This window comes from Enterobacter sp. PP-008-ECC_S150, from assembly GCF_045257065.1.
In the GTDB taxonomy this organism is placed as follows: domain Bacteria; phylum Pseudomonadota; class Gammaproteobacteria; order Enterobacterales; family Enterobacteriaceae; genus Enterobacter; species Enterobacter chengduensis.
In genome coordinates this window covers 1-54985 of the sequence record NZ_JBJHHG010000020.1, presented here as the reverse complement: position 1 = coordinate 54985, position 54985 = coordinate 1, and the positions used below count along the sequence as shown (strand labels likewise).

General features: G+C 56.0%; 62 protein-coding genes, 1 pseudogene and 1 other annotated feature (1 of these 64 cut by a window edge). Of the genes and pseudogenes, 41 read left to right on the top strand and 22 right to left on the bottom strand.

The window, feature by feature from the left end; genetic code table 11:
* The 3 genes in view from dnaN to gyrB are tightly spaced (at most 28 nt apart) and all read left to right on the top strand, a layout consistent with a single transcriptional unit that may run on beyond the window.
* On the top strand, positions 1-55 hold the final stretch of the coding sequence (dnaN, locus tag ACJBF3_RS19975) for a DNA polymerase III subunit beta (RefSeq protein WP_008500170.1). The gene continues 1046 nt to the left of window position 1, outside the view; the window shows 55 of its 1101 coding nt (coding positions 1047-1101); the start codon falls outside the window, past its left edge; its stop codon occupies positions 53-55.
* Complete coding sequence (recF, locus tag ACJBF3_RS19970) at positions 55-1128, top strand: DNA replication/repair protein RecF (RefSeq protein WP_045260850.1); 1074 nt, start codon at positions 55-57, stop codon at positions 1126-1128. Before dnaN ends, recF begins: the two co-directional genes overlap by 1 nt.
* A 28-nt stretch (positions 1129-1156) precedes the next feature.
* Entirely contained in the window at positions 1157-3568 is a 2412-nt protein-coding gene (gyrB, locus tag ACJBF3_RS19965; RefSeq protein WP_045328692.1) for a DNA topoisomerase (ATP-hydrolyzing) subunit B, read from the top strand.
* A 33-nt stretch (positions 3569-3601) separates the two neighbouring features.
* On the opposite strand, the gene ACJBF3_RS19960 is transcribed toward gyrB, so the two are convergent.
* Complete coding sequence (locus tag ACJBF3_RS19960) at positions 3602-4537, bottom strand: LysR family transcriptional regulator (RefSeq protein WP_045328690.1); 936 nt, start codon at positions 4535-4537, stop codon at positions 3602-3604.
* A gap of 110 nt (positions 4538-4647) precedes the next feature.
* Here ACJBF3_RS19960 and ACJBF3_RS19955 point away from each other — a divergent pair, with 110 nt between their 5' ends.
* From ACJBF3_RS19955 to ACJBF3_RS19945, 3 genes are all read left to right on the top strand, one after another.
* Positions 4648-5673, top strand: a complete 1026-nt coding sequence (locus tag ACJBF3_RS19955; RefSeq protein ID WP_045328689.1) for an NAD(P)-dependent alcohol dehydrogenase — start codon at positions 4648-4650, stop codon at positions 5671-5673.
* Between the two features lie 115 nt (positions 5674-5788).
* Positions 5789-6601, top strand: coding sequence for a sugar-phosphatase (gene yidA / locus ACJBF3_RS19950; RefSeq protein WP_045328687.1), 813 nt, complete (start codon positions 5789-5791; stop codon positions 6599-6601).
* A 50-nt stretch (positions 6602-6651) separates the two neighbouring features.
* Entirely contained in the window at positions 6652-7881 is a 1230-nt protein-coding gene (locus tag ACJBF3_RS19945; RefSeq protein ID WP_045328685.1) for a DUF3748 domain-containing protein, read from the top strand.
* On the opposite strand, the gene ACJBF3_RS19940 is transcribed toward ACJBF3_RS19945, so the two are convergent.
* Positions 7878-8210, bottom strand: coding sequence for a YceK/YidQ family lipoprotein (locus tag ACJBF3_RS19940; RefSeq protein WP_045328684.1), 333 nt, complete (start codon positions 8208-8210; stop codon positions 7878-7880). The genes ACJBF3_RS19945 and ACJBF3_RS19940 overlap by 4 nt on opposite strands.
* Positions 8211-8458: 248 nt before the next feature.
* Positions 8459-8530: a sequence feature (ROSE (Repression Of Heat Shock gene Expression) occurs in the 5'-region of heat shock genes and acts as an RNA thermometer to modulate expression.), on the top strand.
* On the opposite strand from ACJBF3_RS19940, the gene ibpA reads away from it, so the two are divergent.
* The 3 genes from ibpA (at position 8524) to ACJBF3_RS19925 (ending at position 11333) form a co-directional block, all read left to right on the top strand.
* Positions 8524-8934 (top strand): small heat shock chaperone IbpA, encoded by a 411-nt coding sequence (gene ibpA / locus ACJBF3_RS19935; protein WP_008500162.1) that lies wholly within the window; start codon positions 8524-8526, stop codon positions 8932-8934. Its footprint overlaps the feature before it by 7 nt.
* Positions 8935-9070: 136 nt before the next feature.
* Positions 9071-9499, top strand: coding sequence for a small heat shock chaperone IbpB (ibpB, locus tag ACJBF3_RS19930; protein WP_045328682.1), 429 nt, complete (start codon positions 9071-9073; stop codon positions 9497-9499).
* Between the two features lie 172 nt (positions 9500-9671).
* A complete protein-coding gene (locus ACJBF3_RS19925; RefSeq protein ID WP_045328681.1) occupies positions 9672-11333 on the top strand; it encodes a putative transporter in 1662 nt (553 codons plus the stop codon).
* On the opposite strand, the gene ACJBF3_RS19920 is transcribed toward ACJBF3_RS19925, so the two are convergent.
* Positions 11301-12047 carry a GntR family transcriptional regulator gene (locus ACJBF3_RS19920; protein ID WP_032644234.1) on the bottom strand — a complete coding sequence of 249 codons (747 nt, stop codon included), beginning with the start codon at positions 12045-12047 and terminating at the stop codon, positions 11301-11303. The genes ACJBF3_RS19925 and ACJBF3_RS19920 overlap by 33 nt on opposite strands.
* A 221-nt stretch (positions 12048-12268) precedes the next feature.
* Here ACJBF3_RS19920 and ACJBF3_RS19915 point away from each other — a divergent pair, with 221 nt between their 5' ends.
* The 4 genes from ACJBF3_RS19915 to ACJBF3_RS19900 all read left to right on the top strand — a co-directional run bounded on the left by ACJBF3_RS19915 (position 12269) and on the right by ACJBF3_RS19900 (position 15987).
* Positions 12269-13891 (top strand): alpha-glucoside-specific PTS transporter subunit IIBC, encoded by a 1623-nt coding sequence (locus ACJBF3_RS19915; protein ID WP_045328679.1) that lies wholly within the window; start codon positions 12269-12271, stop codon positions 13889-13891.
* Positions 13888-15210 (top strand): 6-phospho-alpha-glucosidase, encoded by a 1323-nt coding sequence (locus ACJBF3_RS19910; RefSeq protein ID WP_045328677.1) that lies wholly within the window; start codon positions 13888-13890, stop codon positions 15208-15210. Before ACJBF3_RS19915 ends, ACJBF3_RS19910 begins: the two co-directional genes overlap by 4 nt.
* A 92-nt stretch (positions 15211-15302) precedes the next feature.
* Positions 15303-15650 carry a YidH family protein gene (locus tag ACJBF3_RS19905; RefSeq protein ID WP_024907384.1) on the top strand — a complete coding sequence of 116 codons (348 nt, stop codon included), beginning with the start codon at positions 15303-15305 and terminating at the stop codon, positions 15648-15650.
* Positions 15640-15987, top strand: a complete 348-nt coding sequence (locus tag ACJBF3_RS19900) for a DUF202 domain-containing protein (RefSeq protein ID WP_045328676.1) — start codon at positions 15640-15642, stop codon at positions 15985-15987. Before ACJBF3_RS19905 ends, ACJBF3_RS19900 begins: the two co-directional genes overlap by 11 nt.
* A 34-nt stretch (positions 15988-16021) precedes the next feature.
* On the opposite strand, the gene dsdA is transcribed toward ACJBF3_RS19900, so the two are convergent.
* Complete coding sequence (dsdA, locus tag ACJBF3_RS19895; protein ID WP_045328675.1) at positions 16022-17308, bottom strand: D-serine ammonia-lyase; 1287 nt, start codon at positions 17306-17308, stop codon at positions 16022-16024.
* A gap of 117 nt (positions 17309-17425) precedes the next feature.
* Between dsdA and dsdC the strand changes: the two genes are divergently transcribed.
* Complete coding sequence (dsdC, locus tag ACJBF3_RS19890) at positions 17426-18343, top strand: DNA-binding transcriptional regulator DsdC (protein WP_045328673.1); 918 nt, start codon at positions 17426-17428, stop codon at positions 18341-18343.
* 84 nt (positions 18344-18427) lie between these two features.
* A complete protein-coding gene (locus ACJBF3_RS19885) occupies positions 18428-19516 on the top strand; it encodes a cellulase family glycosylhydrolase (protein ID WP_045328671.1) in 1089 nt (362 codons plus the stop codon).
* Here the strand turns inward: ACJBF3_RS19885 and emrD are convergent.
* The 5 genes from emrD to ACJBF3_RS19860 all read right to left on the bottom strand — a co-directional run bounded on the left by emrD (position 19419) and on the right by ACJBF3_RS19860 (position 22801).
* Positions 19419-20603, bottom strand: a complete 1185-nt coding sequence (emrD, locus tag ACJBF3_RS19880; protein WP_045328712.1) for a multidrug efflux MFS transporter EmrD — start codon at positions 20601-20603, stop codon at positions 19419-19421. The two genes, ACJBF3_RS19885 and emrD, sit on opposite strands and share 98 nt — an antisense overlap.
* Before the next feature lie 175 nt (positions 20604-20778).
* Entirely contained in the window at positions 20779-21612 is an 834-nt protein-coding gene (locus ACJBF3_RS19875; RefSeq protein WP_045328669.1) for an EamA family transporter, read from the bottom strand.
* A gap of 62 nt (positions 21613-21674) precedes the next feature.
* Positions 21675-22121 carry a GNAT family N-acetyltransferase gene (locus ACJBF3_RS19870; protein ID WP_045328667.1) on the bottom strand — a complete coding sequence of 149 codons (447 nt, stop codon included), beginning with the start codon at positions 22119-22121 and terminating at the stop codon, positions 21675-21677.
* 64 nt (positions 22122-22185) lie between these two features.
* Positions 22186-22275, bottom strand: a complete 90-nt coding sequence (gene tisB / locus ACJBF3_RS19865) for a type I toxin-antitoxin system toxin TisB (RefSeq protein WP_072049957.1) — start codon at positions 22273-22275, stop codon at positions 22186-22188.
* A 103-nt stretch (positions 22276-22378) separates the two neighbouring features.
* Positions 22379-22801, bottom strand: a complete 423-nt coding sequence (locus ACJBF3_RS19860) for a hypothetical protein (protein ID WP_072049956.1) — start codon at positions 22799-22801, stop codon at positions 22379-22381.
* Between the two features lie 162 nt (positions 22802-22963).
* Here ACJBF3_RS19860 and ACJBF3_RS19855 point away from each other — a divergent pair, with 162 nt between their 5' ends.
* The 10 genes from ACJBF3_RS19855 to ACJBF3_RS19810 all read left to right on the top strand — a co-directional run bounded on the left by ACJBF3_RS19855 (position 22964) and on the right by ACJBF3_RS19810 (position 32307).
* The gene (locus ACJBF3_RS19855) at positions 22964-23668 is read left to right on the top strand and encodes a hypothetical protein (protein WP_045328663.1); all 705 of its coding nucleotides are present in this window, start codon (positions 22964-22966) and stop codon (positions 23666-23668) included.
* A gap of 207 nt (positions 23669-23875) precedes the next feature.
* Positions 23876-24355, top strand: a complete 480-nt coding sequence (locus tag ACJBF3_RS19850) for a type VI secretion system tube protein TssD (protein WP_045328711.1) — start codon at positions 23876-23878, stop codon at positions 24353-24355.
* A 107-nt stretch (positions 24356-24462) separates the two neighbouring features.
* On the top strand, positions 24463-24561 hold the full coding sequence (ivbL, locus tag ACJBF3_RS19845) for an ilvB operon leader peptide IvbL (RefSeq protein ID WP_057979964.1): 99 nt from the start codon (positions 24463-24465) through the stop codon (positions 24559-24561).
* Between the two features lie 106 nt (positions 24562-24667).
* Positions 24668-26356, top strand: coding sequence for an acetolactate synthase large subunit (gene ilvB, locus ACJBF3_RS19840; RefSeq protein ID WP_045328659.1), 1689 nt, complete (start codon positions 24668-24670; stop codon positions 26354-26356).
* Between the two features lie 3 nt (positions 26357-26359).
* On the top strand, positions 26360-26647 hold the full coding sequence (gene ilvN / locus ACJBF3_RS19835) for an acetolactate synthase small subunit (RefSeq protein ID WP_008500144.1): 288 nt from the start codon (positions 26360-26362) through the stop codon (positions 26645-26647).
* A gap of 99 nt (positions 26648-26746) precedes the next feature.
* A complete protein-coding gene (uhpA, locus tag ACJBF3_RS19830) occupies positions 26747-27340 on the top strand; it encodes a transcriptional regulator UhpA (RefSeq protein WP_006177621.1) in 594 nt (197 codons plus the stop codon).
* Entirely contained in the window at positions 27337-28842 is a 1506-nt protein-coding gene (uhpB, locus tag ACJBF3_RS19825; protein WP_045328658.1) for a signal transduction histidine-protein kinase/phosphatase UhpB, read from the top strand. Before uhpA ends, uhpB begins: the two co-directional genes overlap by 4 nt.
* Entirely contained in the window at positions 28835-30154 is a 1320-nt protein-coding gene (locus tag ACJBF3_RS19820; protein ID WP_045328657.1) for an MFS transporter, read from the top strand. Before uhpB ends, ACJBF3_RS19820 begins: the two co-directional genes overlap by 8 nt.
* 132 nt (positions 30155-30286) lie before the next feature.
* Positions 30287-31678 carry a hexose-6-phosphate:phosphate antiporter gene (uhpT, locus tag ACJBF3_RS19815; protein ID WP_045328655.1) on the top strand — a complete coding sequence of 464 codons (1392 nt, stop codon included), beginning with the start codon at positions 30287-30289 and terminating at the stop codon, positions 31676-31678.
* Positions 31679-31854: 176 nt separating this feature from the next.
* The gene (locus ACJBF3_RS19810) at positions 31855-32307 is read left to right on the top strand and encodes a DUF1198 domain-containing protein (RefSeq protein ID WP_045328653.1); all 453 of its coding nucleotides are present in this window, start codon (positions 31855-31857) and stop codon (positions 32305-32307) included.
* On the opposite strand, the gene ACJBF3_RS19805 is transcribed toward ACJBF3_RS19810, so the two are convergent.
* Positions 32304-33224, bottom strand: coding sequence for a LysR family transcriptional regulator (locus tag ACJBF3_RS19805; protein ID WP_045328652.1), 921 nt, complete (start codon positions 33222-33224; stop codon positions 32304-32306). The two genes, ACJBF3_RS19810 and ACJBF3_RS19805, sit on opposite strands and share 4 nt — an antisense overlap.
* Before the next feature lie 187 nt (positions 33225-33411).
* On the opposite strand from ACJBF3_RS19805, the gene ACJBF3_RS19800 reads away from it, so the two are divergent.
* Genes ACJBF3_RS19800 through ACJBF3_RS19765 form a run of 8 tightly spaced genes read left to right on the top strand, consistent with a single transcriptional unit; the run spans position 33412 to position 39336 of the window.
* The gene (locus tag ACJBF3_RS19800; protein WP_045328650.1) at positions 33412-34023 is read left to right on the top strand and encodes a hypothetical protein; all 612 of its coding nucleotides are present in this window, start codon (positions 33412-33414) and stop codon (positions 34021-34023) included.
* Positions 34024-34033: 10 nt separating this feature from the next.
* Positions 34034-34810: an AfsA-related hotdog domain-containing protein gene (locus ACJBF3_RS19795; protein ID WP_045328648.1), complete on the top strand. Its 777-nt coding sequence runs from the start codon at positions 34034-34036 to the stop codon at positions 34808-34810.
* Positions 34803-35636, top strand: a complete 834-nt coding sequence (locus tag ACJBF3_RS19790) for a hypothetical protein (protein ID WP_045328646.1) — start codon at positions 34803-34805, stop codon at positions 35634-35636. The genes ACJBF3_RS19795 and ACJBF3_RS19790 overlap by 8 nt, the downstream gene beginning before the upstream one ends.
* Before the next feature lie 7 nt (positions 35637-35643).
* Positions 35644-35868, top strand: a complete 225-nt coding sequence (locus ACJBF3_RS19785; RefSeq protein WP_045328645.1) for a 2-hydroxymuconate tautomerase — start codon at positions 35644-35646, stop codon at positions 35866-35868.
* Between the two features lie 3 nt (positions 35869-35871).
* Positions 35872-36522: an HAD family phosphatase gene (locus tag ACJBF3_RS19780; protein WP_045328644.1), complete on the top strand. Its 651-nt coding sequence runs from the start codon at positions 35872-35874 to the stop codon at positions 36520-36522.
* A 21-nt stretch (positions 36523-36543) separates the two neighbouring features.
* A complete protein-coding gene (locus tag ACJBF3_RS19775; protein ID WP_045328642.1) occupies positions 36544-37764 on the top strand; it encodes an MFS transporter in 1221 nt (406 codons plus the stop codon).
* Complete coding sequence (locus tag ACJBF3_RS19770; RefSeq protein WP_023333965.1) at positions 37751-38164, top strand: carboxymuconolactone decarboxylase family protein; 414 nt, start codon at positions 37751-37753, stop codon at positions 38162-38164. Before ACJBF3_RS19775 ends, ACJBF3_RS19770 begins: the two co-directional genes overlap by 14 nt.
* On the top strand, positions 38161-39336 hold the full coding sequence (locus tag ACJBF3_RS19765; protein ID WP_045328640.1) for an acetyl-CoA C-acetyltransferase: 1176 nt from the start codon (positions 38161-38163) through the stop codon (positions 39334-39336). The genes ACJBF3_RS19770 and ACJBF3_RS19765 overlap by 4 nt, the downstream gene beginning before the upstream one ends.
* Positions 39337-39403: 67 nt before the next feature.
* Here the strand turns inward: ACJBF3_RS19765 and ACJBF3_RS19760 are convergent, their stop codons facing one another.
* On the bottom strand, positions 39404-40402 hold the full coding sequence (locus ACJBF3_RS19760; RefSeq protein ID WP_045328637.1) for an aldo/keto reductase: 999 nt from the start codon (positions 40400-40402) through the stop codon (positions 39404-39406).
* 229 nt (positions 40403-40631) lie between these two features.
* On the opposite strand from ACJBF3_RS19760, the gene nepI reads away from it, so the two are divergent.
* Positions 40632-41822: a purine ribonucleoside efflux pump NepI gene (gene nepI / locus ACJBF3_RS19755; protein ID WP_045328635.1), complete on the top strand. Its 1191-nt coding sequence runs from the start codon at positions 40632-40634 to the stop codon at positions 41820-41822.
* Between the two features lie 48 nt (positions 41823-41870).
* Here nepI and ACJBF3_RS19750 read toward each other — a convergent pair whose 3' ends face one another.
* Both ACJBF3_RS19750 and ACJBF3_RS19745 read right to left on the bottom strand, forming a co-directional pair.
* Entirely contained in the window at positions 41871-42776 is a 906-nt protein-coding gene (locus ACJBF3_RS19750) for an EamA family transporter (protein WP_045328633.1), read from the bottom strand.
* A gap of 142 nt (positions 42777-42918) precedes the next feature.
* The gene (locus ACJBF3_RS19745) at positions 42919-43215 is read right to left on the bottom strand and encodes a YicS family protein (protein WP_045328632.1); all 297 of its coding nucleotides are present in this window, start codon (positions 43213-43215) and stop codon (positions 42919-42921) included.
* A 141-nt stretch (positions 43216-43356) separates the two neighbouring features.
* Between ACJBF3_RS19745 and ACJBF3_RS19740 the strand changes: the two genes are divergently transcribed.
* From ACJBF3_RS19740 to ACJBF3_RS19725, 4 genes are all read left to right on the top strand, one after another.
* A complete protein-coding gene (locus ACJBF3_RS19740; RefSeq protein ID WP_045328630.1) occupies positions 43357-43776 on the top strand; it encodes a GNAT family N-acetyltransferase in 420 nt (139 codons plus the stop codon).
* Positions 43777-43922: 146 nt separating this feature from the next.
* Complete coding sequence (gene nlpA, locus ACJBF3_RS19735; RefSeq protein WP_045328629.1) at positions 43923-44723, top strand: lipoprotein NlpA; 801 nt, start codon at positions 43923-43925, stop codon at positions 44721-44723.
* A gap of 122 nt (positions 44724-44845) precedes the next feature.
* Positions 44846-45625, top strand: coding sequence for an MBL fold metallo-hydrolase (locus tag ACJBF3_RS19730; protein WP_045328628.1), 780 nt, complete (start codon positions 44846-44848; stop codon positions 45623-45625).
* A gap of 26 nt (positions 45626-45651) precedes the next feature.
* A complete protein-coding gene (locus ACJBF3_RS19725; RefSeq protein ID WP_045328627.1) occupies positions 45652-46605 on the top strand; it encodes a GlxA family transcriptional regulator in 954 nt (317 codons plus the stop codon).
* Positions 46606-46633: 28 nt separating this feature from the next.
* On the opposite strand, the gene ACJBF3_RS19720 is transcribed toward ACJBF3_RS19725, so the two are convergent.
* From ACJBF3_RS19720 to ACJBF3_RS19705, 4 genes are all read right to left on the bottom strand, one after another.
* Complete coding sequence (locus ACJBF3_RS19720) at positions 46634-47722, bottom strand: AAA family ATPase (RefSeq protein WP_045328626.1); 1089 nt, start codon at positions 47720-47722, stop codon at positions 46634-46636.
* Between the two features lie 145 nt (positions 47723-47867).
* Positions 47868-48827 (bottom strand): DUF523 and DUF1722 domain-containing protein, encoded by a 960-nt coding sequence (locus tag ACJBF3_RS19715; RefSeq protein ID WP_032644378.1) that lies wholly within the window; start codon positions 48825-48827, stop codon positions 47868-47870.
* Between the two features lie 102 nt (positions 48828-48929).
* A complete protein-coding gene (gene uraH, locus ACJBF3_RS19710) occupies positions 48930-49340 on the bottom strand; it encodes a hydroxyisourate hydrolase (protein WP_045328625.1) in 411 nt (136 codons plus the stop codon).
* A 99-nt stretch (positions 49341-49439) separates the two neighbouring features.
* Positions 49440-50165, bottom strand: coding sequence for a MerR family transcriptional regulator (locus ACJBF3_RS19705; RefSeq protein ID WP_045328622.1), 726 nt, complete (start codon positions 50163-50165; stop codon positions 49440-49442).
* Between the two features lie 117 nt (positions 50166-50282).
* On the opposite strand from ACJBF3_RS19705, the gene ACJBF3_RS19700 reads away from it, so the two are divergent.
* Positions 50283-50807, top strand: coding sequence for a lipocalin family protein (locus ACJBF3_RS19700; RefSeq protein ID WP_033147067.1), 525 nt, complete (start codon positions 50283-50285; stop codon positions 50805-50807).
* 4 nt (positions 50808-50811) lie between these two features.
* On the opposite strand, the gene ACJBF3_RS19695 is transcribed toward ACJBF3_RS19700, so the two are convergent.
* Positions 50812-51249, bottom strand: coding sequence for a hypothetical protein (locus ACJBF3_RS19695; RefSeq protein WP_045328619.1), 438 nt, complete (start codon positions 51247-51249; stop codon positions 50812-50814).
* A 112-nt stretch (positions 51250-51361) separates the two neighbouring features.
* On the opposite strand from ACJBF3_RS19695, the pseudogene ACJBF3_RS19690 reads away from it, so the two are divergent.
* A pseudogene (locus tag ACJBF3_RS19690) lies at positions 51362-51813 on the top strand (acetyltransferase).
* Positions 51814-51846: 33 nt separating this feature from the next.
* On the opposite strand, the gene ACJBF3_RS19685 reads toward ACJBF3_RS19690, so the two are convergent.
* The 4 genes from ACJBF3_RS19685 to ACJBF3_RS19670 all read right to left on the bottom strand — a co-directional run bounded on the left by ACJBF3_RS19685 (position 51847) and on the right by ACJBF3_RS19670 (position 54655).
* Entirely contained in the window at positions 51847-52431 is a 585-nt protein-coding gene (locus tag ACJBF3_RS19685; protein ID WP_223239947.1) for a hypothetical protein, read from the bottom strand.
* 10 nt (positions 52432-52441) lie between these two features.
* Complete coding sequence (locus ACJBF3_RS19680) at positions 52442-52921, bottom strand: type VI secretion system tube protein TssD (RefSeq protein ID WP_045328617.1); 480 nt, start codon at positions 52919-52921, stop codon at positions 52442-52444.
* 211 nt (positions 52922-53132) lie between these two features.
* Complete coding sequence (locus ACJBF3_RS19675) at positions 53133-53828, bottom strand: hypothetical protein (RefSeq protein ID WP_045328709.1); 696 nt, start codon at positions 53826-53828, stop codon at positions 53133-53135.
* A gap of 485 nt (positions 53829-54313) precedes the next feature.
* Positions 54314-54655 (bottom strand): SymE family type I addiction module toxin, encoded by a 342-nt coding sequence (locus ACJBF3_RS19670; protein WP_045328613.1) that lies wholly within the window; start codon positions 54653-54655, stop codon positions 54314-54316.
* Between the two features lie 128 nt (positions 54656-54783).
* Between ACJBF3_RS19670 and ACJBF3_RS19665 the strand changes: the two genes are divergently transcribed.
* Positions 54784-54957, top strand: coding sequence for a YlcI/YnfO family protein (locus ACJBF3_RS19665; protein WP_065365763.1), 174 nt, complete (start codon positions 54784-54786; stop codon positions 54955-54957).
* The last annotated feature ends 28 nt before the right edge of the window (positions 54958-54985 follow it).

Genomic DNA, 54985 nt, shown 5'->3' with positions numbered 1-54985 from the left:
TGAAGATGCCGCATCACAGTCGGCTGCTTATGTTGTCATGCCAATGAGACTGTAATGTCGCTCACCCGTCTGTTGATCCGCGACTTTCGCAACATCGAAAGCGCGGATCTCGCTTTATCCCCCGGCTTTAACTTCCTGGTTGGCGCAAACGGCAGCGGCAAAACCAGCGTGCTGGAAGCCATCTATACGCTCGGCCACGGTCGGGCGTTTCGCAGTTTGCAGATTGGTCGCGTCATTCGCCACGAGCAGGAATCCTTTGTTCTGCACGGGCGTTTGCAGGGAGCGGAGCGGGAAACCGCCATCGGCCTGACGAAAGACAAGCAGGGCGACAGCAAGGTGCGCATCGACGGCACCGACGGCCACAAGGTGGCGGAGCTGGCGCTGTTGATGCCGATGCAGCTGATCACGCCCGAGGGGTTTACTTTACTCAACGGCGGCCCCAAATACAGAAGAGCGTTCCTCGACTGGGGATGCTTTCACAACGAAGCCGGTTTTTTTAACGCCTGGAGCAACCTGAAGCGTCTGCTCAAGCAGCGTAACGCCGCGCTGCGCCAGGTGACCCGTTACGCTCAGCTGCGTCCGTGGGACATGGAGTTAATCCCTCTCGCGGAACAGATCAGCCGCTGGCGTGCCGAATACAGCGCAGGGATCGCCGAAGACATGGCCGACACCTGCAAACAGTTTTTACCCGAATTCTCTCTCACCTTCTCTTTCCAGCGCGGCTGGGAGAAAGAGACGGATTATGCCGAGGTGTTAGAGAGAAGCTTCGAGCGCGACCGCATGTTGACCTACACCGCGCACGGCCCGCACAAGGCGGATTTCCGCATTCGTGCCGACGGTGCGCCGGTGGAAGACACGCTGTCGCGCGGGCAGCTCAAGCTACTGATGTGTGCGCTGCGCCTGGCACAGGGGGAGTTCCTCACTCGCGAGAGCGGGCGACGCTGCCTGTACCTGATAGATGATTTTGCCTCGGAACTTGACGACGCGCGGCGCGGGCTGCTTGCCAGCCGCTTGAAAGCCACGCAGTCGCAGGTTTTCGTCAGCGCGATTAGCGCTGAACACGTTATGGACATGTCGGACGAAAATTCGAAGATGTTTACCGTGGAAAAGGGTAAAATAACGGATTAACCCAAGTTGAAATGAGCGAGAAACGTTGATGTCGAATTCTTATGACTCCTCCAGTATCAAAGTCCTGAAAGGGCTGGATGCGGTGCGTAAGCGCCCGGGTATGTATATCGGCGACACGGATGACGGCACCGGTCTGCACCACATGGTATTCGAGGTGGTAGATAACGCTATCGACGAAGCGCTCGCGGGTCACTGTAAAGACATCGTGGTCACCATCCATGCGGACAACTCCGTCTCCGTCACCGATGACGGTCGCGGCATCCCAACCGGTATTCACCCGGAAGAGGGCGTCTCCGCGGCGGAAGTGATCATGACCGTGCTGCACGCAGGCGGTAAGTTCGACGATAACTCCTATAAAGTTTCCGGCGGCCTGCACGGCGTAGGCGTCTCCGTGGTTAACGCCCTGTCGCAGAAGCTGGAGCTGGTTATCCAGCGCGAAGGCAAAATCCACCGTCAGCTCTATACGCACGGCGTGCCGCAGGCACCGCTGGCCGTCACGGGCGACACCGACAAAACCGGTACCATGGTGCGTTTCTGGCCGAGCCTCGAAACCTTCACCAACGTCACCGAATTTGAATACGACATCCTGGCGAAACGCCTGCGCGAACTGTCGTTCCTCAACTCCGGCGTCTCGATTCGCCTGCGCGACAAGCGTGACGGCAAAGAAGACCACTTCCACTACGAAGGCGGCATCAAGGCGTTCGTTGAGTATCTGAACAAGAACAAAACGCCAATTCACCCGAATATCTTCTACTTCTCCACCGAAAAAGACGGTATCGGCGTGGAAGTGGCGCTGCAGTGGAACGACGGTTTCCAGGAAAACATCTACTGCTTCACCAACAACATTCCACAGCGTGACGGCGGTACTCACCTTGCAGGCTTCCGTGCGGCGATGACCCGTACCCTGAACGCCTACATGGACAAAGAAGGCTACAGCAAGAAAGCGAAGGTCAGCGCCACCGGCGACGATGCCCGTGAAGGCCTGATTGCCGTTGTCTCCGTGAAGGTGCCGGATCCGAAGTTCTCCTCGCAGACCAAAGACAAGCTGGTCTCTTCTGAGGTGAAATCGGCGGTTGAACAGCAGATGAACGAACTGCTGAGCGAATACCTGCTGGAGAACCCGTCCGACGCGAAAATCGTGGTGGGCAAAATTATTGATGCGGCACGTGCCCGTGAAGCGGCGCGTAAAGCCCGTGAAATGACCCGTCGTAAAGGCGCGCTGGACTTAGCCGGCCTGCCGGGCAAGCTGGCTGACTGCCAGGAACGCGACCCGGCGCTGTCCGAACTGTACCTCGTGGAAGGGGACTCCGCGGGCGGTTCTGCGAAGCAGGGCCGTAACCGTAAGAACCAGGCGATTCTGCCGCTGAAGGGTAAAATCCTCAACGTTGAGAAAGCCCGCTTCGACAAGATGCTCTCTTCTCAGGAAGTGGCGACCCTCATCACCGCGCTGGGCTGCGGCATTGGCCGTGACGAGTACAACCCGGACAAGCTGCGTTATCACAGCATCATCATCATGACCGATGCGGACGTCGACGGCTCGCACATTCGTACGCTGCTGTTGACCTTCTTCTATCGTCAGATGCCTGAAATCGTTGAACGTGGCCACGTCTACATTGCCCAGCCGCCGCTGTACAAGGTGAAGAAAGGCAAGCAGGAACAGTACATTAAAGACGATGAAGCGATGGATCAGTACCAAATCGCGATCGCCCTTGACGGTGCAACCCTGCACGCGAACTCCCACGCGCCTGCGCTGGCCGGTGAGCCGCTGGAGCGTCTGGTGTCCGAGTTCAACGCCACGCAGAAAATGATTACGCGTATGGAACGCCGTTATCCGAAAACGCTGCTGAAGGAGCTGGTTTATCAGCCAACCCTGACCGAAGCCGATCTGAGCAACGAGCAGACCGTCTCCCGCTGGGTGAACGCCCTGGTGACCGATCTGAACGAGAAAGAGCAGCACGGCAGCCAGTGGAAATGCGACGTTCAGCAGAACGCCGACCAGCAGTTCGAGCCGATCGTTCGCGTGCGTACCCACGGCGTCGATAACGACTATCCGCTGGAGCACGAGTTTGTCACCGGTCCGGAATATCGCCGTATCTGCACCCTCGGCGAGAAGCTGCGCGGCCTGATTGAAGACGATGCGTTCATCGAACGTGGCGAACGTCGTCAGCCGGTAGCCAGCTTCGAGCAGGCGCTTGACTGGCTGGTGAAAGAGTCCCGTCGCGGCCTCGCGATCCAGCGCTATAAAGGTCTGGGCGAAATGAACCCGGATCAGCTGTGGGAAACCACCATGGATCCGGAAAGCCGCCGCATGCTGCGCGTTACCGTTAAAGACGCGATTGCTGCAGACCAGCTGTTCACGACCCTGATGGGCGATGCGGTTGAACCACGTCGTGCCTTCATCGAAGAGAACGCCCTGAAAGCGGCAAATATCGATATTTAATCGGTTTGAAACCGCACGATACTGGCCGCGCGTTTAGCGCGGCTTTTTTATGGGCGCAGGCATATCCAGCGACATTGCGGACGGTAAACGGCTCGCCAGCGTATCTATCGCAATTCTTACCCTCAGCGGCAGATGCGGCGTCTGCTGCCAGACCGCATGAACGTCGAAACGCACCTCCGGCGCCTGCTTTAAGAGCGGGACGAGTTTCCCCTGATGAATCTCTTTGCTGACCATCCAGCAGGGCAGCCATGCAAGGCCGCGTCCGGCCAGGGCGGCGTCGCAGATCGCCTGTAAGTCATCCATATTGAGCGAAGAACGGGGAGTAAAGGTGTGTGACGTTCCTGCGTTATCCATCAGCTGCCAGGATAACACTCTGCCTGCGCGGAGATAGTTAATGGCCGTATGCTGGGGTAAGTCAGCCACGCTTTGCGGCTGTCCTTTCTTGAGCAAATACTCCGGCGCGGCGCACAGCACCATGCGGTGTTCTCCCAGCCTTCTGGCGACCAGCACGCTGCTGTCCTGCAGCGTGCCGTTACGCACCGCCATATCAAATCCCTCCTCGACGAGATCCACCACGCGGTCGCTGAATGACATCTCCAGTTCAAGCCCGGGGTGTTCCTGCGCCAGTTCAATCAATAGCGGGGCCACACACTGGCGGCCAAACAGCACCGGCATGGCAACGCGCAGGCGGCCGCTGACCTGCTGTTTTCCCGTTTCAAGCAGCGACTCTGCCCCGCGAATCTCCTCCAGCGCGCGCAGGCAGCGTTCATAAAAAAGCGCACCGTTATCGGTCAGCCTCTGGCTGCGGGTGGTGCGATGAAACAGCCGTACGCCCAGCCGTTGTTCAAGGCGAGCGATGCTTTTACCCACCGCCGAGCGTGACAAATGCAGGCGAATGGCGGCCTGAGCGAAACTCCCCGCCTCAACGGCGGCCACAAAAACAGGAATATCCTTCAGCGTATCGGTCATGGATTGTATCTACACGGGCGTCAATGTAGGGAAAACTTATCGCCACTGGTGACGTTGAGTCAACGCTAGACTGTCAGAACTAAAGCTCATCTGATGGCAGGAGAAATACAATGACAGAAACAATGCAGCGCTGGTCCATGGACACCCTTGGGCGTGAGAGCCTCAGACTCATTCAGGAGCCTCTTCCCGTGCCGGGAACGGGTGAAGTGCGCGTACGGGTGAATGCCGTTGCGCTCAACTATCGCGATAAAATGGTGATTGAAGGCACCATGCCGATCCCGCTCTCCTTCCCGTTTACCCCGGCGTCTGACATGGCGGGCGTGGTGGACAGCATTGGTGAAGGCGTCACGCGTTTCCAGCCCGGCGCGCGCGTCATCTCCACCTTCTTCCCGGAGTGGATCGACGGTAAGCCACAGGCTGACGCGCGCAATCTGCCCTATAAAACGTCCGGTGGCTTCTTTCAGGGAATGCTGGCCGAGTACGTGATTGTGAAGGAAGACGCGCTGGTGGCCTCTCCGGAAACCCTGGATGACGCCGAGGCCAGCACCTTACCCTGCGCGGGGCTTACCGCCTGGTTTGCGCTGGTGGAACGCGGCCAGCTGCGCGCCGGGCAATCGGTGCTGGTGCAGGGGACGGGCGGCGTGGCGATATTCGCTCTGCAAATTGCAAAAGCGCACGGCGCAGAGGTGTTTGTCACTTCGGGAAGTGATGACAAACTGGCGCTGGCCAAAAAGCTGGGGGCCAGCCGGGGCATCAACCGCCTGAAAGGCGACTGGGCTGAAAATACGCTGGCACTCACGCAGGATCGCGGCATCGACCATATTATCGAAACCGTAGGGGGCGAGAACCTGAAGCACTCCCTGCGCGCCGTTGCCGTTCACGGACGTATCTCGGTCATTGGCGTGCTGGCCGGAAGTGAGATTTCGCTGCCCGCAGGCGAACTGCTGCTGAAATCCCCGGTTATTCAGGGGATTGGCGTGGGACACCGTCGGGCGCTGGAAGATTTCGTCCGCGCCGTGGATGTAACGGGGCTGAAGCCGGTGATCGATCGTCGCTACCGCTTTGATGAACTTGAGCAGGCGCTTGAACACCTGGATCGCGGCGCGTTCGGTAAAATCGTTCTCACCCGCGAGTAAGTCATTACTCCCCGGGATACCGATAAAAGGGGCACTTCTGTTGCGCAATGTAGCTCTATTTTTGTGGGCTTAATCGCGTTAGCATGAGGCAGCACTCATTTATCCCGGGGAACTCATGGCTATCAAACTCATTGCAATCGACATGGACGGCACGCTGCTGCTGCCAGACCACACTATCTCTCCAGCGGTTAAGAACGCGATCGCCGCGGCACGCGCAAAGGGCGTGAATGTGGTGCTGACCACCGGACGTCCGTATGCGGGCGTGCACAGCTACCTGAAAGAGCTGCACATGAATCAGCCTGGCGACTACTGCATCACCTATAACGGCGCGCTGGTGCAGAAAGCCGCGGATGGCAGTACGGTTGCGCAAACCGCGCTGAGCTACGATGACTATCTGTTCCTGGAAAAACTGTCCCGCGAAGTGGGTTCCCACTTCCACGCGCTCGATCGCAACACGCTCTATACCGCCAACCGCGATATCAGCTACTACACGGTACATGAATCTTACGTAGCGACCATTCCGCTGGTGTTCTGTGAAGCGGAGAAAATGGACCCGGCAACGCAGTTCCTGAAAGTGATGATGATCGACGAGCCTGAGATCCTGGATAAAGCCATCGCGCGCATTCCGGCCGGGGTGAAAGAGAAGTACACCGTGCTGAAAAGTGCGCCGTACTTCCTCGAAATTCTGGATAAACGCGTCAATAAAGGCACCGGCGTTAAATCACTGGCCGATGCGCTGGGCATTAATCCGGACGAAATCATGGCGCTGGGCGACCAGGAGAACGACATCGCGATGATTGAGTTCGCCGGTATGGGCGTGGCGATGGACAACGCCATTCCGTCGGTGAAAGACGTGGCTAACTTCGTCACCAAATCCAATCTGGAAGACGGCGTGGCGTACGCGATTGAGAAGTTTGTGCTGAACTAAATACCCGCTTGCTATACCCTGATGCGATAACTGCGCATCGGGGTATCCTCATGAAACAAATCACCTTCGCTTCCCGTCATCATCAGCTCACGAATATCAATACCTGGACGCCGGACAGCCAGTGGCTGGTCTATGACGTGCGCCCGTCTGGTGCGTCGTTTACCGGTGAAACCATCGAGCGGGTCAATGTCGGGACGGGTGAGGTTGAGGTGATTTATCGCGCCACCGACGGGGCGCACGTTGGCGTGGTGACCGTTCATCCTGCGCAAGAGAAATACGTTTTTATTCACGGCCCGAAAAATCCGGATGTGGACTGGCGCTACGATTTTCACCATCGCCAGGGGGTAATTGCCCATCAAGGCCAGGTGAGCAACCTGGACGCGATGGATATCACCGCGCCTTACACCGCAGGCGCGCTGCGCGGCGGCAGCCACGTCCATGTCTTCAGCCCGAACGGGCAGCTCGTCAGCTTTACCTATAACGACCATGTCCTGCACGCGCGCGATCCAAAGCTCGATTTACGCAACGTCGGCGTGGCGGCGCCTTTCGGCCCGGTTAACCCGCCGGGGAACCATCCCCGTGAATATCCGGGAACCTTCTGGAGCGTGCTGGTCAGCCGCACAACGCCAGCGCCACGGCCGGGCAGCGACGAGATCAACCGCGCCTACGAAGAGGGCTGGGTAGGCAACAGCAGGCTGGCGTTTATCGGCGATACCCTCTCTGCGCAGGGCGAAAAAGTCCCGGAACTGTTTATTGTGGACCTGCCTGAAGATGAGCAGGGCTGGAAGCGTGCGGGCGATGCGCCGCTGCAGGGCACGCCAGAAACGCTGCCTGCGCCGCCAGCGGGCGTGATGCAGCGTCGGTTAACCTTCACACATCACACTCGCTATCCGGGCCTGGTGAACGTACCGCGTCACTGGGTGCGCAGCAATCCGCAGGGAACGCAGATCGCGTTTCTGATGCGGGATGATAACGGCATTGTGCAGCTGTGGCTGATCGCGCCTGAGGGCGGCGAGCCGCGCCAGCTCACCCATGCTGAGCGCGATATCCAGTCAGCGTTTAACTGGCACCCTTCTGGCGAACGTCTGGGGTTTGTGCTTGAAAATCGGATCGCCTGCTGCGATGCGCAGAGCGGAGAAGTGACGTTTTTGACGTCCGATCGTGACAATCCGCCGTCTGCGGATGCGGTCGTGTTTTCTCCGGACGGGCGCTTTATTGCGTGGATGGAAGAGACGAGCGGTTTCCGTCAGCTTTGGGTAACGGAAACCGCACAGAACTAGCGTGGGGGCAGGCTTGCGGGCGGGATGACGGCGTTTGTCGCCAGATTTTCCTGCTCGCTTTTCTCTACCCGTGAGCGCACGGAGCTGTCCTTACGAAACATATCCCACGGCAGCAGAAGCGTATCCGCCACGGCCGTAAACGGCATATCCAGGATAACCAGGGATTTAGTGCCCCAGTTTGTATCGTCATCGGAGATCATCGCCGCGCTGGCGCGCGTCCCCGGATATGTTCCTTCTTTACCGCCGGTGTGAGACATCACGCTCGAACACCCGCAAAGTAAAACTACCCCGCTGAACGTCGTCAGCTTTATCAGAACATTTTTCATCATCACTCAGTCATCGTTAATGGCACTGCATAGACCTGCAACTCAGGGTTATAGCGAGCCTTAACCAAAATGGATAGCCCGATAACCCCGCACTGTGGCAGCCATCGCAATTTAACCCTTTGTGCTGTTGTCCCAGTCTAAGCGAGATGCAGGAAAGTGCAAAAAAAAGTGCAGTCGTCGCGCTTGAAAAGCCCGGTTGCAGACCCATTTTATGATTGTGGCCCGATAACGAACTCGCCTGATGGGTGTTCGGGGGCGCAAAGGCCTGTCCATGGTGGAAGGCTACAATTTCTCGCTGATTTCAGGAGTTTTATTTATGCGTAACTTCGATCTTTCTCCGCTATACCGTTCTGCAATTGGTTTTGACCGCCTGTTTAACCATTTAGAAAATAACCAAAGCCAGAGCAACGGCTACCCTCCTTACAATGTTGAGCTGGTTGACGAAAACCACTACCGCATCGCCATTGCCGTGGCCGGTTTTGCAGAAAACGAACTGGAGATCACCGCGCAGGACAACCTGCTGGTGGTGAAAGGTTCCCATACGGCCGAGCAGAAAGAACGTACCTACCTCTACCAGGGCATCGCCGAGCGCAACTTTGAACGCAAGTTCCAGTTAGCCGAGAACATTCACGTCAAGGGCGCGAACCTGGTCAACGGCCTGCTGTTTATCGAACTGGAACGCGTGATTCCGGAAGAGAAAAAACCGCGCCGTATCGAAATTAACTAATTATGCGGGTCGCAAACGCGGCCCACCCAGACTTGCTTGCCGTAACGGGAGCATATGCGAATCCATCCGGATTTGCAGGAACAACTGCGCACAAAATTAAACTGTGCCGAACTCGCTTCTCAGAAGGAGATTTAGTATGCGTAACTATGATTTATCCCCCCTGCTGCGTCAGTGGATTGGTTTTGACAAACTGGCCAACGCCCTGCAAAGCACCACCGAGCAACAGACGTTTCCGCCGTACAACATCGAAAAAAGCGACGATAACCACTATCGCATCACCCTCGCGCTGGCCGGCTTCCGCCAGGAGGATCTGGACATCCAGCTCGAAGGCACTCGCCTGACCGTGAAGGGTACGCCGGAAAAACAAGAGACCGAACCCAAATGGCTGCACCAGGGGCTGGTTAACCAGCCGTTTAGCCTGAGCTTTACCCTGGCAGACCATATGGACGTCTCCGGCGCAACGTTCACCAACGGGCTGCTGCATATTGACCTGACCCGTAACGTGCCGGATGCCATCGCGCCGCAGCGTATCGCCATTAGCGACCGGCCAGCGTTAAACAGCTAACAAGTCCGCCGAACCTGTAGGTCGGGTAAGGCGCAGCCGCCACCCGACAATACTCACAGACTGCACAAAGCCCTGCCCCGGCAGGGCTTTTTTGTGCGCCATCGCCCATACAACAGCCGACGGCTCTGAGAGAATCCTTACCATAACTAAGGTTATGCCAAGGAAGTGGATCATGAGTGATATCGCGTTAACCGTTAGCGTGTTGGCCCTGGTCGCTGTTGTTGGCCTGTGGATAGGGAATATCAAAATCCGCGGCGTCGGGTTTGGGATAGGCGGAGTGCTGTTTGGCGGCATTTTTGTCGGGCACTTTGCCGACAAGCTCGGGCTGGTCCTTAGCGCCGAAATGCTCCACTTTACGCAGGAGTTCGGCCTGATCCTCTTCGTTTACACCATCGGTATTCAGGTAGGGCCGGGGTTTTTCGCCTCTCTTCGGGTCTCCGGATTACGGCTCAACCTGTTTGCCCTCGGCATCGTGGTGATGGGCGGGCTGGTCACCGCCATTCTGCACAAAATCTTCGATATCCCGCTGCCCGTGGTGCTGGGCATTTTCTCCGGGGCGGTCACTAACACGCCCGCGCTCGGTGCCGGGCAGCAAATCCTGCGCGATTTGGGCATAGAACCCGGCATTGTCGACCAGATGGGGATGAGCTACGCCATGGCCTATCCGTTTGGGATTTGCGGCATTCTCCTCTCCATGTGGCTGGTGCGCGTCCTGTTTCGCATTAACGTCGACAAAGAGGCGAAAGACCACGAAACCACGCTCACCAACGGCCATATGCCGATCAAAACCATCAACATTCGGGTTGATAACCCCAACCTGAACAATATGGCGATTCAGGACGTGCCGATCCTGAACAGCGCCAACATCATCTGCTCCCGCCTCAAGCGTGACGATATGCTGATGGTGCCCGCGCCCGGCACCGTTATTCAGCAGGGCGATCTGCTGCACCTGGTCGGCCAGCCCGGGGACTTAAACAACGCGCGGCTGGTGATTGGCCAGGAAGTGGATACTTCGCTCTCAACCCGCGGCACCGATATGCGCGTGGAACGCGTTGTGGTGACCAACGAGCACGTTCTGGGCAAGAAAATACGCGATTTGCAGGTAAAAGAGCGCTACGACGTGGTGATCTCCCGGCTTAACCGTGCGGGTGTTGAGCTGGTCGCCAGCCCGGAGGCCAGCCTGCAGTTCGGGGATATCCTCAACCTGGTCGGCCGCCCGTCGTCCATCGACGCCGTGGCGGATATGGTGGGTAACGCCCAGCAAAAACTGCAGCAGGTGCAGATGCTGCCGGTGTTTATCGGCATCGGGCTCGGCGTGCTGCTCGGCTCTATTCCGCTGTACGTGCCGGGCTTCCCGGTGGCGCTCAAGCTGGGCCTGGCGGGCGGGCCGCTGATTATGGCGCTGATCCTCGGGCGCATCGGCTGCATCGGCAAGCTCTACTGGTTTATGCCGCCGAGCGCCAACCTGGCGCTGCGCGAGCTGGGTATCGTGCTGTTCCTGGCGGTGGTCGGGCTGAAGTCCGGCGGGGATTTTGTCGATACCCTGGTCAAGGGCGAAGGGATGAGCTGGGTCGGCTACGGCATCTTTATTACGGCGATTCCTTTGCTGACGGTGGGCATTCTGGCGCGAATGTTCGCCAAAATGAACTACCTGACGCTGTGTGGGATGCTGGCGGGCTCCATGACCGATCCGCCCGCGCTGGCCTTTGCCAACAACCTGCACGCCACCAGCGGCGCGGCGGCGCTCTCGTACGCCACCGTCTACCCGCTGGTGATGTTCCTGCGCATCATCACCCCGCAGCTACTGGCGGTGCTGTTCTGGGGGATGGGCTAGCAGGTCGTCCGGGTGGATGCGCCGCAGATGGTAGTCCACCTGATAATCACTGGTATTTCGGAACATCACGGAATAATTGAGGAACTCGCCGCTGTCGCTGTAGGAAAGGGAGGTGATACGCAGCAGCGGCGTCTGTTCCGGCAGGTTCATATAACCCGCCAGCTGTTTATCGGCCAGCACCGGCGTCAGGCTCTCGTAGTTGCCGCTGATGGTGATCCCGCACTCCTTCTCGATGTAATCAAACTTTGACCCTTCCAGATGCGCCAGCGACAGATTGCGGAACAGCTTCACCGGCATAAAGCTGTCCTCCAGCATCAGCGGTTTTCCGTCCACGTAGCGCACCCGCCGGGAAAAGTAGATCCGTTCATCCACCTGAATCCGCAGCTGGCTGGCGATGGCGGGCGGCGCGGGCATCACTTCGAACTGCAGCACCTTGCTCTGCACCTCTTTTCCCTGCTGGCGCAGCACCTCCACCAGCCCGGTCAGGTTGGTGGTTTCGTGGTGAACGTCCTTGCGCGAGACAAACGTTCCGCTCCCGTGCCGTCGTTCAACCAGCCCCCAGCCCACGAGGAGATCCAGCGCCTTGCGAATGGTCATGCGCGCCACGCCGAACTCCTGCGCCAGCGCTTTTTCGCCGGGCAGCGGGCTGCCGATGTTGTAGTCCGACGAATTCAGCCGCAGCCGCAATCTGTCGGCGATAGATTTGTAGATCACCAGTAGACCTCTCTGCCCCCATTATGGCGTCGGTTACGTCTTCACATGTCCATATTTACAACGAAAAGTAGACCTGATTGGTCAAAATAAAACCATGAATGCGATCACGAATCGCAGCGGCACGCCATGTTCGCGCATCAGTAAGTTCTTATGCTCACCTCAGGCCAGCAAAAAACCATAAAGGCCTCTACCCCTACAGGTTGTTTCATGAGGATTTAAAAATGCTCAGTCAAATACAACGTTTCGGCGGTGCCATGTTTACCCCGGTGTTGCTGTTCCCCTTCGCCGGGATCGTGGTGGGAATCGCCATCATGCTTCGCAATCCGCTGTTTGTCGGCGAAGCCTTAACGGCCCCTGATAATCTGTTCGCACAAATTGTTCACATCATTGAAGAAGGCGGCTGGGCGGTGTTTCGCAATATGCCGCTGATTTTTGCCGTTGGCCTGCCGATTGGCCTGGCGAAGCAGGCGCAGGGCCGCGCCTGTCTGGCGGTGCTGATTAGCTTTCTGACCTGGAACTACTTCATCAACGCGATGGGGATGACCTGGGGCCACTTCTTCGGCGTCGACTTCTCCGCCGAACCGACCGCCGGAAGCGGGCTGGCGATGATTGCCGGGATCAAAACGCTCGATACCAGCATCATCGGCGCCATCGTGATTTCGGGCATCGTCACCGCCATCCACAACCGCTATTTCGACAAGCCGCTGCCGGTTTTCCTGGGGATTTTCCAGGGCAGCTCCTTCGTTGTTATCCTCGCGTTCTTCGTCATGATCCCCTGCGCCTGGCTGACGCTGCTGGGCTGGCCGAAAGTGCAGATGGGCATTGAGTCACTGCAGGCGTTCCTGCGCTCCGCCGGTGCGCTGGGCGTGTGGGTGTATACCTTCCTGGAACGCATTCTGATTCCAACCGGATTGCACCACTTCGTCTACGGCCCGTTCATCTTCGGCCCGGCGGCGGTGGAGGGCGGGATCCAGGTCTACTGGGCGCAGCACCTGCAGGAATTCAGCCAGAGCACCCTGCCGCTGAAAACCCTCTTCCCGGAAGGCGGGTTCGCGCTGCACGGCAACGCCAAAGTGTTCGGTTCGGTCGGGATTGCGCTGGCGATCTGGTACACCGCGTCGCCGGAAAACCGCGTCAAGGTGGCGGGCCTGCTGATACCGGCCACGCTCACCGCCGTGCTCGTCGGCATTACGGAACCGCTTGAATTCACCTTCCTGTTTATCTCACCGCTGCTGTTTGCCGTTCACGCCGTGCTGGCAGCCACCATGGCAACGGTGATGTACACCTTCGGCGTGGTCGGCAACATGGGCGGCGGCCTGCTGGACCAGTTCCTGCCGCAAAACTGGATCCCGATGTTCCACAATCACGCCTCAACGGTCTTCATCCAGATCGCTATCGGCGTCTGCTTCACCGGCATCTACTTCGTGGTCTTCAAAACGCTGATTGCGCGTCTGAACCTCAAAACGCCGGGCCGGGAGGAGAGCGAAATCAAGCTCTACAGCAAGGCCGACTATAAGGCGGCGCGCGGGCAAACTACCGCCCCGGCGGCGGCCAGCCAGCAGGTCGGACAGGCCGCCGGATTCCTGCAGGCGCTCGGCGGCGCGGCCAACATCGAGAGCATCAACAACTGCGCCACCCGCCTGCGTATCACCCTGGTCGATATGGCCAAAACGCAAAGCGATGACGTCTTCAAAGCCCTCGGCGCCCACGGCGTGGTGCGACGCGGCAACGGCATTCAGGTGATTGTCGGTCTGCACGTTCCTCAGGTGCGCGACCAGCTGGAATCGCTGATGAAAACCCCTTTATCGAATGAACAAACCACCCTGACAGAGGCTATATCATGAAAAAATTCTCAGTTGTCATTGCAGGCGGCGGCAGCACCTTTACGCCTGGTATCGTCCTGATGCTGTTAGCCAACCGTGACCGTTTCCCGCTGCGCGCCCTGAAGTTCTATGACAACGACGGCGCGCGTCAGGAAACCATCGCCGAAGCGTGCAAAATCATCCTTAAGGAGCAGGCGCCGGAGATTGAATTCAGCTACACCACCGATCCGAAAGCGGCGTTTAGCGATGTGGATTTCGTGATGGCGCATATCCGCGTGGGCAAATACCCGATGCGTGAAAAAGATGAAAAGATCCCGCTGCGCCACGGCGTGCTGGGCCAGGAAACCTGCGGGCCGGGCGGCATCTCCTACGGCATGCGCTCTATCGGCGGCGTGCTGGAGCTGGTGGATTATATGGAGCAGTACTCCCCGAACGCGTGGATGCTGAACTACTCAAATCCGGCGGCGATTGTCGCGGAGGCCACGCGTCGCCTGCGTCCAAACGCCAAAATCCTCAACATCTGCGATATGCCGATCGGCATTGAAGGGCGTATGGCGCAGATTGTCGGCCTGAAAGACCGCAAAGAGATGCGCGTGCGCTACTACGGCCTGAACCACTTCGGCTGGTGGACGTCGATTGAAGATCTCAACGGCAACGATCTGATGCCGAAGCTGCGCGAATACGTGGCGAAAAACGGCTATGTGCCGCCTTCAGAAGATGCGCATACCGAAGCGAGCTGGAACGATACGTTCGCCAAGGCAAAAGACGTGCAGGCGCTGGATCCGGACACCATGCCGAACACCTATCTGAAATACTACCTGTTCCCGGACTACGTGGTCGCGCATTCCAACCCGGAACGCACCCGCGCCAATGAAGTGATGGATCACCGTGAGAAGCACGTGTTCAGTTCCTGCCGGGCAATTATCGAGGCGGGCAAATCCTCCGCCGGTGAGCTGGAAATCGACGAACATGCGTCGTACATCGTCGATCTGGCGACGGCAATTGCCTTTAATACCCAGGAGCGGATGCTGCTGATCGTGCCAAATAACGGGGCCATTCATAACTTTGATGCCGATGCGATGGTGGAGATCCCATGTCTGGTGGGCCATAACGGACCGGAGCCGCTTACGGTGGGCGATATTCCGCACTTCCAGAAAGGGCTGATGAGCCAGCAGGTGGCGGTGGAAAAACTGGTAGTGGACGCCTGGGAGCAGCGCTCGTATCAGAAACTCTGGCAGGCGATTACCCTGTCCAAAACCGTGCCGAGCGCGTCCGTTGCGAAAGCGATTCTGGATGACCTGATCGAGGCCAATAAAGGCTACTGGCCAGAGCTGCACTAACCTTCCTGACCGGCATCGCCCGATGCCGGTCTCCTTGTCCTTGTCGATTTACGCTATGCTGAAGCCTGCCCGCAGCACGACAAGGAACCTTCATGAAAATTTCCCGCCTCGGGGAAGCGCCGGACTACCGCTTCTCTCTGGCTAATGAGCGCACGTTTTTAGCGTGGATCCGCACCGCGCTGGGCTTTCTTGCCGCCGGGGTGGGGCTCGATCAGCTTGCGCCTGATTTCGCCACGCCGCTGATACGCGAGGTGCTGGCGCTGCTGCTGTGCCTGTTCGCGGGCGTGCTGGCGATTTACGGCTATCTGCGCTGGCTGCGCAACGAGAAGGCAATGCGCCTGAAGCAGGATCTGCCCTACACGCGCGGGTTACTCATCATCAGCGCGATCCTGCTGGCGGTGGCGGGCGTGGTGATGGTGCTGGTGTTCTATGGCGGATAGCCGCAAAGCGCGACGCGAAGCGGACCCCGGCCTGCAGCCGGAGCGGACGTCGCTCGCCTGGCTGCGCACGCTGCTGGGGTATGGCGCGCTGATTGCCCTGGCGATTAAGCACAACTGGCACCGCACGGGGGTGCCGTTCTGGATCTCGATTGTTGTGCTGGCGCTGGTGGCGATCGTTTTATGGCGCTATACCCGCAGCCGTAACCTGATGGACGTGGCGCAGGACGATTTTATACAGCCGAAAGCGGTGCGGGATAAGTTCCTGATCGCGCTGGCCGTGCTGTCTCTGTCTTTACTTTTTGCAGTTACTCACCTTCAGCAAATTGCGGGCTTATAAGCCCGGTGGCGGCTACGCCTTACCGGGCCTACGGTTAACGACCTTGTGCTAAATACTTCGCCATCTCGTCTTCCGGCACCATCCCGCCGCCGGTTGCCCATACCAGGTGGGTAACGCTGGCATCTGACTGAACGCGTACCGGTCCGGCCATGCCCGCCAGCGCGGACGGTTCCAGCCGAATGCCTTCCTCCTGCGCCAGCCAGCCGAGCATGTCGTACATGCTCCGATCGGAAAGCGTATAGAACCCGTCGAGCAGGCGCTCCATCGCGCGGCCCACGAAGCCGGACGCGCGCCCGACCGCCAGCCCGTCCGCCGCCGTCACGTTATCAATGCCCAGATCCTGTACCGCAATCTCATCGTGCAGGCCGGTGTAGACGCCCAGTAGCATGCACGGGGAGTGCGTGGGCTCCGCGAAGAAGCAGTGGACGTTATCGCCAAAGGCCAGCTTCAGGCCAAACGCCACGCCGCCGGGGCCGCCGCCGACGCCGCAAGGCAGGTAGACGTACAGCGGGTGTTCCGCATCCACCACGCGGCCCTGTGCGGCAAACTGCGCCTTCAGCCGCTCGCCCGCCACCGCATAGCCCAGGAACAGGGTGCGGGAATTTTCATCGTCAATGAAGAAGCAGTTCGGATCGCTTTCCGCCGCCTTGCGCCCCTGTTCCACCGCCACGCCGTAGTCATGCTCATACTCCACGACGATGACGCCGTGGCTGCGCAGTTTGGCTTTCTTCCACTCGCGGGCGTCGGCGGACATATGCACCGTCACCTTAAAGCCGATGCGTGCGCTCATAATGCCGATGGACATCCCCAGGTTGCCGGTAGAGCCTACCGCAATGCTGTACTGGCTGAAGAAGTCCTTAAAGCGCGGCTCCAGCAGGATGCTGTAGTCATCTTCAACGCTCAGCAACCCGGCTTCCAGCGCCAGTTTCTCCGCGTGGGTCAGCACCTCGTAGATGCCGCCGCGCGCTTTAATCGAGCCGGAGATCGGCAGATGGCTGTCTTTTTTCAGCAGCAAGGTGCCGGGAATGGTTTTGCCAGATTCCTTCTCCAGCCGCGCCTGCATGGCCGGAATGGCGACCAGTTCGGATTCAATCATCCCATTCGTGGCTGCCGTCTCCGGGAAGGCCTTCGCCAGATACGGCGCGAAGCGGTTGAGGCGCGCGTGCGCGTCGTCCACGTCGGCTTTGGTCAGCCCGACGTAAGGCAATCCTTCCGCCAGCGTGGTGGTGCGCGGGTTAAGCCAGGTCGTTTCTTTCAGGGCTATCAAATCCTCAATCAGAGGGAACTGTGCGGTCAGGGCCGCAGCGCGTGCGTTTGCCATTGTTCATCTCGTCGCAATCGGGTCGTGTGGGGTATTGGATAAAAAAAGAGGCATACTGACAAATGATATATATTGCGTTTCAGGTGAGCCAGATTGGATCAAACGCGGAGGAAAGGCGTGACGGATGCTCAGAATCGGCTGCTAAACGGCTGGCAGCTTTCAAAAATGTACACCTTTGAAGTGGCCGCCCGGCATGAGTCCTTCGCCCTGGCGGCGGCGGAGCTTTCGCTCAGCCCCAGCGCGGTAAGTCACCGCATCAACCTGCTGGAAGAGGAGCTGGGTATTCAGCTGTTTGTCCGCTCGCACCGTAAGGTTGAGCTGACGCCGGAGGGAAAACGCGTTTACTGGACGCTGAAATCGTCGCTGGACACCCTGAATCAGGAGATCCTGGATATTAAAAACCAGGCGCTCTCCGGCACGCTGACGATCTACTCCCGACCGTCGATCGCTCAGTGCTGGCTGGTGCCCATGCTGGGCGACTTTACCCGCCGCTACCCGTCGATTTCACTCACCGTCCTGACCGGCAATGACTACGTTAATATGCAGCGAACGGGCGTCGATCTGGCGCTCTATTTCGACGATACGCCGCCAAAAAACCTTTCTCATCACTTCCTGATGGACGAGGAGATTTTGCCCGTCTGTTCACCGCAGTATGCCCGCGAGCACGATCTGCTGAAAAATCCCGATAACCTCGGCCACTGTACGCTGCTGCACGACCGTCAGGCCTGGAGCAATGATTCCGGCACGGATGAGTGGCTGAGCTGGGCGCAGCATTTTGCGGTGAATATGCCGCCATCGTCGGGCATTGGTTTCGATCGCTCAGATTTAGCGATTATTGCGGCCATCAACCACGTCGGCGTGGCGATGGGCAGAAAGCGGCTGGTGCAGAAACGGCTCGAACGGGGTGAGCTGATCGCCCCGTTTGGTGACAAGACCCTGAAATGTCATCAGCACTACTATATTTCAACGCTTTCTGGCCGTCAGTGGCCGAAAATAGATGCCTTTATCGGCTGGCTGAGAGAACGGGCAGGTTGAAGAATTATTACGCTTTCGCGCTACACCAAATGTGAAAAAGCGTGCTAAATACAGGTAATGCTTTCGATTTATCCAGGGTAAACCGTGTTAAAGCCTTTTATTGTCTCTGCATTACTGATCTCTTCCGGCTGGGCCATTGCCGCCGAGCCGCCGCTGACGGCTGCCCGTTATGCGCAGCAGCTGGGCGTCGGGATGGATGTGGACTGGGCGCGCACCGAGCGCGGGATACGTGAATTCGACCCGCTGGAGGTCCGCGATTTTCGTGCTAAAGGCATTACCCACGTGCGCATCCGCGTGGCCGATGAGCCGACGGAAGCGCGGCTGATCCACCTGCGCAAGCTGGTGGAGGCCTGCGAGCAGTATGGCGTGATCCCGATAGTCGCGTACCAGGCTGACGAATATAAAAACGACCCGAAAGCCGATAACGAGAAAGAGACCATCAACTGGTGGATTGCCGTGGCGCACTATTTCGGCCAGAGCTACCCGCTGCTGGGGTTTGATCTCATTTACGAGCCGGCCGACAAGCTTAACCACAACCTGGCGTCGTTAAACCGCGTGTATGAAAAAACCATTAAGGCAATCCACGATATCGACCCGCAGCGCATGATCTTCATTGCACCACGCCTGCGCGCCGCGCCGGAGGATTTATCCAGCCTGAAGCTGCCCGCGCACAGCCAGAACTACCTGCTGGCGGAGTGGCATATTTTCCCGTGGGGGCCGCTAAAAAACAGCGGTAAATACCCGTGGACGTCCGGCACGGCGGCGGAGAAAGCGGCTATCCATAACCGCATCAATACCGCACTGCGCTGGCAGCAAAAAACCGGGCACGTTAGCTGGGTCGGGGGCTGGGGCGTAGGTGAATCAAGCCGCGTCACGCCAACCGCCTCGCAAATAGCCTTCGCCACCTTTATGGCCTGCGAGCTGCAAAAAGCGAAAATCCCGTATGCGCTTAACGCAGATTTCCAGTTTTACGACGGGGAAGAGGGAGCCTGGCGGCCTGCGCCGGAGCCGCTTTTGCAGGCGATGATGACGCCCGTTTGTGAAAAGCCCGGCGAGAAGCCGGGCCATCATGCCGTTAAACCGGCTGCTCGTGATGCGGAACACGCGACGCCAGCGGCAGCCAGCACAGTAAAATCAGCAGCCCCATCAGCGTCATCAGCAAACCCAAACTAGCCTGCCCGGTTTGCGGCATCATCGCCGAGAGCCAGGCCAGCGCGCCGGAGCCGATATTCTGCAAACCGCCCACCAGCGCGCCCGCCGTGCCCGCGAGGAACGGGAACGGCTCCATCGCGCCGCTGGTCGCCAGCGGGAACAGCATCCCCGCGCCGAAGAAGAACAGCGCCGCCGGGATGAGCAGCGTCCAGACGGTCATCACGCCGAACAGCCCCGGGATCCACATCATCAGCCCTGCCAGCAGGCAGCTGATCACCGACTGCCACATCAGCGTGGAGAAACGCTTGTTCTGACGTCCGGCAAACCACGCGCCGAAGAACGCCGCCGGGATCGGCAGAATAAACAGAATGCTCACTACCATACTGCTCAGGCCAAGCCCTGCGCCCAGCAGCACGCCGGAGCAGGCTTCGAACACCGCAATGCCCGCCAGGCCGCCGATCAGCATAAGCAGATAGCAGGTAAAAGAACCGTTGCCGAACAGCGTCTTATAGCTGGCGAGAAGCTTCGTGCGCGGGGCGTCCACTGGGCGCGTTTCCGGCATCCAGCGCGCCATGCTGAAGGTGACAATCACGCACAGCACCAGCAGGAAGGCGTAGCAGGCGCGCCAGGACCACATCGTGTCCAGCAGGCCGCCAATCAGCGGCGCCAGCAGCGGGCTGACCAGAATCCCCATGTTCAACAGGCTATTGGCATGACGAAGCTGGGTGCCCTGGTACATATCGCGCGGTAAGGTTCGCGCCATCACCCCGCCGACGCCGGTCCCGACGCCCTGCAGCGCGCTGGCGGCAATCAGTACGGTCAGGTTATGGGTGGTCATCGCAATGACCGTCGCAACCATGAATATGCTCATGCCGATCAGGATCACCGGGCGACGCCCGACGCGGTCGGACAGCGGGCCGTAGAAAAGTTGCGAGACGCCGTAGGTCAGCAGGTAGGCGGCCATTACGCTCTGTACCGCGCCCTCGCGGACGTTTAGTTCCTTTGCCATGTCGGCGATCGCCGGAATGTAGATGGTTTGCGCCATCTGACCGACGGCCACCAGTAACACCAGCATCAACAATAAGTTAACGTTCCTTTGTTTTTTCATGTCGCTGAATACTTTTGCCAAAAGAGAAAAATGAAGAATAAGTGACTGCGCATTCCCATAAATGCGCGAGGAATCTACCACAGTAAAATGACAATTTAATCATTGTGGTGGTGAATGGATGAACGATGAAAGGCAGGATTTGTAAACAAAAACGGCAACTAATGTTGCCAGTGATTTACGCGAGGCGCAGGAGAATGGCACCGCCGGCAATACCCAGCGCCGCCGCAATGCGCAGGCCCGCAACCTTCTCTTTTAAAAGCACAAAGGCGATCAGCGCCCCGAAAAGAATCGAGGTTTCACGCAGCGCCGCGACCACCGCCAGCGGTGCCTGCGTCATTGCCCAAAGCGCCAGACCATAAGAGCCCATGGTGCCAACCCCGCCGAGCAGCCCCTTTTTCCAGTGCAAACGCAGGTAGCTGGAGGCTTCGCGTCGACGCGCCACCATCGCCCAGCCGAGCAGGCAGAAGCCGTTCATAAAGAAGGTCCACAGCGTGTAGCCCAGGGCAGTATCCGACAGCCGCACGCCGGTGCCGTCCACCAGCGTATAGCCCGCGATAAAACAGGCGTTCAGCAGCGCCAGCCAGATCCCTTTTCGGGACTGCATGCGCCCGTTCATCGCCATCGCCAGAATCGACAGGCAAATGACCCCGATGCCGGACCAGGCGAGCCAGGAGAGACGATCGCCAAGCGCCAGAACGCTGATCAGTGCCACCAGCAGCGGCGCGGTGCCGCGCATCAGCGGGTAGGTCTGACTCATATCGGAAACCTGATAAGTCTTCGCCACCAGCACGGTATACACCACCTGTAGCGCGCAGGAGACGATCAAAAACGGCCAGCTTGCGGCAGAAGGCTGTGGGGAGAAGGGGAGCAGCACCAGCGCAATCAGCGTGGCGGAGCCGCTGACGCTTATCGCGGAGTAGAGCTTATCCGTTCCGGCCTTAACGATGGCGTTCCAGCTGGCATGCAGCAGCGCGGCAAAAAGCAAAATGCAGAATACGGTGATGGTCATGGCGTATCGGGTGGTGAATTGTCACTCAACTGTAACATTCACGCCCTGATGCTGCCAGCCGGTTACACCGCACAAAAAAGGCGGTGCGTCACCCGCGGTTCGTCCGAGACCCGCGTAAAACCCGCCCGGCGGTAAAACCCATACGCGCTGTCCGGCGCGTGGGTATTGAGAAAATCAAACCAGATGCTGGCATCGGCCATCACCACGGTTAAAAGCTGTTTGCCAATACCCAGCCCGCGACACTTCTCGCTGACGTAGAGATGGCGAATACGCCCGGCGCGCGGCTGCTGGCTGAAGGGATCGCGGTTGAGGCCGCATACGCCCACCAGCCTGCCGTTCAGAAACGCCCCTAGCAGCTTTTCACCCGGCGCGTTAAAGCGGTTTTCACCCCGCTGCCAGCTCTCTTCCAGCCTGCGCAGCATATTGAAATTCAATGCGATACTTTCCGCCTTCAGGGCGATATACCCCGGCTCCTCGGGCGTAACAGGCTCAATTAACAGACGCGACATAGCATTCCCTCGTTATTAAAGAGGGGCGGTTGCCCGCCCCTCTCAGGTGCGACTTGAACCTGAATTACCGAAGGAATTTCAGGACAGCATCAAGCAGTTGCAGTACAGCAACAATGAGTTTGAGGATAAGTATCACCATATCCACGATGCTCATACGCGTCTCCTTTTGGTAAAAAGGAGCACGATGCTGGCGTACCTTTCCGCCGCCTGTTGCCAGCACCTGGATTGACGTAACACAGTGTGCTCACTTCAGGGGGTTAAGGCACTGACGGCACCACCCGTTTCAGCCAGGACTTCGTTGCGCCGGTAGAACTGCGGCCCCCTCGCTCACTGCGAACACCCTCAGTATAGATAAATACTGTATATATGAACAGTGTTTTTTGGACAAAAATCGAAGGGTGATTCATACTCAAAAACGTCAAAATCCGTGCCGGAATTGCGCGTTCGTCCTCGATCGCGTATACTTTTTGCGTTGACGTAACACAGTGTGTTCTGCGGCGACCAACCGCAAAACCCTGATAAAAACCTCGCTTAGGCGGGGTTTTTTGTTTTTGGTCTGCCCACAAAAATACCGGGATAAGCAGTGGCCTGGTCAGGCTTCTTAAGAAATCAATTTTATGCAGGGTAACCAGGATAGTTTTACGAGATGCATCACCAAATAAGAAACTTAATATAAACAACAGTCTCACCAGATATTAAAGTTGCATCGCATATAGACCAGAAAAATAATATTTAATCGAATTATTTTTCTCGTGAATGTATTTTGAGGCAATTTCAATGGTTTGAATTACACTGCTTTTCAATGTATATTCTTATAACCACATGCATAATATGGATAACTTATGCAAGCATCTGATTATTTGAAGATGAAATTCCAGAGCGACAGGCAGTTAGCTATTTATGGACAGCAAGGCGTTGCTGGGACATGGAAAGCACTAAAGGGAATCGGCTCTGATCTCTATTCAGGAATAGAGCGTGTAAGCTGGTACTCATCATGCTTAATCCCCAGCTATCACGATGTATGTGATGAGCTTCTTTCAGAAGAAAAGAGGATGTACCTCTCTATTGTGTCTCTTTACCGTTATCGCGATGTAATAGCACAGATGCTCTATCTTTATTTTAAAAATGTTCTAAATGACTCTGAAAATGGAAATGAACAAAATCGCGCCCGCAAGACGGGTTCACAAGTAACCGGACTTGTTAAAAATATCCCGACAAGCAAAGCAGCGCGTTTTGCAATAGCGTGGGGGTTGGCAATATATCTTTCCAAATCTGGTCTGCTCTCAGAAATCGTCGTCGAACGGCTTGCACGCCGTGTACCGAACGTTGTCATGGCATTTCAACTAATTGGTACTGACCAGAAGTGCGCGCTTGCTGCTCGTCGCCTGAAAACGGTGGACCCAAAGTATTACGCCACTCTCTATGCCGCACAACTGGAGATGCTCTATTACTTTATTGAACCATTCTTGTCTGAACTGATTAAGAAGGTTCAAATGGGATTCTACAGGGATTTTGACGCGATTTATGACGACTTAAGGGACAAGTAGCGTGTTTAAGAGTCTGTTATCAATTCTCTTTACGGATATTTTATTTCCCGTTTATGTTTTTGTATGCGCCTCTTTTTTTCTGTGGTTGGTACCTGACCACTGGGTATTACTCACATTTATTGCTATCGGTGTATTTATCATTGTTCATCCAATAATTTTCGGTCTTTTTGATAAGTACGATTGATTTTTTTAAAAAAAGTATTCTTTATGTCAAATCCGGCTTATTTATTTCTTACAGATGAAAATGGTTTCCCCATGGTTGGCCCCAGCCTTGTGACAGGACGTGAAGGTGCAATTGAGCTCAAATCATTCACACATAATGTCAACATCCCCGTCGACGGGAATACCGGGAAATTGACCGGCACGCGTATACACATGCCCATCATGTTTCAGAAAGAATTTGACCGTGTAACCCCGCTTCTCTTTCGCGCGCTGAGTACGGGAAGAACACTCCAGTCAGCCACCATTAAGATGTATCAGATTAATGAGGCGGGTTTAGAACAGGAATATTTTAATATCCTCCTGGAGAATGTGAAAATAACCTCAATCACACCTGACCTGTATCCTGGCGCAAACACCGGAACACATCTTGAAACGGTTCTCATACACTATGAGAAAATCACCTGGAAGCATTGCGACGGCAATGTCATCTATAGCGACGCCTGGAATGAGCGAGCAACATACTGAAACGTGATCCCTGACGCATTTTTGCGCAGATGAAAATTTTTCCATTGTCACGCCCGAAAACCTGTGTTTGTATAAATTCAATCAATGATTCCAAACACAGGTCCCCAATGACTTCATCCATTTTCACTTCGACCCTACTAAAAACTGCGCAACCAGCCGCAGTGGTCGTCGTGCGTGTGGTGGTGGTCGTCGGCAATGCGCCGTAGGGACTGGATCAACACACGAATCCAAAACCCCGCCGGCGCAAACCGGGCGGGGTTTTTCGTTTAGGACCCTCCCCGGAAAGTCGGCCCAGAAGAAAAGGACTGGAGCATGGCAAGTTCGGGCACAACATCCACCAAGACGCGTTTTACCGGCGCGCAGCTGATCGTTCATTTGCTGGAACGACAGGGCATCACCATCGTAGCGGGCATCCCGGGCGGCACGGTGCTGCCGCTGTACGACGCGTTAAGCCAAAGCACAAAAATCCGCCACGTGCTGGCGCGCCACGAGCAGGGTGCGGGCTTTATCGCGCAGGGCATGGCGCGTACCCAGGGCAAACCGGCGGTCTGTATGGCCTGCAGCGGTCCGGGCGCAACCAACCTGGTGACCGCCATCGCCGACGCGCGCCTCGACTCCATTCCGCTGATCTGCATTACCGGCCAGGTGCCGTCCTCGATGATCGGCACCGATGCGTTCCAGGAAGTGGATACCTACGGCATCTCTATCCCCATCACCAAACATAACTATTTAGTTCGCGATATCAGCGAGCTTCCTCAGGTTATCAGCGATGCGTTCCGCATTGCGCAGTCCGGCCGCCCGGGCCCGGTGTGGATAGACATTCCTAAGGATGTCCAGACCGCAGAGATAGAGATCGACGTGCTGCCGGAGCCGGGCGACCGAGCCCCCGCGCCGGAATTCAGCGCGGAGAGCGTGCGCGACGCCGCAGCGATGATTAACGCCGCCAAACGCCCGGTGCTCTATCTGGGCGGTGGGGCGATCAACGCCGCGGATGAAGTCCGCCAGTTCGCTGAAAAAGCCAGCCTGCCCACCACCATGACCCTGATGGCGCTCGGCATGCTGCCCAAAGCGCACCCGCTCTCTCTCGGCATGCTGGGCATGCACGGCGCGCGCAGCACCAACTACATCCTGCAAGAAGCGGATTTGCTGATTGTAATGGGCGCGCGTTTTGATGACCGGGCGATTGGCAAAACCGAGCAGTTCTGCCCGAACGCCAAAATCATTCACGTGGACATCGACCGCGCCGAGCTGGGTAAAATCAAGCAGCCGCACGTGGCGATTCAGGGCGACGTGGCGGAAGTGCTGTCGCAGCTGATCCCGCAGACGGACGCGATCGACCGCGCCGACTGGCGTCAGCTGGTGGCCGATCTGCAGCGCGAGTTCCCGGGCGCCATCCCAACCGAAGGCGACCCGCTGAGCCACTATGGTCTTATCAACGCCGTGGCCGCCTGCGTGGACGACAGCGCGATTATTACCACCGACGTGGGCCAGCACCAGATGTGGACCGCTCAGGCGTACCCGCTGAACCGTCCGCGCCAGTGGTTGACCTCCGGCGGCCTCGGCACCATGGGCTTTGGCCTGCCCGCAGCCGTGGGCGCGGCGCTGGCGAATCCGGACCGCAAGGTCATTTGCTTCTCCGGCGACGGCAGCCTGATGATGAACATTCAGGAAATGGCGACCGCAGCCGAAAACCAGTTAGACGTGAAAATCATCCTGATGAACAACGAGGCGCTGGGGCTGGTGCACCAGCAGCAGAGCCTGTTCTACAAGCAGGGGGTGTTTGCGGCGACCTATCCGGGGATGATTAACTTTATGCAGATTGCCGCCGGTTTTGGCCTGCATACCTGCGATCTGAACGCGGAAGAGGATGCCCACGCGGCGCTGCAGGCGGCGATTTCGCGTCCCGGCCCGGCGCTGATCCACGTGCGTATCGACCCTGAACAAAAAGTGTATCCGATGGTGCCGCCGGGTGCGGCAAATACTGAGATGGTGGGAGAATAAGCCATGCAGAAACAACATGATAACGTCATCCTGGAACTCACCGTCCGCAACCATCCCGGCGTCATGACCCACGTCTGCGGGCTGTTTGCCCGCCGGGCGTTTAACGTGGAAGGGATCCTCTGTCTGCCGATTCAGGGCAGCGAACACAGCCGCATCTGGCTACTGGTGAACGACGACCAGCGTCTGGAGCAGATGATGGCGCAGATCGACAAGCTGGAAGACGTCACCAACGTGGCGCGCAACCAGTCCGATCCCACCATGTTTAACAAAATTGCGGTGTTTTTCGAGTAAATCGCTTAAGGTAAGCGCCTTTGTTGGCCTACGAACTTTGCCCTTTGTAGGCCGGATAAGCGCAGCGCCATCCGGCGCTTTCAGACCGCAGGAACGCACATGATTACCATCGCCCTTATCGACGACCACCTTATCGTCCGCTCCGGATTTGCCCAGCTTTTGAGCCTCGAACCCGATTTTCAGGTCGTGGCCGAGTTTGGCTCCGGCCGCGAGGCGCTGGCGGGCCTGCCGGGGCGCGGGGTGCAGGTCTGCATCTGCGATATCTCGATGCCGGATCTCTCCGGTCTGGAGCTGCTAAGCCAGCTGCCGAAAGGCATGGCGACGATCATGCTGTCGGTTCACGACAGCCCGGCGCTGGTGGAACAGGCGTTAAACGCCGGCGCGCGCGGGTTTCTCTCCAAGCGCTGCAGCCCGGACGAGCTGATCGCCGCCGTGCGCACCGTCGCAACAGGCGGCTGCTATCTGACGCCGGATATTGCCATCAAGCTGGCGGCCGGGCGCCAGGATCCGCTCACCAGACGCGAACGACAGGTGGCGGAAAAGCTCGCGCAGGGGATGGCGGTGAAAGAGATTGCCGCCGAACTGGGGCTGTCGCCCAAAACCGTTCACGTTCATCGCGCTAACCTGATGGAAAAACTCGGCGTCAGTAACGACGTCGAGCTGGCGCGACGCATGTTCGACAGCTGGCAATGAGTCACGCTTTTTCACGGCTGATCGCCGTTGTCGCCAGCTTTTTTATCTTCTCCGCCGCCTGGTTCTGTCTGTGGAGCATCAGCCTGCACCTGGTGGAGCGCCCCGAGCTGGCGGTGCTGCTGTTTCCCTTCGGGCTGCGTCTGGGGTTAATGCTCCAGTGTCCGCGCGGCTACTGGCCCGTTTTGCTGGGGGCCGAGTGGCTGATGCTGGTCTGGCTGGCGCAGGAAGTGGCTCTCGCGCACTTGCCCTTATTGATGACCGGAAGCCTGCTCACGCTTCTCCCGGTTGCCCTCATTTCGCGCTACCGCCACCAGCGCGACTGGCGCACCCTGCTGCGCCAGGGAGCAGCGCTGATCGCCGCCGCGCTGCTGCAGTCCCTGCCGTGGGTCGGCGAGAAGGAGATGCTCAACGCCCTGCTGCTGACCCTCACCGGCGGCCTGACGCTCGCCCCGACCTGCCTCGTGATCTGGCACTATCTCACCAGCACCGTCTGGCAGCCGCTCGGTCCCGCGCTGGTCTCTCAACCGGTGAACTGGCGCGCCCGACACCTTATCTGGTATCTGCTGCTGTTTGTGGTAAGCCTCTGGCTGCAGCTTGGCCTTCCCGCTGAGCTTTCACGCTTCACGCCGTTTTGCCTGGCGCTGCCGATTATCGCCCTGGCCTGGCACTACGGCTGGCAGGGGGCGCTGATCGCCACGCTGATGAACGCCATCGCGCTGATTGCCAGCCAGACCTGGCACGACCATCCCGTTGATCTGCTGCTCTCCCTGCTGGCCCAGAGCCTGACCGGGCTGCTGCTCGGGGCGGGCATTCAGCGCCTGCGCGAGCTGAACCAGTCTCTGCAAACCGAGCTGGCGCGCAACCGCCGTCTGGCGGAGCGACTGCTGGAGACCGAAGAGAGCGTGCGGCAGGAGGTCGCCCGCGAGCTGCACGACGATATCGGCCAGACCATCACCGCTATCCGCACCCAGGCGGGCATTGTCCAGCGTCTGGCGGCGGAAAATGCGGGCGTGAAGCAGGGCGGGGCGCATATTGAACAGCTTTCGCTTGGCGTGTACGACTCGGTGCGCCGCCTGCTCGGCAGGCTGCGCCCGCGCCAGCTGGACGATCTGTCGCTGGAGCAGGCGGTGCGCTCCCTGATGCGCGAGATGGAGCTGGAAAGCCGCGGTATCGTCAGCCATCTCGACTGGCGTATTGATGAACGGGCGCTGAGCGAAGGCCAGCGCGTAACGCTGTTTCGCGTCTGTCAGGAAGGGCTGAACAATATCGTCAAGCACGCCAGCGCCAGCGCGGTCACGATCCAGGGCTGGCAGCAGGACGACAGCCTGAAGCTGGTCATTGAAGACGACGGCTGCGGCCTGCCGCCGGGATCCGGCCAGCAGGGCTTTGGCCTGGCGGGCATGCGCGAGCGCGTCAAGGCGCTGGGCGGCACGCTGAACCTCTCCTGCACCCACGGGACGCGCGTCAGCGTCAGCCTGCCGCTAAGGAGCCACCATGTTTAAAACCCCTGCCAGCGCCGCGCCGATTGGCGATAAAGCGGAAATCGACGCCCGCTACCGCTACTGGCGTCGCCATATCCTGATGACCATCTGGCTCGGCTACGCGCTGTTCTACTTCACCCGCAAAAGCTTCAACGCCGCCGCCCCGGAAATCCTCGCCAGCGGCGTGATGACGCGCACCGATATCGGCCTGCTGGCGACGCTGTTTTACATCACCTACGGCCTGTCGAAGTTCTTCTCCGGCATCGTCAGCGACCGCTCCAACGCGCGCTATTTTATGGGGGCAGGGCTGATCGCCACCGGCGTGGTGAATATCCTGTTTGGTTTCTCCACCTCGCTGTGGGCCTTTGCCCTGCTGTGGGCGCTGAACGCCTTTTTCCAGGGCTGGGGCGCGCCGGTCTGCGCCCGCCTGCTCACCGCCTGGTACTCGCGCAACGAGCGCGGCGGCTGGTGGGCAATCTGGAACACGGCGCACAACGTCGGCGGGGCGCTGATCCCCATGGTGGTGGGCGCCGCGGCGCTGCACTACGGCTGGCGCGCGGGAATGATGATTGCGGGTGGTCTGGCGATAATTGCCGGGCTGTTCCTCTGCTGGCGCCTGCGCGACAGGCCGCAAACCGTCGGCCTGCCCGCGGTGGGCGACTGGCGGCACGACGAGATGGAGATCGCCCAGCAGCAGGAGGGCGCGGGGCTGACCCGCAGGGAGATCCTCACCAAATACGTGCTCAAAAACCCGTACATCTGGCTGCTGTCGCTCTGCTACGTGCTGGTCTACATAGTGCGCGCGGCGATCAACGACTGGGGCAACCTGTACATGTCCGAGACGCTCGGCGTGGACCTGGTCACCGCCAACTCGGCGGTGACGATGTTCGAGCTGGGCGGGTTTATCGGCGCGCTGGTGGCGGGCTGGGGCTCGGATAAGCTTTTTAACGGCAACCGCGGCCCGATGAACCTGATTTTTGCCGCCGGGATACTGCTCTCCGTCGGCTCGCTGTGGCTGATGCCGTTCGCCAGCTACGTGATGCAGGCGGCGTGCTTCTTCACCACCGGCTTCTTCGTGTTTGGCCCGCAGATGCTGATCGGCATGGCGGCGGCGGAGTGCTCGCACAAAGAGGCGGCGGGCGCGGCGACGGGGTTTGTCGGGCTGTTTGCCTATCTTGGAGCATCCCTCTCCGGCTGGCCGCTGGCGCGGGTGATCGACATCTGGCACTGGAGCGGATTCTTCGCGGTGATCGCCATCGCGGCGGGGATCTCCGCCCTGCTGCTGCTGCCATTTCTGCATGCGCAGGCCCCGCGCGAGGCCAGCGTGATGTGATGCGCCTCACCTTTTCGCTCCGAGTGGCCTAAAACTAAGAAATTTTCCCGGTTTTACCTGGACGCTGTCTCAGGCATCTCTCCCGGCTGGTTTTTACAATGCTGCAAAAATCCGCTCAGGAGTAAACCAACCATGCTGGCCTTCTTAAACCAGGTGCGCAAGCCGACCCTGGATCTGCCGCTCGACGTGCGGCGCAAGATGTGGTTCAAACCGTTCATGCAGTCCTATCTGGTAGTCTTCATCGGCTACCTGACCATGTACCTGATCCGCAAAAACTTTAACATCGCGCAGAACGACATGATCTCAACCTACGGGCTGAGCATGACGCAGCTGGGGATGATTGGTCTGGGCTTCTCCATCACCTACGGCGTGGGGAAAACCGTCGTTTCCTACTATGCGGACGGTAAAAATACCAAGCAGTTCCTGCCGTTTATGCTGATCCTCTCCGCCATCTGTATGCTCGGCTTCAGCGCCAGCATGGGCGCGGGCTCCGTCAGCCTGTTCCTGATGATCGCCTTCTACGCCCTGAGCGGTTTCTTCCAGAGTACCGGCGGGTCGTGCAGCTACTCCACCATCACCAAGTGGACCCCGCGCCGCAAGCGTGGTTCATACCTCGGCATGTGGAACATCTCCCACAACCTCGGCGGGGCGGGTGCGGCTGGCGTGGCGCTGTTCGGCGCAAATTACCTGTTCGACGGTCACGTGATCGGCATGTTTATCTTCCCGTCGATTATCGCCCTGATTGTCGGCTTTATCGGCCTGCGCTACGGCAGCGACTCCCCGGAATCTTACGGCCTTGGCAAAGCCGAAGAGCTGTTCGGCGAGGAGATCAGCGAAGAGGATAAAGAGACCGAAGAAAACGAGATGACCAAATGGCAGATCTTTGTTGAGTACGTGCTGAAAAACAAAGTGATCTGGCTGCTGTGCTTCTCAAACATCTTCCTTTACGTGGTGCGTATCGGCATCGACCAGTGGTCTACCGTGTATGCCTTCCAGGAGCTGAAGCTCTCTAAAGAGGTGGCGATTCAGGGCTTCACCCTGTTCGAAGTGGGCGCGCTGGTTGGCACGCTGCTGTGGGGCTGGCTCTCCGACCTCGCCAACGGTCGTCGCGCGCTGGTGGCCTGCGTCGCGCTGGCGCTGATTATCGCCACCCTCGGCGTCTACCAGCACGCCAGCAACCAGTACGTTTACCTGGCGTCGCTGTTCGCGCTCGGCTTCCTGGTATTTGGCCCACAGCTGCTGATCGGCGTGGCCGCCGTTGGCTTCGTGCCGAAAAAAGCGATCGGCGCGGCCGATGGAATTAAAGGCACGTTCGCCTACCTGATCGGCGACAGCTTCGCCAAGCTGGGTCTGGGGATGATCGCCGACGGCACGCCGATTTTCGGCCTCACCGGCTGGGCGGGCACCTTCGCGGCGCTGGATGCGGCAGCGATCGGCTGTATCGTCCTGATGGCGATGGTTGCGGTGCTGGAAGAACGTAAAATTCGCCGCGAAAGGCGAGTGCAGAAATTAAAAACAGCCTGAGTGTGCAGGTAACTTCTTTGCCCGGTGTGTGATGCCGGGCTTTTTTTTATTTCCGCCGACGGCATTAATACCTTATCCCCATTCTGCAACGTCTTTTCAGTGCACTATTCTGGTTCTGCCCGCTGTTGAGGCCGTGCGTTTCCCGTTATGATGAGCGGCTAGTCTAAGGAGAACGCATGGTCTGGATAATGCTGGCAACGCTTGCCGTGGTCTTTGTGGTGGGATTTCGCGTCCTGACCTCAGATTCCCGCCGCGCCATCAAACGTTTAAGCGAGCGGCTGGGCACCACCCCGATGCCGGTCGAGTCGATGATCGATCAGTTCGGTAAAACGCCCGGGAACGAGTTTATCCGCTATCTTGAACGCCCCGACGAGGCGCATCTGCAAAATGCCGCCCAGGTGCTGCTCATCTGGCAAGTCTGCATTGTCGACGGCAGTGAAGAGAACCTGCACACGTGGCACCGCCTGCTGCGTAAAGCCCGTCTGGCCGCGCCGATCACCGATGCGCAAATTCGTCTGGCGCTTGGCTTTATGCGCGAGATGGAGCCCGACCCGCAGGAGCTTAACGCCTTCCAGCTGCGCTATAAACAGCTCTTCCTGCCGGAAGAGGGTGTGTTTTATCTGCATTAAGGCATTTTGCCGCATAACACATTCTGAGCGTTCAGAATCTCCTCTCTATTTTCATTGAGGCGGGTGGCGGCATAGATATCTATGTTTAACCTTTTTGCCTCCGCGTCCGTGAGTTCACGGTAGCAAAGTCCTTCCTGATTAAAGGTGCATTTCGACTGAGGCAGTAGCGCAAATCCTTTCCCTCTTGCGATACGGCTTAGCATCACAAGGGTATCATCCGGCTCTTTTATCCGCTTCAGCGGCGTTTTCAGCGTCTCAAAGTAGCTTTCGCATTTGTCGTAGAATGAAGGGTTTGCACTTCTGGAAAACCAGAATATGGGTAAATCACTGATATCTTCGAGGGAGACTTTCTCTTTGAGACTTGCTGGGTGTAAAGAGGGCATTGCGATGAGTAACGGCTCCTGGCAGACCCACCGGTACTGAACAATATCTTCATGGCCTGTCCCTTTTTCCCCGGTTAGCACCAGATCCAGCATATTTTTAGACAAGCTTTGCAGCAGTTGCGCTGACGTCAGATCCGGCGTTTCGACATCATCTCCCGCGTTCATTTTTTGAAGCTGGGTGTTCACGGGTTCAATATATTCAAAATTAAGCGTCCGCGTGAGACCGATACGCAGGCTCGTTTCAGAAGAGAGAGGATCTTCTTTTAGATTACTGATGTCTTTAAGGATTTTTTCTGCCTGAACAACCAGCGCACGACCTGCTTCAGTGAGGCTAACGTCATGCGTGCTGCGGCTGAACAACTGACGTTTCAGAACCGCTTCAAGGCACTTTATCTGGCGCGTCAATGGCGGTTGAGTCATGCGTAGACGTTCGGCAGCTTTACGGAAATTCAGTTCATGTGCAACAGCAAGAAAGCATTGTAATTGTTTGATACTGGGCAGGTTATTGCTGATTAAATGTTCTGCTGTGGCCATACGTGAGTCCTGAATGCGAAAAGGTATTTAGTCTTTTTTCGATTTTGATATTACACGCTAAATGCGGGCAGCAAAACCTGTTTTAACAGTAATACAAAAAATATATTACAAATTTAACAATTCCAATTGTTTCCTGTATTGATAAATTTCTATGCGAATCCTCACTCAATCAATATTCGGAGTAATTATGTCGTCTAAATATGTACTGGTATCACGCTTCCCATTAAAAAATACTTTTTCTGAAAAAGAATTTAATTCATTAAAAAGCAATGAAAACGTTCGCTACTATTCCTGTGAAGAAAACGGCATTAATGAATTGCTGGAACTGCGCGCGTTCAATGACATTAAAGAAATTGCGTGGGTTGAGAGTGAAATGGAATCCATGTTCCATCGTTTCTCGGATGTTCTTTCTGCCGATATTCGTCGCGAATTACTTAAATTTGTTGAATCCCCGATCGATAATAAAAAGAATTTACCAGAATCAAATTATATCCAGCTTCGTCACGTTGAAGTGCCAGCGCATAACTATCAGCAGTACCGTCAGTGGCGCGATGAAACCATTTTTAATGTGGTAAGAGATAACAAAGATAAGATTGAAAGTTTCGAAGCGTTTCATTCTCTGATCAGTGGTGTTCCGGGTGTAATGTTTATCTCCTCATTCAACGGTGATAAAGCAGCATATAAAGAAGCATTTACCAATGCACGTTACCAGGAAATCATTCAGCAAGCCGGCGACAACTTTATTACTGGCGGCAATGACGGCCTTTATACGCGCATCTACCGTGCTTGCTGTTGTTGAGGAACACTGAATGAACTGTAAAAAATTGGTTGTTGTTGGCGATAAATTTAATGAATTTGCCAACGGTAAAGATGTATTGACTATATCTCAGCTTGAATTATTGACTCAGATCCCTGCGAATATTATTGATAAAGAACACGAAATTATTGTTGGTCAGGGCGTGCGCAAGGATTTTGCCGGAAAAGTAATTTCAAACCAGGCAAGAAATGCAGTTCATGGTAATAAACTTAAAATGTGCTCTCTGGAAAAACTGGTTAGCGACAAAAAAAATGCACATTGCCATAAAAAGCTAGAACAGAACGTACTTATAGGTCCTGCTGAACAGGCTGAGCATAATCCCGATCTTTATGCTATGCCTTTGTTGATCGACGAACGTTGCGAATTGATGGCGGATCACCAGACGGGCCAGCATATTCAGGGAATGCTGCTGGTTGAAGCCAGCCGACAGGCCTTTATCGGCGTCACCGAGGAATTTATTTACCAGCAGGAAAGCGGGCGCTATTACGTCATTAATAGCATGGCAATCAATTTTGCCAGTTTCCTGTTCCCTTTACCGGCGCTGGTCCACTTTGAATTTCTTGAAAAAGATATTAATGACCGCCGGGGGCGTTTCAAGGCTCAGGTTCGCGTCACGCAGCACCAAACGCTTTGCGCGACAATGGATGTGTCGTTCACCGTCTATCCTTCCGCCCTGATTACAGAGAAAGAAAAATCTCTGGCTGAGGTTGCCATGCAGGCGACCATCGTTCAGCAGCAAGGGGCGGCTCAGGGGGTAACGCATGCCTGAATCACGTAGCCAGAAATACCGTCTGGCTGCGACCACGCAGGGGCCGCTTTACCCCCCTGCGGAGGTCATGGACGGGAAGGGTAATTTTGTCGTGGTTGGCATGGTGCCCGGGGATAACGGCCTGCAGTGGCGAAGCGTCATTGTCTCACCGGACAGCGCGCTCCCGGCATTTGGGGAAATCGCACCCTATAACATTCTGTGTGATATAGAAAAAATGCCTCAGGATGCCTTGAAGGAGATCATTCTTCATACGCTCCCTTTACCCATTCCGATGAACAACTACCGGATGATTTTCGCACCGGAACAGCGGCCGCAGGCCAATAATGAAATGCGGCCGAGCGTGCCGCTTCATGACGGCTATATTGCGGATTATCGCAGCAGCGATGGAAAACGAGACATCCAGCCTGTTACCCTCGCTGCCTGGCTTGAGGCAGAGGGCATTTTTGACGTCACGTTGTCCGAAGACAAGAAGCGAGCAAGGTTCACGTTTTCGTTCCGGAGTCTTGTTCCGGATAGCGTTTATACCGTGATGAGTCTCAGGGAAAACGATTTAGCCTCTGAGGCGCCGAGCAGGCCTGGCCCGCTCGGCATACCCAACGTATTTATAACCGATAGCGAAGGTAATGCCGAATATTGGGCAGAGTTAACCGATCCTTTTCCGGCGCCGGAGAGGAAAGGAAACAGAATTATTAACGTGGTCGTACTTTATATGAGCTCGCGCCAGAGCTACGGCGGTGCAATTGGTTTTTACGGTCTTGGAGGCGATATCCATGCCCATTTAAAACTTAAAGGCCGTTCCTTCGATGAATTTACAACTATAGAGTGAGAAAAGTATGCCGTTTGTTCATGTGATGACCTGGCCGACGAAAGATGAAAATCAAATCATCAGTCTTCAGGAAGATATTACGTTTGCCGTACACAAAAATACAGGTGCACCGCTGGATAAAATCTCCGTGGTGGTTTCTGAAATTTCGCCTTCCCGCTGGGCGGATGCAGGTGTGTCTGGTACGGATAAAGATTTCCCGGTTAAGAGCCGAAGAAAAAACTACGAGGAATAGGTTTTGCGTAAACACGCCGCATTTTTTGACGTTGATGAGACGCTTATAAATATTAAAAGTATGTTTGATTTCTATGATTTCTGGTGCAGGGAAAATAATCAACACGATCGTCTTCAACGCTTTATGTCTCGCTTTCGCGCTGACGTAAAAAACGGTGTACCAAGGGAGACGCTGAACCGAGAGTATTATCGCCAGTTTAAAGGTGTATCTTGTCGTTATCTGGACGAAATGGGCGAGGAATGGTTCAGGCGTAAGCTGGAAAACGAATTTTTTATTGAGAGTGCCGTTTCAGCACTTAAAGACCATCAGAGCCAGAACATGTACACCGTATTTATATCGGGCTCTATGCTTCCGATTCTGTCACCCATTGCGAAATACCTTGGGGTAACGGATGTATTCTGTGCACCGGTCATAATAAATGAAGCAGGTGAGTTAACGGGTGAAATCGGCCAGCCGCAAACAATTGGCGCGGGTAAAAAAGATGCGCTTATAACGTTTTGCCGGGATAAGGAGATTAACCCGGCGGATTGTTATGCCTACGGTGACGATGTTTCGGATATTCCAATGCTCGAAGCCATCGGGCATCCCGTCTGTGTGGGAGAGCATTCCGCGCTTACCCGATATGCAGCAGAAAAAAATTGGCACATTATTTAAACCATTATTGAGGTAAGTAGTATGACTTCAGAACTCTCCCCGCAAAATATGACGTTAAGGTCATGGCTTGCGTTATTCATTCTGGCTATTTCAACGTTTACTATTGTCACTACTGAACTGGCACCCGTCGGATTATTAACGCCAATCGCAGAGGGGCTACAGTCTTCAGAATCCGCGGTGGGCATGACCGTGTCGCTTTATGCCTGGGTGGGGGCGTTGAGTGCGTTGTTTGCCTCCGTTTTTTTAGGCAATGTTGCCAAGAAGCGGCTTTTACTAGTGCTCACCGTGGTGCTTCTGATCTCCAACATCATGGCCGCGACGGTAAACACCTACAGCATGCTGCTTAGCCCCCGAGTGTTGGGTGCGCTTGCTCACGGTGCATTCTGGGCGATGATCGGCGCAACGGCGGTTGCTATCGTTCCTGCCAGATATATTGGGGCGGCGACGTCAATCGTATTTGGTGGCGTCTCTGCAGCAAGCGTTTTTGGCGTACCGGTATCCAACTACATTGGTATTCACTTCGGCTGGCGGCAGGCATTTTGGCTGATGGCCGCGCTCAGCGTAATTGCCTTTGTGGGTATTAGCGTTCTTGTTCCCCAGATCACCAGCAAAAGTGCGCTAGGCCTGGATGCGCTTAAAGGCGTGCTGAAATCATCTACCTTGTGGAAAATTTACTCCGCTACCCTGCTGGCCGTTACGGCCCACTTTGCCGCCTTTACGTACATTGAACCCTGGCTACACACGCAGAGTTTACTGTCCACCGCGTTTATTCCCGCTGTGCTTTTTGTTTACGGCATCGCGGGTCTTGCCGGTAATTTTCTGACCGGCGTGTTGATTGATAAGTATCTCAAGCTGACGGTCTCTTTGTCTGTACTGCTGATCTGTGCAGTGCTGCTGTTCCTGGGCCTGTCAGGCGCTTCGCTCTCTGCTGCGCTGATATTTATCAGCATGATTGTCTGGGGCGTTGCCGTGTCCGGAATATTTGTCGGCTTCCAGACCTGGGTTTTACGTATGGCTGAGGATAAAGCTTTCCCGGCCTCCGCAATCTACGTTTCGTTTTTCAATACCGCGATTGGTATCGGCGCGTCGGTCGGTGCCTGGATGGTTTCAGCATTTTCAATGCCGCTCCTGTATATCGTCGCCGGCACGGCCATCGGCCTGTCCATTCTGCTTGTCGCGGTTATTCCTGCAACGTTGACCGCAAAACAGTCCCCTCTGGAGAAATCTTATGAGTCAAATTAATGACCGCACGCGCTATGGCAGAGAGATTATGGACCGTCTTGAAGCGGGACTTGCGGATAAAGTCACCCGCCGCCTGAGCGAGCTGGACCCGGGGCTGCCCGCCCTGATTACCGACTATGCGTTCGGGGATGTGGTGGGGCGTCCGGGACTGGATCTCAAAACGCGCGAAATGCTGACCGTCGCCTCGCTTGTGACGCTGGGCAATGCCATGCCGCAGCTGGAACTGCATATGAGAGGCGCGCTCAACACAGGCGTGACGCCGGAAGAGCTGCTTGAAATCGTGATACAGATGGCGGTGTATGCTGGTGTTCCCGCCTGTATGAATGGTCTTACTGCATACCGGGCGGCAATGGCCGCGACGGGTCATACCTTGCCAGGACTGAAAGGGGGGGACGCATGAGAGAGGTTGTCATTATTGCAGCCCGCCGCACGGCGACGGGCGCATTTCAGGGCGCACTTGCTGAGCATTCCGCTTCTGATTTGGGAAGCCGGGTCATTCAGGCGCTCCTGAAAGAATCTGGCGTAGAGGCCGGTGATATCTCTCAGGTCATTATGGGGCAGGTACTTACTGCGGGTTGCGGTCAAAATCCGGCCCGGCAGTCGGCCCTGAATGCCGGATTATCGGTAGAAACGCAATGTCTGACAATCAATAAAGTGTGTGGTTCGGGGCTAAAGGCGGTCCATCTGGGCATGCAGGCGCTTCAGACGGGTGAGGCTGAATTTGTTATCGCCGGAGGTCAGGAGAGTATGTCCAACGCGCCGCATATCGCCATGACGTCACGTAGCGGAACACGGCTGGGTGATATCACTCTCAAAGATAGCCTGGTTTCTGACGGACTCTGGGATGCCTTCAACGATTATCATATGGGTATCACCGCTGAGAATGTCGCGACGGAATTTGGTATCAGCCGCGAAATGCAGGATGAGTATGCCCTTATCTCTCACCACAATGCGCTTGAAGCGCAGGCGCGCGGCATTTTTGAGCGCGAAATTGTTCCGGTTGAGTGGCTGACGCGAAAAGGCGAAACGATTAGCGTGGAAAGGGATGAAGGGCCGCGTGCAACCAGTATTGAAAAATTGACGAAGCTGAGGCCTGTCTTCCGAAAAGAGGGAACGGTGACGGCGGGAAATGCGTCATCGCTGAATGACGGTGCCGCTGCGGTACTGCTTTGTACGCGTGATACCGCCGAAGCGCGTGGCTTGCCGGTTCTGGCTTCGCTGGGCGTTTTTACCAATTCCGGTATCCAGCCGGCATTAATGGGCGCAGCCCCGATTCATGCCATTGCCGACTGTCTTTCCCGCTCGGGATGGAAGCCTGAGGATATCGATCACCTTGAATCCAACGAAGCGTTTGCCGCCCAGGCGCTGGCGGTGATTCAGCAGGCTGGGATTTCCCCGGATCGTATCAATCCTTACGGCGGGGCCATCGCGCTTGGGCATGCGATAGGCGCATCTGGCTGCCGGATTTTGGTGACGCTGGTTCATTCCCTGGTCCGTAACGACGGCAAGCGTGGCGTCGCCGCACTGTGCGTAGGCGGTGGGGAAGGTGTCGCGTTGAGCGTTTATCGCTAACGGCACGGCGTATATGTAGAAATAAAAAAACCGGTTTTACCCGGTTTTTTTATTTCATGATGAGGTATCAGGCGTTCACACCCTTCATTCCCTCTGCAGAATAGCGTTCCCCTTTAATTTCTATCTTCCGATGAATATTGTTCAGCGATTCAACATCGCTTTTTTCCAGAACAACGTCAGCCGCATGGGCATTCTCAGCCAGGTAACGGGTGTGCTTAGTGCCCGGAATGGGGACCAGCTTATCGTATTGCGCCAGCAGCCAGGCCAGGGCAATTTGCCCTGTAGTGCAGTCGTATTTCTGCGCAAGCGGGGCAATGGCATCAAGAAGCTGGCGATTATGATCAAGACTGGACTGAATAAAACGCGCATTATTCTTGCGGAAATCACCGTCTGCAAAATCGTTGTTGCTGAGGTATTTTCCTGTCAGGAAGCCCCTGCCCAGAGGAGAGTAAGGGACCAGACCGATACCCAACGCTTTCACAACCGGCAGAACGGTATCCTCAATATCACGCGTCCACAGCGAATATTCGGTTTGCAGCGCAGTGACCGGATGTACCGCATGGGCTCGCTGTAGCGTGGCAGCCGACACTTCACAAAGACCAACGTGATTAATTTTGCCTTCCTTAACGAGCGCGCTCAGGCACTCCATGCTCTCTTCAACGGGCGTTTCGTTGCTGACTCTGTGCAGGTAAAAGAGATCGATGCGTTCAACGCCAAGCCGCTTAAGGGATTCGTTACAGCAACGGGTAATATAATCGGGTGTGTTATTGATTGTGCGGGCATAGGACTCGTCAGGCGAGCGGTCAATACCGCATTTCGTGGCAATTTTAAACTGCTCGCGAGTGCTTTTATCCAGCCCGGCAAGAAAGTGGCCGATCAGCCGTTCGTTGTGACCACGACCGTAGAGGTTCGCGGTATCAATAAACGTTACGTTCAGATCAATGAGCTTGTGCAACACTTCCAGGGACGCATTGTCATTTGTTTGCCCGTAAAACTCGCTCAGCCCCATGGCACCATAGCCAATAGAACTTACGGTAAGATGTTGAGATAAAGTACGTGTTTTCATCGTTCCTCCTTTTCAGACGCTATGATTGTTTCACCTCAAATGTGGATACTGAATTTTCATTTTCGTTATGCTGAAAAGGTATCAATGCAGGCAGGCCGCTATTCCTGCGGGCCGTAAATACCCCTCTCCGCCATAAAACGCCACAAAAGTTGTCTAAACGTTAAATCCGTCACACTTTTGATGATAAACTGCGCGACTTTTCCGCACGTTTTTATCTTCAGGTGATGCCATGACAGAACATATCCAGCCCTCGACCAGACCACAGACCAGCGAGGTTTCTCGCCCCAACTGGTCGGCGGTTTTTGCCGTGGCGTTCTGCGTTGCCTGTCTGATCACCGTTGAGTTTCTGCCGGTCAGCCTGCTGACGCCGATGGCGCAGGATCTCGGTATTTCCGAAGGCGTGGCGGGGCAGTCCGTTACCGTGACGGCGTTTGTCGCAATGTTTGCCAGCCTGTTTATCACCCAGGTGATTGGCACTATCGACCGCCGCAAAGTGGTCATTCTGTTCAGCGTGCTGCTGACGCTCTCCTGCCTGCTGGTCTCCTTCGCGGAAAGCTTTACCCTGCTGCTGCTCGGGCGCGCCTGTCTGGGGCTGGGGCTCGGCGGCTTCTGGGCGATGTCCGCCTCGCTGACCATGCGCCTGGTGCCCGCCCGTACGGTGCCGAAAGCGCTGTCAGTTATCTTCGGCGCGGTCTCTATCGCGCTGGTGATTGCCGCGCCGCTGGGCAGCTTCCTCGGGGGGATTATCGGCTGGCGTAACGTCTTTAACGCGGCGGCGGTGATGGGCCTGCTCTGCATCATGTGGGTGTGGAAAGCGCTGCCGTCGCTCCCGGGCGAAGCGGCACACCACAAACAGAACATGTTCGCGTTGCTGAAGCGTCCCGGCGTGCTGGCGGGAATGACCGCTATCTTCATGTCCTTTGCCGGGCAGTTTGCCTTCTTTACCTACATCCGCCCGGTCTTTATGACCATGGCGGGATTTGACGTGGATGGCCTGACGCTGGTGCTCCTGAGCTTCGGCATTGCCAGCTTTGTCGGCACCTCGCTGTCGTCGCAGTTCCTCAAGCGCTCCCTGAAGGTGGCGCTGGCGGGGGCGCCGCTGGTGCTGGCGGCAAGCGCTACGGTACTGGTGCTGTGGGGCAGCGACAAGTGGGTTGCGTCAGCGATTGCGATTGTCTGGGGCTTTGCCTTTGCGCTGGTGCCGGTGGGCTGGTCGACGTGGATCACCCGCTCGCTCGCCGATCAGGCGGAAAAAGCCGGGTCGATTCAGGTGGCGGTGATCCAGCTGGCGAACACCTGTGGCGCGGCCATTGGCGGCGTGGCGCTCGACCACCTGGGGCTGACCTCACCGCTGGTGATTTCCGGTACGCTGATGCTGCTGACCGCGCTGCTGGTGGCGGGGAAGGTAAAGGCGAAGTAATGCTTTTCTCCCTCTCCCGTGGGAGAGGGCTGGGGTGAGGGCATCAGGCTAGGCCGGGGCTTTCACCCGTCTTCTTGAATCCATCGAAATCAACACCACCGACGACACAATCAGCAGCGTTCCCAGCCAGTCCGGCACGGTGAACGCCACGCCCAGCAAAACCACCGACAGTAATGCGCTGCTCAGCGGCTCGGCGCAGCTCAAAATGCTCGCCTTCGGCCCGCCGATCATCTGCGCGCCTTTCAGGTACAGGCTGAACGTCAGCGCGGTACCGATCACCACCAGGTAGAAAAACGCCAGCAGCAGGCCGCCGTCAATCACGAAGGTGGTTCCGCGCCCGGCGTAGAACGGCGTCAGCATCAGTCCGGCAATCAACATGCTCCAGCCGACAATCGGCAGCGTGCCGTAGCGGGCGATCAATGTTGACGGGTAGGTGGTGTAAAACGCGGCGGCAAACGCCGAGGCGATGCCGAAGAACAGCGCGGCAGGCGAAATGGAGAGCGAGGTTGGATCGCCGTGGGTGACCAGCAGGAAAGTGCCAATCAGCGACGTCAAAATGGCCGACAGCACAAACACGCCGGGGCGCTTTTTTCGCGCCAGGGCAAACCACGCCACAATGATGGTCGGCGACAGGAACTGCAGCACGGTAGCTGTCGCCGCGTTGGATTTTTCAATCGTCAGCAGGAAGGTGAGCTGCACGGTGAGCGCGCCGACCAGCGAGAAAAACAGCAGGCTGAGGGCGTCTTTGCGATGTTTGATGACCGCGAAAATCTTGTCGCCGTGAACGAAGGAAAGCGTCAGCAGGATCACGCCGGTAAACAGCAGGCGAACCATGGTCAGGTAAGGTGAAGAGATGTGGCTTTTCTCCATGATGTACTGCGCACAAACCCCTGAACTGCCCCATAAAACGGCGGCGATCAGGACGTTCAGCATCCCTTTACGTGTGGAACCCATGTTCTCCCCTGCTATGCGTTGTCGTTAATCCGGTCAACAGCATAGCATGGTTGTCAGCGGCCTGATGCCCTCACCCTGGCCCACTCAAAACCGTAGGCCGGGTAAGCGCAGCGCCACCCGGCGAGAAGCCTGCGCCTAACCCTTAATAATCTTCCATACAATCCACCTGACCAACCGCCGCCCAGTAGGCATCGAGGTTGTCGCGCTTGACGGCGGTAACGGCATTTTTGATCAGCAGCTGATTGGCCTCGGATGACAAAATCATCTCCTGCCAGGCTTTATCGCTCTGCTTTTTCTGCGGCGTACAGGTTTTCTTAATATCTTTAAGGACCTGCTGCTTTATCTGCGCCTCTTTCGCCGGATCCTCTTTTTCCTGGGCATGGACAAACGCGGCGAAGAGCAGACAAACCAGCAGGCAGACCAGGTGCGCAGCTTTCATCAATAACCCCCTTAAGACGTCACAGGCTTCTCATGAAATGTATCGTTACATCCAGTGTAGCGACGCCAGTCGAAAGTATGAATTTTCTCCACGCCTCGTGTGTGAGATAGTGAAACGGCATCGAAAACAAGGAGAAAAAATATGCACTTGAGCATCACTGACGCCGTCACGCCGCAGGAAAAAGAAGAGTTACTGGTTGGCCTGAGATCCTATAACGGACAGTTCCTCGATCTGACGAACTTTAGCGGCGACATCGGCGTTTACGTACGAGACGAAAAGGGCGTGATGCTGGGAGGGTTGATCGGCGTGCGCAAAGGCGACTGGCTGAATATTGATTTTCTGTGGGTCAGCGAGACCGTGCGCGGATCCGGCGTCGGCAGCCAGCTTATCAAAACGGCGGAAAATGAAGCCAGACGCAAAGGCTGCAAGCATGCGCTGGTGGATACCGTCAGCTTCCAGGCGCGGCCATTCTATGAAAAACAGGGTTACCAGCTGCAGATGTCTTTGCAGGATTATCCGTATCCGGGCATGCAGCGACATTACCTGGCGAAGCCCCTTTAAGCCATAAACCCGTAGGCCGGGTAGCGCAGCGTCACCCGGCGATACACGCATATAACTTATCCTTCTTATTGATTCTTTTTCGGTTTTTATTCCACCGCCTCGTTGTCGATATAGTCACTACAACATTTAGCAAAAGGAACTGTCTTGTGAAACGTCGATTGGGTGCTTTGGTACTGGCTGGCCTGCTGCTGGCAGGGTGCGATCAACACGGCAGCGATGCCAAACACATTAAAGTCGGCGTCATCAACGGCGCCGAGCAGGATGTGGCGGAAGTCGCCAAAAAGGTGGCGAAAGAGAAATATGGCCTGGACGTGGAGCTGGTGGGCTTCAGCGGCTCGCTGTTGCCTAACGATGCCACCAACCAGGGAGAGCTGGATGCTAACGTCTTCCAGCACCGCCCGTTCCTCGCTGAGGATAATAAGGCGCATGGCTACAAGCTGGTTGCCGTGGCGAACACCTTCGTGTTCCCGATGGCCGGCTATTCCCGCAAAATCAAATCCGTCTCGGATCTGAAGGACGGCGCGACCATCGCGATTCCAAACGACCCGACCAACCTTGGCCGCGCGCTGTTGCTGCTGCAAAAGGAGAAGCTCATCACCCTGAAGCCGGGCACCGGGCTGCTGCCGACGGCGCTGGACATTACCGCCAACCCGAAAAAGCTGAAAATCATGGAGCTGGAAGGGGCGCAGCTGCCGCGCGTGCTGGACGACCCGAAAGTGGATGTTGCTATCATCAGCACCACCTATATCCAGCAAACCGGGCTGTCGCCGGTGCATGACAGCGTCTTTATTGAAGACAAAAATTCGCCGTACGTGAACATCGTGGTGACGCGCGAAGACAACAAAGACGCGGAGAACGTGAAGGAATTTATCCAGTCGTATCAGTCGCCGGAGGTGGCGAAAGCGGCGGAGACGATCTTTAACGGCGGAGCGGTTCCGGGCTGGTAAACGATCTTCCCGAAAAAACCGGTTTTAAATTGGCCCGATTCCATCGGTAATCGCCCTTAAACCCACAGCGGGGCCCGTGGCGGCGGCCTATCCTCCTTATCACACCCACCGGAGGATAGCCCATGAACATTACCCACATTCGCAACGCCACCCAGCTGATTACCTTCGCCGGCAAACGTCTTTTAATCGACCCGATGCTGGCGCCAAAGGGCGCTTATCCGGGCTTCCCCGGCACGGCGCATGCCGAACGCCGCAACCCGACGGTCGAACTCCCCGTTGACGTCAACACGCTGCTGGACGCCGACGCGGTGATTGTCACCCATACTCATGACGATCACTGGGATCGCGCAGCGGTAGAGCTGATCGCCAAAGACAAACCGATCTACGTGCAAAACGATCGTGACGCCGCGCTGCTGCGCAGCCAGGGGTTTAGCAACCTGACGGTCATGACCGATGCGACCACCTTCGGCGATATTCAGATTACAAAAACCCACGGCGGCCAGCACGGTACCGATCGCGCTTACGCCGTGCCCGAACTGGCGGAGCGGCTGGGCGAAGCCTGCGGCGTGGTGCTGCGCCATCCCGATGAGAAGACGCTCTATCTTGCAGGAGATACGATCTGGCGCGATGAGGTGGCGGCCGATCTGCAAAAACATCAGCCGGATGTGGTGGTGCTGAACGCGGGCTATGCCCACGTCATTGGTTTTGGGCCTATCATTATGGGCCAGGAGGATGTGCTTAACGTCCATTTCCTGCTGCCGCAGGCCAACATTGTGGCGAGCCATATGGAGGCGATTAACCACTGCCTGCTGACCCGCAGCGCGCTGCGTGAGTACGTCGAAGCCAACCAGGTAAGTGATGCGGTGAGTATTCCCGAGGACGGTGAAACCGTTATATTCTGAGTGTGTTAAAGGGAAAGGAGGGACCGATGTCGCTAATCAACGTCGCGATTGTCGCGGTAGACGGGTTCAGCCCGTTTCACTACTCCGTTCCCTGCATTCTGTTTGGCGAATCGGTCTCCGGCGAAAAGCGCTTTAACGTGACGATCTGCGCCGAAACGCCGGGTTTTCTCACTTCAAAAGACGGATTTTCCCTCAACGCCACGCGGGATTATTCTGCTCTCGGGCAGGCCGATATCGTTGTCGTGCCTTACTGGCAGCACGTCCTTGAACGGCCGCCCCAGACGCTGCTCGACAGCCTGGTACAGGCAAGAGACAGCGGCGCGGAAATTGTCGGGCTGTGTCTGGGGTCATTTGTGCTGGCCTATGCGGGGATCCTCGACGGTAAACGAGCGGCTACCCACTGGGAGTTCGAACGCCAGTTTCAGTCGCTCTTCCCTAACGTTCAGCTGGATATTAATGCCCTTTACGTGGATGACGGCAATATCATCACCTCCGCCGGAACCGCCGCCGCGCTGGACTGCTGCCTGTATATTATTCGCCAGCGCTTTGGCAGCGTGGTCGCCAACCAGATTGCCCGCCGGATGATTGTACCGCCCCACCGCGAGGGCGGTCAGGCGCAGTTCATCGCACAGCCGGTACCCAAAGATACCCGCGACGGACGCATTAACTGCCTGATCGACTACCTGCAGCAGCACATCACCGAACCGCATAGCCTGGACTCGCTTGCGGAGGTGGTTTCGATGAGCCGCCGCACGCTGACCCGTCATTTTATTAAAGCCACGGGGATGAGCGTCGCTGACTGGCTTACCGCCGAACGCCTGCGGCGTAGCCAGATCCTGCTTGAAGCCGGAAATATGCCCGTTGAAAGCGTGGCCGAGATGGTGGGGTTTAATTCCGCCGTCACCTGGCGACAGCAGTTTAAGGCGCGTTTTGGGGTCAGCCCGGCGGAGTGGCGTAAGACGTTTCGGACTCGTTTGTAGGCCGGGTAAGCGCAGCGCCACCCGGCGTTTACCCCAGCCTCTCCACCCGCGTCTCCCCCTCCGCCATCGACAGCTGATACAGCGAAAACGACCGCTGCTTCTCAATCAACTTCGCCAGCTCCGGCGAGTGGCTGGTGAGCCAGATCTGCGAGTAGCGGCTGGCCTCGGCGATTAAGCTCGCCAGCGCGGGCAGCATCTGCGGGTGAAGGCTGTTTTCCGGTTCGTTCAACGCGATAAACGCCGGAGGGCGCGGGCTGAGCAAGGCCACCGCCAGGCACAGAAAGCGCAGGGTGCCGTCAGAGAACTCCGCCGGTTCCAGCGGCCTGCTGAGCCCCTCGCGCTGCATCATCATCCGGAAGCGTCCGCCAGTGTTGTCGCTGTAAAACACGCAGCCGGGGAACGCCTGGTCAAGGATGCGCATCAGCAGCAGCTCGTCGCCAATCTCCACGATGGTCTGAAACGCGGCCGCCAGGTTGGCACCGTCGCTGGCCAGCACCGGAGAGCGGAAGCCGACCTGCGGGGCGCGCATCGCCGAGCCGATTGATACAGAAAACTCATGGTAAAAGCGCCAGTTACGCAGGGACTCGCGCATCTGCGACACTTCCGGGTAAAGATGCGGTTCGCCGAGCTGTCCGAAGACCGATTCGTTCTCGTACAGCGTGCCGCTGTGGGTCACCTTCTCGTGATGCACGTTATTCAGAAACACGGCCTGATTCTTACGCTTCATCAGCTGTGACGATGGGCGTCGATGCTGGCCGCTCAGCCAGATGGACTCCTCTTTGATCACCGGGTCGAGCTGAAACTGCGAGGGATACGGCAGCCTCTCCACAAACCCGACCTGCAGCTCATATTCGTAGGTCTCTGTTTCCACTGCCAGATTCATCCGCCGCAGCTGGTCGCTGCGGGTTTTGCCTGCCCAGAACACCTTCAGAATGCCGCCTTCGTTCGCCAGCGCCTGGGAGAACTGCCCCTGGGCGGCGCTGTGCATCAGGTGGATCGCCTTGTAGATATTGGATTTCCCGGTGCCGTTTGGCCCGAAGACGATGTTGAGCTGCTCCAGCTCCAGCGACATCTCGCGGATCGAGCGGTAGTTTTGGATGTGCAGGGTATTGATCACGGACAGGCCCCTTTTTGCAGAATAAGCCTGTATATAATCACAGTCTTTTAGGTAAAATGCAAAAAAGAGACGACAGTGAGGGTGTCGTCTAAACGGGGTACTGCTTTGGGCCTCTAAGGGTCAATGGGCCTTCGCATTTTTATGATCACTTGACTGCCAGACGCAGACCCAAATCATCAGGATAGGGATCAAAGTAGTTTTGCGTCATCAGATACCGGTCGGGGTATTCGGCCAGATAGTGTTTCAGCAGCGTGATCGGGGCAAGGATAGGCAACTGCCCGTTGCGGTAGTGCAGGATCACGTCGCGCAGCTCGCCGCGCTGGCGGGTGTTCAGCTGGTTACGGAAGTACCCCTGAATATGCATCAGCACGTTGGTGTGGTTCTTCCGCGAAGCCGGCTTTTTCAGGATGGTCATCAGCTTTTCCCGGTAGGCCACGAAGAAGGCGTCGAGATCTTCCCACTCGTGCAGCGTGGCAACGAACGGGCCGATTTCGCGGTAGCCCGCCTGATGGTGCGCCAGCAGCTGAAGCTTGTAGCGGCTGTGAAAGTCCAGCAGCGCGCGGCGGGTCAGGCCGTTGGCGCGAATCGTGTTCAGCTCATGCAGCGCAAAAACGCGCTCGACGAAGTTTTCCCGCAGCACCGGGTCGTGCAGGCGTCCATCCTCCTCCACGGGCAGCCACGGCCAGGTTTCAAGAAGGGCGGCGGTGAACAGCCCGACCCCCTCCTTGCGGCCCCGGTTGCCGTTTTCATCATACAGCCGCACGCGCTCCATGCCGCAGCTTGGGGATTTTGCGCAGACGATAAAACCGGCGAGATCGCCGATTTTCGGCAAAAAATCTGCCGTAAAGTCCGCCATTTTCTGCGTAACGTCTTCGTGAGGCGCGTGGCTGAAGCGCATCTGCGTTTCACCGCGGTCCGTCACGATCAGACGCAGCGCCGGGCGAGGCGTCGGCAGGCCAATGGCCATTTCCGGGCAGACGGGGCGGAAATTCACCCACTGGGCCAGCTCATCCATGACGAAGCCCATACGCTTGTGTCCGCCGTCAAAGCGTACGGCGGATCCGGTCAAACACCCGCTAATACCGAGCACAGGTTTCGTTGTCATGGTGTGGTCCTCCCGTTCATATACTTAAAACTTACACAACATGACTAATTTGTCCAAGTATTCGCGGAACTATTTTTTTTATTGCTTTAAAATCAATGCGTCTTAACTGCCCTTATAGGTCGAGTAACCGTACTGGCTCAGCAGAAGGGGGATGTGCAGCTTTTCGTTGGTGCGGGTGACGGTAAACAGCACCGGGATCTCCGGGAAGAAGGTCTCCAGCTTTTTGCCGTGGAAGTACTCTGCGGTTTTGAAGGTCACTTTATACACGCCGGGCTGCATGTCCTGATCCTGCGGATAGAGCGACTTGATGCGTCCGTCGTGGTCGGTTTTGCCGCTGGCAACCGGGGTCCATTTATCCTGCTGCTGCTTCTCCAGCGTAACGGTCACGTCGGATGGCGGCATCCCGGTTTGCTGGTCGAGAATGTGGACGCTTAGCGTGCCGACAGGGGCGCTAAAGGCGGCAGGGGCAAAGGCCATTGAGGCCAGGATCAGCAGAGGGGCAGTTTTTTTCATGGTGTTTTCCTGTGGAGTTGTTCATCACAGGAAAACGTTAGCATCTGCGGCGCGGGAAAATATTCAACTTTTCGTGAAGATTCCCGCAGGAGAAAATGATCAGAGGATAATCACTTCAAGCGATACCTGCTGCTGCCACTGCTCCAGCTGCTTTTTCCGCCCGGCGGTGAGCTTGCCGCTAGTGACCAGCACCCATTTGCGCTCCGGGAAAATCTCCGGTGCCAGCGCGTCAGGGGGAACCGGCAGGATATCGATCCGGTGGCCCTGCCCGGTGCGCGTTAAGGCTTCGAGCCAGATCTCGCACGGGTCGTTGAGGTGCCAGCCGCTGAGAAGAATATTGTCGCCCGGCGCTTTTTTATCGCCTTCGAGACAAAACGAGGTGTAGGCGATGATGATGCCGTCGAGGATCGCGCGCAGGGTCATGGCGGCGGCGACGTTAGCCGAGACCTGGCTGCGCAGCGGGCGCAGCACGTTCGCGACCAGCTCCGGCCTTGGGTACTCACGTCCGGCGTCATAAATCATCTGGCGCAGGGACTCGACTTTACCGTCCTGCAGGCGCTGCAGCATGTTCTGCTGCAGGGTTTGCCAGTTGTTGGTCCGCCCCGGCGTTGGGCGTTCCAGCAGCGGTTTAACCTGGCCAATCGGGACGCCTTTTTTGACCCAGTCGAGGATTTTCAGCGCCTGCTGGACGTCCGCATCGCTGTACTGGCGATGGCCGCCTTCCGTGCGCTGTGGCTTGAGTAAACCATAGCGACGCTGCCACGCCCGCAGGGTGGTGGCGGTAATGCCGCTGAGTCTGGCGAATTCGCCGATGGAGTAAGCCATGTCCGTGTCCAGAGTGGAGGAATACTCTCAATATACTACGAATTTTCCCGAACGGGATGAAGTGCCGAAACGGTGCACTACACTTAACATCCAACCGTGCAAATGAAAGGAATTCTCATGAAGCTATGGCCTGTTGTGACCGGTGTTGCCATTGCCCTGACGCTGGTCGCCTGTAAATCCCCTACGCCGCCGAAAGGCGTGCAGCCCATTTCCGGTTTTGACGCCAGCCGCTATCTCGGCAAATGGTACGAGGTCGCTCGCCTGGAAAACCGCTTTGAGCGCGGTCTTGAGCAGGTTACCGCTACCTACGGCAAGCGCAGCGACGGCGGGATCAGCGTGCTCAACCGGGGTTACGATCCGGTGAAAAACAAGTGGAACGAGAGCGAAGGGAAAGCGTACTTCACCGGCGAGCCGACCACGGCCGCGCTGAAGGTCTCCTTCTTCGGCCCGTTCTACGGGGGGTATAACGTGATCAGGCTGGACGACAAGTACCAGTACGCGCTGGTCAGCGGCCCGAACCGCGATTACCTGTGGATTTTGTCGCGCACGCCAACCATCCCGGATGCGGTGAAGCAGGATTACCTGAACACCGCGCGCAGTCTGGGCTTCCGGGTTGACCAGCTGGTCTGGGTGAAGCAGTAGCGCGCTAGCTGCACATGTCGCTAAACGGTCCGCGCGGGCAGGGACGCAGGATGACGTGAACCGAATCTTCCTTCAGCGTATACATGCCGCCGAAAAACGGATCGACGATCAGCCAGCCCGGCACGCCCAGGAAGATGACGTTCCCCAGCGTGTACCAGCGGCTAAAGCGGTACGCCAGCGGCATGCTGGCAGAGTAGTAGCCTGGCTGCCTGAGCGTGAGCGAGTACTCGCGCTTGCCGAAATAGCTGCCGTCGGATTTCTTCAGCGCGAGGGTTTTCGGCGTGACGCCGGTGGCGGTGATGGCGCCGGTGCGGTCGATGACTGCAAACGGGACGTTGTCCGGCGTGCTGCTGATGGTGACGGTTTCTTCATTGCTGCCGAAGATGGCGGCACAGCCGGTCAGCATCCAGGTGGTTAACATCAGTAGGGTGAGTTTTTTCATCGGGGCGCTCCGTATCGTTATCGATCCAGAGCGACACGGAAAGAGGGAAAGTTAAGTGGGTGGAAGCGGAGAATAGGTTGATTTATCACAGCGAGCCGAAGATGATCCCCGCATGAAAATTGAAACCGCAGTGTCTGAACAGTTTGAACGTCTCGTCGCGATCTGGGAATCCTCCGTGCGCGCCACCCATCACTTTTTACAGGAAAGCGATATTGCGGCGCTGCGTCCGCTATTGCTCAATGCCTATCTGCCCAACCTCAACGTTTTCATTGCCCGTGATGAAAAGGGCGTTATTCACGGCTTTTTCGGTGTCGATGAAAACCGTATTGAGATGCTGTTTGTGGATGACACGAGCCGGGGAAAAGGCGTCGGTAAACTGCTGCTGCAACACGCCATCGCAGCGTTCGGCGCGAATGAAGTCGACGTGAAGACGTGAATGAGCAGAACCCCCATGGCGTCGCGTTTTATCGCCATATGGGGTTTAAGCAGGTCGGACGCTCGGAACTGGACGGGCAGGGGAATGCGTTTCCGTTGCTGCATATGCGGTTGGGTGGGCAGGCTTAACACCCTCTTCACCAGGAAGAGGATGTCAGCAATCTAGTTACTGGTAATTTGCCCAATGATTACCCCACGCACTTTTTCGCCATCGAAGTAATAAGAGACCGTATTACTCTGGATGAATCCATTCTGTACAGGTGTTTCCTGATAAAAAAGCACCGCTTTCTTTTTGACGATCTCTTTCCTGCCAAACAATTTAACTAAATTTCCGTGAGTAGCATTCAACAATGGAACATTGGCGACTGAGACGCTGACAGGTTCCGTAGTTTTTGCACACTCTTTATGGGTGCCATCCCTAGCTATTACTAGCGCAGTTAACAATCCTGCACCCATTTCGTTATCGGAAATGAACCAGTAATTCGTGTCATCGTCGTCATGAAGGCAGACCCAGCGTGCGGAACTGTCTTTATTGACTGGTGTGCTGGAGATGTCTGCCAGATGAATATCCTCCATTTGCACGGTTTTCTTACCGATGGTAATAGTGGGATAGAGGGGCACTTCTGTGGGTTCTTCCGACGTTGTTCCATCATCCTGATAATATCTGGCTGCGAAGCCGGACATTTGGGCTGCTGATGTATTTTGAACCAGGAATAGAAGTGCAGCCAAAATTAACAGTACTTTCATTTTAGATACCCTAATACGTAGCTCGGTTATTCCATTCGTCAGTGTAGAGAATGTTCCCATCGCAATGCTTCCATGTAATCTTCTCGTACCGGAGTTGAATATCTTCGAGATGCGTGCTCGTCAAGCCGGTGGGATGCAGCAGGGGTGATATAGAGGTGATCTTCACGTTCTCCATTATCATATTGAAATACTCACTCTCAACGCCCTGGTCAATAATTCGATACATTTTCAATTCTGCTTTTTTTAATATTCTTCCTTCACACATAGCACGATATAAAACAGGCGTTGCAGCATCAAATTCCTTATGCAAATTTAAGGGGGAATGAACTCTCGTGCCTGTCAAACGACCAGTATGCGAGCTCTCAGGGATCCATACCTGATGGATAACTGAACGGATTTCAAACGATCCTAATCTCGCTGGCAGTAAGGATGGACCAACTATGGGCGAGCCATTTTCATCAAACAACCACAGATGTGCGGGAATTGACATAATTTACTCCTGTTAAATAGTAATTATCTTTTTTTGCGTGAAAGGATATAGAGGCCTACAATAACTACAACTGACCATGTTGCATTCATTGCGATTTTTTCGGGTAGCCAGGTTACGGCAAATAGTGCAAATATTATGACGAATAAAAGGGGAGTTGCGCCTCTAAGGAAAAATATGAGTTGGCCTTTTAGCCAGTCTTTAATAGCTTTAATCATCCCTTTATCATCCTTGAAATCGCGTATGCAATGTCGCTGTCTGAAGCATAGGCTTGGTTAAGTATGGGGGACCTCATTATTATGGGCTCAATCAAGAAAAACATCATATCAAGCTCTTCCTGATAAAGGAGATTATAATAATAAGCATTATAGTTTTTTAGATGGTTGGCGCTTCTGGATGCTTGCTCAACGATGCCATAAACTTTTAAACCAAGGACAGCATAAGTAGAAAACGATGTGATCTTTTCTTTCATCCAAATGTTGGTATGAACACTACTACAAATTGCAATAGTTGCCGAATATATAAAAGCCTGGCTGGAGAGCATCGATGATGAAATTGATACGCCCAAGTACATAAGATTTCGTTGTATGTTATGTATTCTTTTTTCACTCTTGTTGCTTAATAGACTTTTAATATAAATATAGAGCATCTTAAAGATAACTTCTCTGTGTTTTATTAACTGGACGATACCTATCAAAAATCTTGAGTCTTCTTTGCGTAATCGTAAACATACGTCCTGATAGTTTTCAGTAAAGCACGAAAGTTGATAGCTTAATCGTGTTGCCCCATCATCTAACAGCTGTGCTTGCTTTAATACTTCATCTTTTACGCCAGTTAAGGCATGTTCTAACTTTAAAGCCAATATTTTATGAGCATCTATTGATGTTATTAATGAGTCGCTATAATACATATTGCACTCTTTAACAGTAAACATAGGTACAAGTTTCTATTAATATTGGAGTTCTGCTGTGATGCATATCGCAATAATTTATCTTTAATAAAAAATACAGATATTTTAACCTTCGCATTATATTTATTGTGAATAATTGTTGGCTATTAATTTAGATATTGTATGAGCGTGAGAATGAAGGGGTTAGATCCGTTGTTAGCCGTATGGCCGGTAAAGGTGAAACTGGGTGCCACGAGCTGAGCGTAACTACGAGTGTTGCTTTGAGATTGTAGTGATTTCTCACTGGAAATTTGATGTCTCCTTTCATGACCAACTACCCGGAATTTCCGGCTAGTTGGATGCTGATCAATTCGCCATCAGAAATTCTATTTATGAGATACTAATTGATGGTTCGAACAGGGAGATTGGGTTGCGACTTTCTCTGCATGTCCTCTCCCATCTACATCGTCTAACGCGCCCGGCGGGTTGTATGCCAGAAACAGTCGCTAAACCAGGTGGCTTGTATTTAATTTTGCGAGGCGCTTTCCTGGACGCGGAGCTTGGATCGCTGCAAGCGCGTCCTCTATCTCAATAAGCTTCGCCTTCGTCCGCTTATAATCATCCTGTAACCGCTGCTCCTGCTCGTTATACGCCACCAGAACGATGCACCCTTTCATCACCTTGACCGTGACCTGCTGTCCAGTATCAAAACCCGCCGCGCGCAGCCATTTGCCGGACAGAATGATATTGGGCGTGGATTTGTCGAAAACATTCGGGCGATATCCCACAATTAACGAACGCTCGGTTCCGGATTGGTCGGTGTCTGGGGTAGAATGCGAATCAGCCATAATCAACTCCTTGATAGTTGGTGAGGTTAGACGCCCTTTAGTGCTCCAACACTGCTGGGCGTTGACAGAATTTCGAATCCATGTGGTAGGTACCACATGCAGATAAACTAACCGAAGTGGTACCTACCATGCAAGAAAAAAAGAAACCAAATTTTGACCGCACCAAGAGCACGATGAAGAACATCCGGTTCGAGGATGAGCTTTTGGAGCAGATTGAGAAGGCTGCGGGGAAAGGAAATTTTAGTAAGTGGGTTAAAGAGGCTTGTTGGGAAAGGCTAAATTTAAAATCAAAAAAGAGGTAATACTACCTCTTTTTTATATGTTTATTTT

Coding starts and splice junctions, on each gene's coding strand:
- ACJBF3_RS19730 (WP_045328628.1), top strand. CDS start 44,846: ATGAACATTACCCACATTCGCAACGCCACCCAGCTGATTACCTTCGCC.
- ACJBF3_RS19875 (WP_045328669.1), bottom strand. CDS start 21,612: ATGACCATCACCGTATTCTGCATTTTGCTTTTTGCCGCGCTGCTGCAT.
- ACJBF3_RS19765 (WP_045328640.1), top strand. CDS start 38,161: ATGAGAGAGGTTGTCATTATTGCAGCCCGCCGCACGGCGACGGGCGCA.
- ACJBF3_RS19725 (WP_045328627.1), top strand. CDS start 45,652: ATGTCGCTAATCAACGTCGCGATTGTCGCGGTAGACGGGTTCAGCCCG.
- ACJBF3_RS19715 (WP_032644378.1), bottom strand. CDS start 48,827: ATGACAACGAAACCTGTGCTCGGTATTAGCGGGTGTTTGACCGGATCC.
- ACJBF3_RS19790 (WP_045328646.1), top strand. CDS start 34,803: ATGCCTGAATCACGTAGCCAGAAATACCGTCTGGCTGCGACCACGCAG.
- ACJBF3_RS19775 (WP_045328642.1), top strand. CDS start 36,544: ATGACTTCAGAACTCTCCCCGCAAAATATGACGTTAAGGTCATGGCTT.
- ACJBF3_RS19770 (WP_023333965.1), top strand. CDS start 37,751: ATGAGTCAAATTAATGACCGCACGCGCTATGGCAGAGAGATTATGGAC.
- ACJBF3_RS19820 (WP_045328657.1), top strand. CDS start 28,835: ATGTTTAAAACCCCTGCCAGCGCCGCGCCGATTGGCGATAAAGCGGAA.
- ACJBF3_RS19915 (WP_045328679.1), top strand. CDS start 12,269: ATGCTCAGTCAAATACAACGTTTCGGCGGTGCCATGTTTACCCCGGTG.
- recF (WP_045260850.1), top strand. CDS start 55: ATGTCGCTCACCCGTCTGTTGATCCGCGACTTTCGCAACATCGAAAGC.
- ACJBF3_RS19695 (WP_045328619.1), bottom strand. CDS start 51,249: ATGAAAAAACTCACCCTACTGATGTTAACCACCTGGATGCTGACCGGC.
- ibpB (WP_045328682.1), top strand. CDS start 9,071: ATGCGTAACTATGATTTATCCCCCCTGCTGCGTCAGTGGATTGGTTTT.
- ilvB (WP_045328659.1), top strand. CDS start 24,668: ATGGCAAGTTCGGGCACAACATCCACCAAGACGCGTTTTACCGGCGCG.
- ACJBF3_RS19850 (WP_045328711.1), top strand. CDS start 23,876: ATGTCAAATCCGGCTTATTTATTTCTTACAGATGAAAATGGTTTCCCC.
- ACJBF3_RS19805 (WP_045328652.1), bottom strand. CDS start 33,224: ATGGCCACAGCAGAACATTTAATCAGCAATAACCTGCCCAGTATCAAA.
- dsdA (WP_045328675.1), bottom strand. CDS start 17,308: ATGGCAAACGCACGCGCTGCGGCCCTGACCGCACAGTTCCCTCTGATT.
- uhpB (WP_045328658.1), top strand. CDS start 27,337: ATGAGTCACGCTTTTTCACGGCTGATCGCCGTTGTCGCCAGCTTTTTT.
- ACJBF3_RS19745 (WP_045328632.1), bottom strand. CDS start 43,215: ATGAAAGCTGCGCACCTGGTCTGCCTGCTGGTTTGTCTGCTCTTCGCC.
- tisB (WP_072049957.1), bottom strand. CDS start 22,275: ATGAGCATCGTGGATATGGTGATACTTATCCTCAAACTCATTGTTGCT.
- ACJBF3_RS19870 (WP_045328667.1), bottom strand. CDS start 22,121: ATGTCGCGTCTGTTAATTGAGCCTGTTACGCCCGAGGAGCCGGGGTAT.
- gyrB (WP_045328692.1), top strand. CDS start 1,157: ATGTCGAATTCTTATGACTCCTCCAGTATCAAAGTCCTGAAAGGGCTG.
- ACJBF3_RS19665 (WP_065365763.1), top strand. CDS start 54,784: ATGCAAGAAAAAAAGAAACCAAATTTTGACCGCACCAAGAGCACGATG.
- ACJBF3_RS19955 (WP_045328689.1), top strand. CDS start 4,648: ATGACAGAAACAATGCAGCGCTGGTCCATGGACACCCTTGGGCGTGAG.
- ACJBF3_RS19685 (WP_223239947.1), bottom strand. CDS start 52,431: ATGAAAGTACTGTTAATTTTGGCTGCACTTCTATTCCTGGTTCAAAAT.
- ibpA (WP_008500162.1), top strand. CDS start 8,524: ATGCGTAACTTCGATCTTTCTCCGCTATACCGTTCTGCAATTGGTTTT.
- ACJBF3_RS19940 (WP_045328684.1), bottom strand. CDS start 8,210: ATGATGAAAAATGTTCTGATAAAGCTGACGACGTTCAGCGGGGTAGTT.
- ACJBF3_RS19905 (WP_024907384.1), top strand. CDS start 15,303: ATGAAAATTTCCCGCCTCGGGGAAGCGCCGGACTACCGCTTCTCTCTG.
- ACJBF3_RS19785 (WP_045328645.1), top strand. CDS start 35,644: ATGCCGTTTGTTCATGTGATGACCTGGCCGACGAAAGATGAAAATCAA.
- ACJBF3_RS19740 (WP_045328630.1), top strand. CDS start 43,357: ATGCACTTGAGCATCACTGACGCCGTCACGCCGCAGGAAAAAGAAGAG.
- ACJBF3_RS19900 (WP_045328676.1), top strand. CDS start 15,640: ATGGCGGATAGCCGCAAAGCGCGACGCGAAGCGGACCCCGGCCTGCAG.
- ACJBF3_RS19810 (WP_045328653.1), top strand. CDS start 31,855: ATGGTCTGGATAATGCTGGCAACGCTTGCCGTGGTCTTTGTGGTGGGA.
- ACJBF3_RS19750 (WP_045328633.1), bottom strand. CDS start 42,776: ATGGGTTCCACACGTAAAGGGATGCTGAACGTCCTGATCGCCGCCGTT.
- nepI (WP_045328635.1), top strand. CDS start 40,632: ATGACAGAACATATCCAGCCCTCGACCAGACCACAGACCAGCGAGGTT.
- ACJBF3_RS19680 (WP_045328617.1), bottom strand. CDS start 52,921: ATGTCAATTCCCGCACATCTGTGGTTGTTTGATGAAAATGGCTCGCCC.
- uraH (WP_045328625.1), bottom strand. CDS start 49,340: ATGAAAAAAACTGCCCCTCTGCTGATCCTGGCCTCAATGGCCTTTGCC.
- ACJBF3_RS19960 (WP_045328690.1), bottom strand. CDS start 4,537: ATGACCGATACGCTGAAGGATATTCCTGTTTTTGTGGCCGCCGTTGAG.
- emrD (WP_045328712.1), bottom strand. CDS start 20,603: ATGAAAAAACAAAGGAACGTTAACTTATTGTTGATGCTGGTGTTACTG.
- ACJBF3_RS19670 (WP_045328613.1), bottom strand. CDS start 54,655: ATGGCTGATTCGCATTCTACCCCAGACACCGACCAATCCGGAACCGAG.
- ACJBF3_RS19925 (WP_045328681.1), top strand. CDS start 9,672: ATGAGTGATATCGCGTTAACCGTTAGCGTGTTGGCCCTGGTCGCTGTT.
- ACJBF3_RS19800 (WP_045328650.1), top strand. CDS start 33,412: ATGTCGTCTAAATATGTACTGGTATCACGCTTCCCATTAAAAAATACT.
- ACJBF3_RS19760 (WP_045328637.1), bottom strand. CDS start 40,402: ATGAAAACACGTACTTTATCTCAACATCTTACCGTAAGTTCTATTGGC.
- ilvN (WP_008500144.1), top strand. CDS start 26,360: ATGCAGAAACAACATGATAACGTCATCCTGGAACTCACCGTCCGCAAC.
- uhpT (WP_045328655.1), top strand. CDS start 30,287: ATGCTGGCCTTCTTAAACCAGGTGCGCAAGCCGACCCTGGATCTGCCG.
- ACJBF3_RS19910 (WP_045328677.1), top strand. CDS start 13,888: ATGAAAAAATTCTCAGTTGTCATTGCAGGCGGCGGCAGCACCTTTACG.
- ACJBF3_RS19675 (WP_045328709.1), bottom strand. CDS start 53,828: ATGTATTATAGCGACTCATTAATAACATCAATAGATGCTCATAAAATA.
- ACJBF3_RS19700 (WP_033147067.1), top strand. CDS start 50,283: ATGAAGCTATGGCCTGTTGTGACCGGTGTTGCCATTGCCCTGACGCTG.
- ivbL (WP_057979964.1), top strand. CDS start 24,463: ATGACTTCATCCATTTTCACTTCGACCCTACTAAAAACTGCGCAACCA.
- ACJBF3_RS19795 (WP_045328648.1), top strand. CDS start 34,034: ATGAACTGTAAAAAATTGGTTGTTGTTGGCGATAAATTTAATGAATTT.
- ACJBF3_RS19705 (WP_045328622.1), bottom strand. CDS start 50,165: ATGGCTTACTCCATCGGCGAATTCGCCAGACTCAGCGGCATTACCGCC.
- ACJBF3_RS19945 (WP_045328685.1), top strand. CDS start 6,652: ATGAAACAAATCACCTTCGCTTCCCGTCATCATCAGCTCACGAATATC.
- yidA (WP_045328687.1), top strand. CDS start 5,789: ATGGCTATCAAACTCATTGCAATCGACATGGACGGCACGCTGCTGCTG.
- uhpA (WP_006177621.1), top strand. CDS start 26,747: ATGATTACCATCGCCCTTATCGACGACCACCTTATCGTCCGCTCCGGA.
- ACJBF3_RS19855 (WP_045328663.1), top strand. CDS start 22,964: ATGCAAGCATCTGATTATTTGAAGATGAAATTCCAGAGCGACAGGCAG.